Source organism: Pseudonocardia cypriaca (genome assembly GCF_006717045.1).
GTDB classification, from domain to species: Bacteria; Actinomycetota; Actinomycetes; order Mycobacteriales; family Pseudonocardiaceae; genus Pseudonocardia; species Pseudonocardia cypriaca.
This window is the reverse complement of record NZ_VFPH01000001.1, coordinates 282,698-338,559: the sequence shown is the minus strand read 5'-3', so window position 1 is coordinate 338,559 and position 55,862 is coordinate 282,698. Positions and strand designations below refer to the sequence as shown.

Sequence of the window (55,862 nt, the reverse complement as noted above, 5' to 3'; positions counted from 1 at the left end):
CGCCGCGGCCCGGCTGCCCGAGCTCGCCGCGCGGGAGCACCGCGCGGCGACGGACGCGCTGGAGGTGTTCGAGCGCGACTGGCGCCACGGCGCGTCCCCACTGCTGCGCGCGTTGACCGATGCCGGCGCGCTGGAGCTGCTCGGCGGCCCGGCGACGCACCCGTTCGGCCCGCTGCTCCAGCCCGAGGTCCGCGCGTTCGCGCTGGAGACCGGGCTCACCGACGCCGCGGTCCGGCTCGGCGCCCGGCCGGCCGGGATCTGGGCGCCCGAATGCGGCTACGCGCCCGGGATGGAGTGCGGGTACGCCGCGGCGGGGGTGCGGCGCTTCCTCGTCGACGGCCCGGCGCTCCAGGGCGACACCGCGCTCGCCCGGCCCGTCGGCGACTCGGACGTCCTGGCCTTCGGCCGGGACCTGGACGTGACCTACCGGGTCTGGTCGCCGCGGTCCGGCTACCCCGGCGGCCCGGACTACCGCGACTTCCACACCTACGACCACCCGTCGGGCCTCAAGCCGGCACGCGTGACGGGGCGGCGGGTGCCATCGGAGGCCAAGCGGCCGTACGACCCGGCGCGCGCCACCGCCGCGGTCGCGCGCGACGCCGCCGACTTCGTCCGAGTGGTCCGCGAGCGGCTCGTCGCGCTGCGCGAACGCCTCGGGCGGCCGGGACTCACCGTGGCGGCGTTCGACACCGAGCTGTTCGGGCACTGGTGGCACGAGGGCCCGGCGTGGCTGGAGACCGTGCTGCGCGCCCTGCCCGACGCCGGGGTGCGGGTCTCGACGCTGCGCGGCGCCGCGGCCGCCGGGCTCGTCGGCGAACCGGTGGCGCTGCCGCCGTCTTCATGGGGATCGGGCAAGGACTGGCGGGTGTGGGCCGGACCGCAGGTCGCCGACCTCGTTGCGCAGCAGGAAGGGGTGCAGAAGGCATTGCTCGGTGCGGTGGCCCCGGGTCTCGCCCGCGACCCGGTCCGCGACGCGCTCGCCACCGAGGCGCTGCTCGCGCTGTCGAGCGACTGGGCGTTCATGGTCAGCAAGGACTCGGCGGCCGGCTACGCGCGCGAGCGTGCGGCGGGGCACGCCGCACGCGTCGAGGAGCTCGCCGCCCTGCTGGCCGCGGGCCGCCGCCGCGCCGCCGAGCGCCGGATCGCGAGCTGGGGCGGCGACGACGCCGTCTTCGGCCACCTCGACGCCCGCCGCCTGCTCCCCGCTGCCCTCCCCTGAGCGGCGCGACTCGCGTACACCCACAGCGCAACTCGCGTACACGCAGAGCGCGACTCGCGTACACGCAGAGCGCGACTCGCGGGCGGAGGGCGACCCGGGCCCGCGAGTCGCGCGCTGAGTGCGCGCGAGTCGCGGTCTGGGTGCGTGCGAGTCGCGCTTCGAGTGCGCGCGAGTTGGGGTCCGGGTGCAAGCACTCCGTGCCGCTACCCACCGGTAGGTTCCCACCGTGCGCGTGCTGATGGTCTCCTGGGAGTACCCGCCGGTCGTGGTCGGCGGCCTCGGCCGGCACGTGCACGCCCTCGCCACGGAGCTCGCGGCGGCCGGGCACGACGTCGTCGTGCTCTCGCGGCAGCCCGGGGGGAGCGACGCCGCGACGCACCCGACCGCCGACGAGGTGCTGGACGGGGTGCGCGTGCTGCGCGTCGCCGAGGACCCGCTGCACCTGGAGTTCGACCGCGACATGGTGGCCTGGACGCTCGCGATGGGGCACGGGATGCTGCGGGCCGCGCTGACCCGGTTGATCCCGCACTGGCGTCCGGACGTGGTGCACGCCCACGACTGGCTCGTCGCGCACCCGGCCATCGCGCTGGCGGACGTGCTCGAGGTCCCGCTCGTCGCGACGATCCACGCCACCGAGGCGGGCCGGTACGCGGGCTGGCTCTCGTCGCCGCTGTCGAGGCAGGTGCACTCGGCCGAGTGGTGGCTGGCGCGCCGCGCCGACACGTTGATCACTTGCTCCGCCGCGATGCGCGCCGAGGTGGCCGAGCTGTTCGAGGTCGACCCCGATCCGATCGTGGTGCTGCACAACGGCATCGCGCAGCGGAGCTGGCGGGCGAATGCGGCGCGCGTGCGTGACGTGCGGGAGCGCTACGCGCCTGGCGATGCGCCCGTGCTGCTCTACTTCGGCCGGCTGGAGTACGAGAAGGGCGTGCACGACCTGATCGCAGCGCTGCCCCGGATCCGGCGCGCCCACCGGGGCACCCGGCTGGTGGTGGCCGGCACCGGCACCGCGCACGACCAGCTGGTGGCCGCCGTCGAGACCCACCGGGTACGGCGCAGCGTCACCTTCACGGGGCACCTGCCCGACGCCGACCTGGCGGCCCTGCTCCGCGCGGTGGACGCCGTGGTGCTGCCGAGCCGCTACGAGCCGTTCGGGATCGTGGCGCTGGAGGCGGCCGCGGCGGGCGCACCGCTCGTGGCCTCGACGGCGGGCGGGCTCGGCGAAGTGGTGGTGGACGGGGAGACCGGGGTGTCGTTCGCGCCGGGGGACGTGGCGGGCCTTGCCGGGGCGGTCGGCAGGGTGCTCGCGGATCCGGCAGCAGCGGCCCGGAGGGCCCGCGCCGCGCGGAAGCGTCTGGGGAGCGCGTTCGAGTGGAGCCGGATCGCGGCCGACACGGCGTCCGTGTACGCGGCGGCGAGCTGCGGCGGCCCGGCCGAGCTGGGCCGCCCGAAGATCCCTACGGGGAACGTCTTCGGGCGGGACTAGCTCGGCTCAGGCCGCGTCGCTGCGCAGCACTTCGAGCGCAGCGTCGGGGTACTCGCTGGCGAGCAGCTCCACGAGGTCGTCGCGGTTCTCGCCGACCGCTGCGTTCACCGCGAAGGTGTACTCCTCCTCGAGTGCCTGCAAACGGCGGACGGTGGCGTCCTTCATGGTCGGAACGCTTCCTCTCGGAACGGGGTGTGATTCCACCGTGATTAACGGAGGCTCCCCCTGCTTCGTTCCCGGAGACGATGTCCGCATGCCGGAGGTCACAACGATTCAGAGCGCATGAGCCTCGCCTCGACGGCCGCCGCGGACTTGCGCGCGATGTCGGCGAGCGCGGCGCGCCGCTGCGCTGCGGCCTCGTAGTCGGCCTTCCGGTCGCGCACCACACGGGCCGGTGCCCCCACCGCGATCGAGTACTCCGGCACGTCTCCGCGCACCACGGCGTGCGCGCCGAGCACGCAACCGCGGCCGACGCGGGATCCGCGCAGCACGGTCGACTTGACGCCGAGCCAGCAGTCGGGCCCGATCCGCACCGGCGTCTTGACGATGCCCTGGTCCTTGATCGGGAGGTGGACGTCCTCGGTGCGGTGGTCGAAGTCGGTGACGTACACCCAGTCGGCGACGATCGTGGCGGAGCCGATCTCGACGTCCAGGTAGCAGTTGATCGTGTTCTCCCGCCCGAGCACGACCTTGTCGCCGATGCGCAGCGAGCCCTCGTGGCACCGGATCGCGTTGCCGTCGCCGACGTGGACCCACCGGCCGATCTCCAGCCGCCCGTAGCCGGGGCGAGCGTGCAGCTCGACGCGCTTGCCGAGGAAGACCATGCCGCGCAGCACCACGTGCGGGTTGGCGATGCGGAACCGCAGCAGCCGCCAGTAGCGCACCAGGTACCAGGGCGTGTAGGCGCGGTGGCGCAGCACCCAGCGCAGCGACGCGAGCGTGACGAAGCGGGCCTGCCGCGGGTCGCGCCTGCCTGCGCGGGCCCACCTGTGACGCAACGGCGCGCCCCACATGCTCGTCATGACCGCGACCCTATGACGTCGGTCCGGGCCGCTTGCGTCAGCGGCGGTGATCGGCGAACGTCTTGCGGCGTGTCCCGGATCGCCGTGATCGGCAGCGTCAACCTCGACCTCGTGGCCCGGGTGCCGCGCCTGCCCGAAGCCGGTGAGACGCTCGCGGCGAGCGGGCTGCAGCGGGTGCCCGGCGGCAAGGGCGCCAACCAGGCGCTGGCTGCGCGGCGGCTCGGCGCCGACGTCACGATGGTGGCCGCGGTGGGGGCCGACGCGGCAGCCGACGAGGCGCTCGCCCTGCTCACCGCCGACGGGGTGCGGCTCGATCGCCTGCGCCGCGAGCCGGACGAGCCCACCGGGCACGCGCTGATCACCGTGGACGACGCGGGCGAGACCACGATCGTGGTGATCGCGGGCGCCAACGCCACCCTGTCCGTCGCGCCCGACGACGTCCGGGACGCCGACGCGGTGCTCACCGTCCTGGAGATCCCCGACACCGCCGTGACCGACGCGGTGCGCCACGCCTCGGGAATGGTCGTGCTCAACGCGGCCCCCGCGCGCCCGCTGGACCCGGAGCTGATCCGCCGCGTCGACCTCGTGGTGGTCAACTCGGCCGAGTACGCCGCGATCGAGGGCCTCGACGCCGCGGGCGCGGTCGCCGTGACGTACGGCGGCAAGGGCGCGGTGCTGCGGCGTGGTGGGCGCGAGGTGGCTCGTGCGGAGCCGCCAGCCGTCACCGTGGTGGACGGCACCGCGGCGGGCGACACCTTCACCGCGGCGCTCGCCGTCGCGCTGCTCGACGGCGCCTCCGACGAGGAGGCGCTGCGCCGGGCCTGCGCCGCCGGGGCGCTGGCCGTGACCAAGGCGGGCGCGCAGCCGTCGCTGCCCACCGCCGCCGAGCTGGAGGCCGTTCTGTGAGCGCTGTGCCTACGCCGATCGTGATCGACACCGACCCGGGGGTCGACGACGCCGTCGCGATCATGCTGGCGCTCGCCTCGCCGGAGGTGGAGCTGAAGGCGATCACCACCGTGTTCGGCAACGTCGCCCTGGACGCCACCACGGCGAACGCGGGCCGCCTGCTCGCGCTCTGCGACCGGACCGACATCCCGATCGCCATCGGTGCCGCCCGGCCGCTCGTGCACCCGCAGCGCGAGCTGGCGGCGGAATGGCACGGCAACGACGGCCTCGGCGGCCGGGCGGCCACGCTGCCCCTTCCCGTGCCCCCTGGCACGGACACCGCGATCGAGCTGCTCGCCGACGTGCTGCGCACCTCCGAACAGCCGGTGACGCTCGTGCCGATCGGACCGCTCACCAACATCGCGCTCCTGCTCGCGGCGCACCCCGAACTGGCACCGCGGATCGGCCGGATCGTCTGGATGGGCGGGTCGCTGGGCGCGGGCAACACGAGCGGCGTCGCCGAGTTCAACGCCCACTGCGACCCGGAGGCCGCGCACCGCGTGCTCACCCAGTCCGACGTGCCGGTCACGATGGTGCCGCTGGACCTCACGCTGCGCTGCCCCGCGGGCCCCGAGTGGATCGAGGCGCTCGCCGGCTCCGGGCCCCGGTGCGCCGCGCTCGCCGGGGTGATCACGCACTACCGGGCGGCGTTCCGCGAGCGGTACGGCATCGACGCGGTGGCCGTGCACGACGCGGTGGCGGTGCTGGAGGCCGTGCTTCCCGGGACCCTGCGCACCACCCCGAAGCCGGTCGCGGTGGCCTGCGACGTCGGCCCGGCCCGCGGCGCGACCGTCGGAATGGCGGACGGCTCCGGCCCGCCGGTGCAGGTGGCCCTGGACGCCGACACCGACAAGGTGCTCGCGGAGATCCTGGAGCGCCTGCGCCGCCTCGGCTGAGAGCGACGCCCCAGCTTCAGGCCAGGCCGTGCTCGATCGCGTAGCGGACCAGCGCGGCCCTGCTGTGCAGGTGCAGCTTGCGCAGCACGTTCTGCACGTGGTTCTCCACCGTGCGCGGGGAGAGCACGAGCCGGGTGGCGATCTGGCGCGCGGTGAGCCCCTCGACGACGAGCCGCACAACGTCGGACTCCCGCTCGGTGAGCTGGCGCTCGCGCTCGGCGGCTGGCCTGCCGAACTCCTCGAGCAGCACGTCGGCGAGACCCGGGCTGAACACGACCTCACCGGCCGCGGTGCGCCGGACCGCGCCGGCCAGCTCGGCGGGTGCCACGGGACCGGCGAGATGGCTGGTGGCACCTGCCCGCACGGCGGCGAGGGCGACGGTGTGGTCGGTCGCGGCGGAGAGCGTGAGCAGCGGCACCTGCGGCACCGCGACGGCCAGCTCGGCGACGGCGTCGAGGGTGGCGGCTTCGCCGTCGAGCTCGACGACGACGACCTGCGGCCTGCGCTCCTCCACGAGCGGGAGCGCCCCCGACGGATCGGTGCTTCCGGCCACGTCGACCCCGCCACGGGCCAGGGCCGCCGCGACGTGAGGGACGGCGAGCGTGGCGGTGACGAGCACGGCCGAAGCGGGAGCGTTCATCCGGCCGACGCCGCCAACCGCCGCTCGATCATGTCCGGATCCTCCCAAAGAGGGACGCGTCGCGGAGCCGGTTGCGTCGTGATCACCCTTACGGCGCATCCGGTCACGCGCCGTGCTCACTCCTCGACGATGCCCTTCTCGATCGCGTACCGGGCGAGCTGCACCCGGTTGTGCAGCTGGAGTTTGCGCAACGTGCTCTGTACGTGGGTCTCGACGGTGCGGTGCGATACACCGAGCCGTTCCCCGATCTGCCGCGCGGTGAGACCCTTCGCGACCAGGCGCAACACGTCCGTCTCACGCTCGGTGAGCGCGGGGACCTCCGGGCCGGACCGCTCGGCGCCAGCGAGCCTGCGGTACTCCCCGAGCACGAGGCCCGCGAGGCCCGGCGTGAACACCGGGAAGCCGTCGGCCGTGCGCTGCACGGCCGCGAGCAGCTCCTCGGCGCTCGCGGACTTCACGAGGTAGCCGGCCGCCCCCGCCTTGACCGCTTCGAGGACGTCGGTGTGCTCGCCGCTCGCCGAGAGCACGAGGATCCGGGTGTCGGGCAGCGCGTCCAGGATGCCCTCGATCGCCTGCACCCCGGACTTCTCGCCGAGGTTCAGGTCCATCAGCACGACCCGCGGCCGCACGGCGCGGGCGATCCGGACGGCGGCGTCCGCGTCCGGGGCCGTGGCCACGACGTCGAGCCCGCGCTCGGTGAGGTCGCGGGCCACGCCCTCCCGCCAGATCGGGTGGTCGTCGACCACCATCACCGTGATCCCGTCGGTCACGCCAGGTCCTTCCGCAGCTCGACGATCCACTCGGTGCCGCCGGGCCCGGTGTCGCACGTGATCGTGCCACCCAGGTCCCGCACCCGGCCGCGCATCGACCGGGCCACCCCGAGCCGCCCCTGCGCCTCGGCGGCGGCCAACCTGCCTTCGGGGATGCCCGGCCCCTCGTCCCTGACGCTGATCTCCACCTCGGACCCGACGTCCTCGAGCAGCACCCAGGCGGGCGCGTCCGGGCCGACGTGCAGCGCGACGTTCGCCAGTGCGGCGCTCACCACGGCCACCAGCTCGTCCACGGTGTGGGCCGGCAGCTCGACGGTGTGCGCGGGCGCCGACACGGTGACGCGGGAGGACGCGAGCACGCGCAGCGCGGCCGCGAGGTCACGCCTGCCCCGCTCGTCGACGGGCGCCGACCCGGTGGTGAGCAGCGTGCGCAACGCGACCTCCTGCTCCCCCGCCAGCGCGCCGAGCTCGCCTGCCGGGCCACCGAGCTCCGCGCCGCGACGCCGCACGTACCCGAGCACCTGCAGCACCCCGTCGTGCACGGCGCGGGCCAGCCGCTCCCGCTCGGCCATCGCGGCCTCGGAGGCGACGGCGCGGCGCACGCGCTCGGCGGAGCGGCGCAGCACGATGGAGGCGAACCCGATGGTCAGCCCGGCGAGCGCGAGCAGCTCGATGTCGTGCAGCTCGGCCTCCAGCCGGGCCTGGAAGCCCACGAGCGAAGCGGACATGACCGCAGCGCCGATCAACCCGCCGGGGATCCCGAAGGCGACCGCACAGGCCAGCACCGCGCCGGACGTCCAGATCGAGCCCATCACCGGCGCGTCGGCCGCGAGCTGCGCCGGGGTCTGCACCAGCGGCGTCGTGGCCATGACCGCGCACGTCACGGCGATGTCGGCGGCGGCGACCCACCCGCGCCGATCCGACGACCCCGTCGGCCGACGCAGGTAGGCGTAGCCGGAGGCGGCCGTCCACGCGGTCATCACGACGAGCACCGCGACCGCCCCGGCGGGCGAGGCGTACTCGGGCAGGGTCAGCAGCACGCCTGCCACGGCGCTGACCAGCGTCAGGACCCGGTAGACGAGCATCCCGCGCCACAGGGGCTCGAGCGGGTGCTCGACGTAGGCACCGGGGAGGATCACGGCGCCAGCATGCCGCGAGCGCCCGGCCCGGCCATCAGCAGGACTACGGAGTGGCCGACGCATCCGCGGCCCGGCCGCAGCCGTGACCGCGTTCGAACTCAGGCTTTCGTCCCGGTCACCAGCGCGTTGTAGTACCACGCCCTCGGCACCACCCGCGACAGCACGTTCGCGTCGAGCCAGGACAGCCCCAGCCAGGACCGGTAGGCGAACATCGCCCAGCCCCACCCGAGCTTCCCGGGGGGCACCGCGGCCTCGAACGTGCGCACCGGCCAGCCGAGCATCGCCGCGGTGAGCTCCTCGGTGACGACCCGCGCGTCCCGGGCGCCCGCCCGGCGCGCGGTGGCCTCCAGCGCGGCCGGGTCGAACACGTGGATGTCCACCACCGCCTCCAGCGCCGCCGCCCGCGACGACTCGTCGAGCTCCTCCTGCGGTCGCCGCCAGCCCTGCAGCGGGGGCAGCCGGGTGACGGTCGTGACCGCCTTCCACGTCAGCGCGCCGAGCCTGCGGGCGTACCAGTCGCCGACCCGCGTCGGTTCCCCGGCGAACACGAATCGCCCGCCCGGCTTGAGGACGCGCAGCACCTCGCGCAGCGCCAGCTCGACGTCCGGGATGTGGTGCAGCACCGCGTGCCCGACGACGAGGTCGAACGTCTCGTCGTCGTACGGGATGCGCTCGGCGTCGGCGACCCGGCCGTCGACGTCCAGGCCCAGGTGCTCTGCGTTGCGCAGGGCGGCCTGCACCATGCCCGGCGAGAGGTCGGTCACGGATCCGCGCGCCGCCACACCCGCCTGCATGAGGTTGAGCAGGAAGAAGCCGGTGCCGGACCCCAGCTCGAGCGCCCGCTCGTACGGCCAGCCCGAATCGCCCGCTGCGTGGCGGAAGCGGTCGGCGGCGTAGGTGATGCAGCGCTCGTCGTAGGAGATCGACCACTTCTCGTCGTAGGTGCCGGCCTCCCAGTCGTGGTAGAGCACGTTGGCCAGCTTCCGGTCGTGCCGGGCCGCGGCCACCTGCTCGGGGGTGGCGTGCGGGTTCGGTGCCGGGTCTGGCGCGCTCATGGGCAGGGACCCTATCCCCAGCGTGACTAGGATCAGTGGCGATGAACGAGTCGCACCGACCACGCACGCCGGGTCCCGCCGCCCCGGGTCCCGCCGCCCCGGGTACGGCCGTTCCGCACGGGGCATGGAGCGGGAGCCACCAGCCGGTGACGCCGACCGCGGGCCACGCTGTGGTCATCGCGGTCACGATCGCGCTCTCCGCCGCCCTCGTCGCGGGCAGCGGGGCCGCGGGCGGTGGCCTCATCACCCTGCTCGTGCTGCTGCTCGCCATCGCCGCGCTCGTGGTCCCGGTCGGGATCGCGATCATCCTCTGGGCACCGGCGCGGCCACTGACGCGGGCGCTGCTCGCCGGGGCGGGCGTCGCATGCCTGCTGCTGCTCGGGTGGGGCGTGGTCCGCATCGCCGCGGTCTGGCCGACGGTCACGTTCCCGTGGTGAGCTCGTAGGCAGGACCGGCGCGGTCACCGGCCGGTGAACTCGGCCTTCCCCGGCCCCTTGGCCACGAACGACTCCATGCCGATCCGCCGGTCGTCGGTGGCGAACAGCGCGGCGAAGAGCTCGGCCTCCAGGTCGAGGCCGGTGCGCAGGTCGGTGTCGAGCCCGCCGTCGATCGCCTTCTTCGCCGCGGCGAGCGCGATGGCCGGCCCGTTCACGAACTGCTCGGCCCACCGCCGGGCCGCCGCGTAGACCTCGTCGGCGGGGACGACCTCGTCCACCAACCCGATCTCGAGCGCCTCCTTCGCCTCGACCATCCGCCCGGTGTAGATCAGGTCCTTGGTGCGGGACGGGCCGATGAGCCGCGCCATCCGCTGCGTGCCGCCGCCGCCCGGGATGATGCCGAGCAGGATCTCCGGTTGCCCGAGCTTGGCGTTGTCGCCGCAGACACGCCGGTCGCAGCCGAGAGCCACCTCCATGCCGCCGCCGAGTGCATAGCCGGTGATGGCCGCGACCGTGGGCTTCGGAACCTCGGAGAGCGCCCCGAAACAGGCCGAGAGCCGCCGCGCGACCGGGGCCATGTCTGCGTAGGACAGACCGGCCATCTCCTTGATGTCGGCCCCGGCGGCGAACACCTTCTCGCCCCCGTAGACGATCACGGCGCGCACGTCGGCGCGGCGGGTGGCCTCCTCCGCGGCGGCCTTCAGCTCCTCCTGCACCTGCCGGTTGAAGGCGTTCATCGGCGGCCGGTCCAGCCGGATGGTGCCGATGCCGCCCTCGACGTCGAGCCTCACGAATTCGGTCACGCCCGCGACAGTAATGCCTCCGCCAACTCGACCGGCCTGCTGAGCGCGAGCAGGTGCCCGCCCGGCAGCTCCTCGACCTCGACGCCGGGCAGCCGCCGCGCCACCACCCGGCGCTGGAACTCCAGCGGGAAGAACCGGTCCTCGCGCCCCTGGAGGAACCGCGTCGGCACGTCCGGCCATGACGCCAGCGGCCACGGCTTCTCGAACGGGGTGCCGGACTGGTCCGCGGCACCCGCGATCGCCTCCCGGGCGATGTCCGGCGGGACGTCGTGGAAGAAGTCGACGAGCGGGTCGAACGTGTCAGCGGTCCGGCCCTCGCGCTCGGCGTACGCGGCGCGCGCCGCGACCTGACCGGTCACCTCCCACCAGTCGCCCGCGGACTCGCCCGGCTTCGGGACCATCGCGTTTAGCAGCACGATCCGCTCCACCGGCACCCGCTCGGCCACGAGCGGCACGGTGAACCCACCGAGCGACTGGCCGACCAGGACGAGGCCGCCGCGGCGGTCCCCGATCGCCGCGACCACAGCCTCGGCGTACTCCGCGAGCCCGGCGTCGTCGTCGGCGGCCGGGAGATCCACCGCGATCGCCTCGTGGCCCCTGGCCCGCAGCTCGGGGACGAGCCGGTGCCAGTACCACGCCTGCCCGCCCGCGCCGGGGACCAGCACGAATGTGCTCATCACCGCCCCCTCCGCTCGAAATCGTCGGCCGTGCTCCCGCCCGGGAAGCGGGTGGTGAAGTAGAGCACGCCCACCCTGACCGTCAGCGGAGCCAGGCGGTGTAGCGGCCCCTCCGCTTCTGCACCGCGAGGGGCAGGTTGAAGGTCGTGCTCAGGTTCTCGTCGGTCAGGACGTCGTCCATGAGGCCTGCGGCCACCACCGCCCCCTCGCGCAGCAGCAGCGCGTGGCTGTAGCCGACCGGGATCTCCTCGACGTGGTGGGTGACCAGCACCGAAGCGGGGGCGTCCGGGTCGGCGGCGAGCCCGGCGAGGCGAGCGACGAGGTCCTCGCGCCCGCCCAGGTCGAGACCGGCGGCGGGCTCGTCGAAGAGGATCAGCTCCGGGTCGGTCATGAGGGCGCGGGCGATCAGGGTGCGCTTGCGCTCCCCCTCCGACAGGGTGCCGTACTCGCGGTCGGCGAACCCGCGCATGCCCATGGCGGCGAGCAGGTCGTCGGCGCGATCGGTGTCGGAGGCGTCGTAGCGCTCGCGCCAGCGGCCGAGCACTCCCCAACCGGCGCTCACGACGACGTCGCGCACCCGCTCGTCGTTCGGCACGCGCAGTCCCAACGCGGAGGACGTGAGCCCGATGCGCGTGCGCAGCTCGAACACGTTGACGCGCCCGAGCTGCTCACCGAGCACGTGCACCGTGCCGGCCGTGGGGTGCAGCTCGGCTGCGGCGAGGCGCAGCAGGGTGGTCTTGCCGGCGCCGTTCGGGCCGAGGACCACCCAGCGTTCGTCGAGCTCGACCGTCCAGTCGATGTCACGCAACAGGGTGTTGGCCCCGCGGCGGACGGTGACCCCCGACATCCGGACGACGGTGTCCGCAAGATCACCCGCAGCGGGCAGGGACTCAAAGCTTGATCCGGGCGCAGCCACGGGGCATATCCTCGCCGATCGTGCCGGTCTTCCCGCTGGGTGCCCATGCCGACGACGGTGGTGTGCGCTTCGCTGTCGCCTCCACCAGCGCCGATGCCGTCGAGGTGTGCCTCGTCGACGGTTTGGACGACTCCCTGTCCGAGAAGCGGGTGGCGCTCACGGAGCGCACGTTCGGCGTGTGGCACGGGTACGTCGAAGGGGTGAGGCCCGGCCAGCGCTACGGCTATCGCGTCCACGGTCCGTACCGGCCGTGGGAGGGGGTGCGGGCGAACTCCGCGAAGATCCTGGTCGACCCGTACGCGCGCCGGATCACCGGCACGGTCACCGACCTGCGCGCCGCGCGGGGCTGGGTGGACGACCCGATGACCGGCCTGCCGAGCACCGTCGACTCGCTGGGGCACGTGCCGCTGTCGGTGGTCACGGCACCGGACGGGTCGGCTCCTGGTCCTCGTCCCGACGTCCCGTGGTCGGAGACGGTGATCGCCGAGCTGCACGTGCGCGGCTACACCAAGCTGCACCCGGAGGTGCCGCCCGAGCACCGCGGCACGTACCTCGGACTCGCCCACCCGGCCGTGATCGAGCACCTGTGCCGGCTCGGCGTCACCGCCGTCGAGCTGCTGCCGGTCGCGGCGAGCGCGGACGAGCCGCCGCTCCTCGAGCGCGGTCGCCCGAACTACTGGGGCTACGCCACGCTGGGCTTCCTCGCGCCCAACGCGCGGTACGCGAGCCGGCCGGGCGCCGAGATCGAGGAGTTCCGGACGATGGTCGCGGCGCTGCACGCCGCGGGCATCGAGGTGATCCTCGACATCGTGCCGAACCACACGGCGGAGGGCGGGGTCGGCGGCACCACGCTGTCCTACCGCGGGCTGGATGCCCCCGCCTACTACTCGCTGCGCACCGACGGCCACGACGCCGACATCACCGGCACCGGCAACACCCTGGACGCCGGCTCGCCCACGGTCATCCGGCTGGTGTGCGACGCGATGCGGCACTGGGTCACGGTGATGGGCGTCGACGGCTTCCGCATCGACCTGGCCAGCGTGCTCGGCAGGCCCCGCTCCGGCCCCTTCGACCCGCACGGGCCGCTGCTCACGGCGATCGCGGTCGACCCCGTCCTGTCCACCGTGAAGCTCATCGCCGAGCCGTGGGACGCCACGGGCGAGGGCTATCGGGTCGGCGGGTTCGGCGTGGCGTGGTCGGAGTGGAACGGGCGCTACCGCGACGCCGTGCGCGACTTCTGGCGTGGCCACGGCAGCATGGGTGAGGTCGCGTCCCGGCTCGCCGGCAGCTCCGACCTGTACCGGATCTCGGGGCGGCGGCCGTGGGCGTCGATCAACTTCGTCACCGCGCACGACGGGTTCACGCTGCGCGACCTGCTCTCCTACGAGCGCAAGCACAACGAGGCCAACGGCGAGGACAACCGCGACGGCACCGACGACAACCGCTCGCAGAACTTCGGCGAGGAGGGCGAGACCGCCTCCCCGGTGCGCGCCGCCCGCAGGCTCGCCACGGCACGGGCGATGCTCGGCACGCTGCTGCTGTCCACGGGCACGCCGATGCTGCTGGGCGGCGACGAGCTGTGGCGCACCCAGCGGGGCAACAACAACGCGTACTGCCTGGACGACGAGACGTCCTGGGTGGACTGGACGCGGCGGGACGAGGCCCTCGCGGCGTTCACCGCCCGGGTGGCGCGGATCCGGCACAGCTCCCCGGCACTGCACCGCGACCGGTTCTACCGCGACGGCGAGGTGCTCTGGTGGCACCCGTCCGGGCGCCGGCTCACCGGGCCCGACTGGCACGACGCGGGCCTGCACACGATCGGGCTCCTGCGCGGCGAGTGGCTGCTGCTCCTGCACGCGGGCACGGAGGCGGTGGCGGCCACCCTGCCCCCTGGCGGCCCCTTCACACCGGAGCTGGACAGCACCCGATCCGACGGCGTCCCGGCCACCTCGCGCCCGCTCCTCGGCGGGGCCACGATCACGCTCCCGCCGCGCTCGCTGCTGCTGCTCCGCACCCCGTGACCGGACCCGTGCGCCGGCGTACGCCCGGCGCGGACACCGACGTGCTCGCCGTGATCGCGGCGGGCGGCGTGCTCGGGGCGGAGGCCCGCTACGCGCTCGGCGTGCTGCTCCCCCACAGCGGCGACGAGTGGCCGTGGTCGACGCTGCTGGTCAACGTCTCGGGCTGCGTGCTGATCGGCGCGCTCATGGTCGTCATCACCGAGCTGGCGTACGGGCACCGGCTGCTCCGCCCGTTCCTCGGTGTCGGCGTGCTGGGCGGCTACACCACGTTCTCGACGGCCACCGTGGAAGTCCTGTCGCTGATGAGCGCGGGCCGATCGGGCGCCGCAGTCGGTTACGTCGTCGCGACGCCGGTGCTGGCCGTGCTCGGCTGCGGGCTCGGGGTCGTCACCACGCGGCTCGTCACCGGCCGCTCGCCGCGCCGCCCGGAGGCCGCCCGGTGAACGCCACGACCGCGCTCTGGGTGGGCCTCGGCGCGGCGGTCGGGGCGCCGATGCGGTACCTGGTGGACCGCGCCGTCCAGAGCCGGCACGGCAGCCGGTTCCCGTGGGGCACCTTCACCGTCAACATGATCGGCTCGTTCGTCCTCGGCGCGCTCGCCGGCGCCGCGGGCGTGCTGCCCGAGGCCGTGTCGGCCGTCGTGGGCATCGGCTTCTGCGGTGCGCTGACGACCTACAGCACGTTCAGCTACGAGACGTTCACGCTGCTGGAGGACCGGGGGCGCGCCACCGGCTCCGCCTACCTCGTGGGCAGCGTCGTCGTCGGGCTGCTGGTGGCCGCGGTCGGCTGGTGGGCCACTTCCACCATGGTCACCTGACCGGCGGTCCGCCACACTGGCGGTCCACCTGGAACCACCGGGAGGACGCCGTGAGCAGCGCCTTCGATGCCGGCCGCACCGACGGGCCCACGCTCGTCGTCGGCCACGGCCAGGACCCCTCCAGCGACCACGCCCTGCTGACCGCGGTCGACCTGGCGCGCCGGCTGGGCGGCCGGCTGCACGTCGTGCACGTCGTCGACCTCAACGACTACCCGCTCAACATCGACGCCCCCGACTGGGAGCAACGAGGCGCCGAGGCGGTGGCCGCCGAGCAGCGGCACGTCGAGCGCCTGCTGGCCGGGGCACCGGTGCCGTGGACCTACGAGGCCCGGCACGGCGAACCGACGAAGGTGCTCTGCACCGCAGCCGACGAGCGCGACGCCCTGCTGATCGTCGTCGGGTCGCGCGGCGAGGGGCTGCGTCGCGCGCTGGGGCGGGTGATGGACCCGTCGATCTCGCACGGGGTCATCCAGCGCCAGCGCAGGCCCGTGCTGGTGGTGCCCACGCACGACTGAGCCGGGCTCGGGCGCGTTCGCCGCTCAGCCCCCGCAGCACCCGCCGCCGCAACAACCCCCTGCCGGCGCGGGTGCGGACCCCCGCCCGCCCACGGCGACCGTGCTGAGCAGCTTCACCGTGTCGTCGTGCCCGTCCGGGCAGCGGGCGGGCTCCGATGCGTCGGCCATCGGGCGGCTCACCTCGAACGTCGAACCGCACTCACGGCAACGGAAGTCATAGCGAGGCACCCGCAGAGCTTACGTCCCGACATCGCGGTGGAATCGAAGTGAACGTTGCGTTTCTCACCGCTGAACCCTACTGTTTCTAGAGAACGAAGCGTTCTCTAGGGGGTGGGGATGGCGCGTCGCGTGCTGCCGGGGCTCATGCTCGTGATGCTGCTCGGCGCCCTCGACCAGACCGTGATGGCAGCGGCCCTGCCCGCCGTGGCCGCCGACCTCGGTCGGTTCGACCTGATGCCCGCCGTGATCACGGCCTACCTCGCGGCCGCCACCGTGGTGATGCCGCTGCACGGCAAGCTCGGGGACCGGTACGGGCGGGGGCCGGTGCTGCTGGTCGCGATCGCCGTCTTCGTGCTCGGCGCCGTCCTCTGCGCCACGGCCACCTCGATGCCCGCGCTGATCGCATGGCGGGTCGTGCAGGGCGCGGGCGGTGGCGGGCTGATGATCGGCGCCCAGGCCGTGTTGGGCGAGGTGGTGAGCCCGCGGGAGCGCGGGCGCTACCTCGGTCTGCTCGGTGGGGTCTACGTCGTCGCGGCCGTGGGCGGGCCGCTGCTGGGCGGGCTCGCGGTCGACCACCTCACGTGGCGCTGGATCTTCGCGCTCTACCCGCCGCTCGGCCTGGTGGCGCTGGTCGTCGTCGCCCGCACGCTGCGCCTGCCCGCGCCGCGCGAGCGCCCGCCGTTCGACGTGCTCGGCGCGGTCCTGCTCTCCCTCGCCGTGACGGGCGTTGTCCTGCTCGGCAGCGGGCCCGGCAGCCTCACCCCGCTGGTCGCGGTGGCGACCGGGCTGGCCGCGGCCGGTTGGCTCGCCACCGCACACCGAGCCGCAGACCCGGTGCTGCCGCTACGCCTGTTCCGCACGCGCTCCATCGCGATCCCGACGGCCATCAGCCTGCTCGTCGGCTTCGCCCTGTTCGGCACGATCAGCTACCTGCCGGCGTTCCTCCAGGTGGCACGGGGCGCCTCCGCCACGCAGGGCGGGCTCGTGGTCACCGTGCTGATGGCGGGCGTGCTCCTCACCACCACCGTCTCCGGCCGGATCATCACGCGCACCGGCCGGTACAAGGCCTTCCCCGTCGCCGGCACCGCCACGGCCGCGCTCGGCCTCGCCCTGCTGGGCACCGTCGGGCGCGCCACCCCGCTCCCGTTCGTGCTCGCCGCGCTGCTGCTGGTCGGGCTGGGCATCGGGATGGTCATGCAGGTGATGGTGCTCGTAGCCCAGAACGGGGCCGAGCACCGCGACCTGGGAGCCGCCACCTCCGCGGTCACGTTCCTGCGCCAGATCGGCGCGAGCACCGGGGTCGCCGCGATCGGCAGCCTGATCACGTCCAGGTTCGCGGCCGCCCTCCCCCCGGGCACCGACGTGCGCATCGCATCCACCATCGACCCGGAACGGCTCACCCACCTTCCCGTCGCCGTCCGCGACGCGTTCGGCACCGCCGTCCCGCCGGTGTTCGGGTTCGTCGCTCCACTGCTCGGGCTGGCATTCGTGCTGGCCGTCGCACTGCCCGCCCAACCGCTGCGCGACACCGCGCACGTCGGCTCGTCCTGAAGGAAGGAGGGCATGATGACCCACGCCCCCACCCGCCCGGCCACCGTGCTGCCGCTCACCGCCGTCGGACGCGACGACCTCGCGTCCGCGGGCGGCAAAGGAGCCAACCTCGGGGAGCTGATCCGGGCCGGTTTCCCGGTGCCCGACGGTGTCGTCATCACCACCGACGCGTACGCGGCGGTCGTCGAGCAGGCGGGCCTCGCGCCGGCCCTCGCCTCCGCGGCCGACGACGGGGGCGCCGCGCTGCGGGCCGCCTTCGCCGCCGTCGAGATGCCGGACGACCTGCGCAAGGCGATCCTCGACATCCACCCGCTCCTCGGGGGTGGGCCGGTCGCCGTGCGGTCCAGCGCGACCGCGGAGGACCTGCCGGGGGCGGCGTTCGCCGGTCAGCAGGACACGTACCTCAACGTGGTCGGCCCCGAGGCGCTGCTCGACGCGGTCCGGCGGTGCTGGGGGTCGCTGTGGACGGAGCGGGCCATCGCCTACCGGGCACGCCGCGACGTCGACCCGGCCGCCGTGCGGATCGCGGTGGTCGTGCAGCGGATGGTGCCGGCCGCCTTCGCGGGCGTGCTGTTCACGGCCAACCCCGTGAGCGGTGCCCGCGACGAGGTCGTCGTCGACGCCAGCAGCGGGCTCGGCGAGGCCGTGGTGTCGGGGCTGGTCACCCCCGACCACTACGTGCTCGGCGCGGACGGGCAGGTGCGCGAGCGGCGGCGCGGGCTGCGCGAGGTGGTCGTGCGCGGAATCGACGGCGGCGGGGTCGAGCACTGCGAGGAGGGGCGGCACGAGGAGCTGCCCGACACGGTGCTCGCCGAGCTGGCTGCGCTGGGCCGCAGGGTGGCCGACCACTTCGGCCGGCCCCAGGACATCGAGTGGGCGTGGGCCGACGGACGGGTGTGGCTGGTGCAGGCGCGGCCGATGACGGCTCTCCCGCCGCCTCCGCTGCACCTGTCGCGCATCCAGCGGATCAGCGGCCCGCAGATCGTCGAGTACCTGCCGTACCGGCCCTATCCCATGGACACGAGCGGCTGGATCGACCGCGGCATCGGGCGCATGGTCCGGCGGATGCTCCGCGAGATCGCCGGAGTGCACATCGACTTCGCCGATGTGCTCCCGGAGTCCGACGGCGTGGTCGATCGCTTCGTGCCGCCGCAACCGCGACCCACCCTCGAGGTGCTGGGCGCGCCCGCCCGCAACCTGCCGCGGATCCGGCGCTACCGCCCGGCCGGCTGGACGCGCGACCCGCGGTACACCCGCTTCGAGCGGGAGGTGCGCGAGCTCGCCGCCGTCGACGTGCCCGCGCTCGGCTGGGACGAGCTGCGCCGGCTGCCCCAGCGCACGTTCGACACCACGGACCTCGTCACCGACCTGCGGGTGGACTACCTGCCCCGCGTGGGGGTCGACCTGCTGCGGTTGCGCCTCCTGCAGGTGCTGCTGCGCCGCAGCGGCGTCTCCGGGCTGACCCTCGGCACGCGCACCCGCACCGAGGACGCCAACCGGGAGCTGCTGCGGCTCGCCGAGCGCGTGCGCGCCGACGGGGCGCTGCGCACCGTGTTCGGTCTCGAACCGGACGCCATCGCGGAGCGGATCGAGCAGGATCCGGCGTTCGCCGACTTCCGCGCGGCGTTCGCGGCCTTCCGCGCCGAGTACGGCCACCGCGAGACCGCGAGCCCGCTGCTGATGTCCGCGCCGACGTGGGGCGACGCGCCGGCCATCGTGCTCGGCATGGTGAAGGTCCTCGTGGCGGACGCCCCACCGGCGCCGGCCGCCGACCGCGCGGAGCGGGCCGAGCAGCAGCTTCTGACCCACCCGCTGGTGCGGCTGACTCGCTCCGAACGGCGGGTCAGGGGCCTGCTGGCCGGTGCCCGCTCCGGCATCGCGTTCCGCGAGGACACGCACTTCCACGGCACCCGCTTGCTGCCGGTGCTGCGTCGGGCCGTGCTGGAGATGGGCCGACGGCTGGCCGCGGCAGACGTGCTGCGCGAGGCGGACGACGTGCTGCACCTGCGCCTCGAGGAGCTGGAGGGCCTCGCCGACCCGGCCACGCTCGCCCCGGCCGACGCCGAGCGCGTGCGGGCCACGGCGCGCGCCCGCTCGGCCCGGCGCGCGGAGCTGGCGGGCGTGCCGCTCATCGCGTCGTCGGTCCTCTTCCCGGACCGCGCACCCAGGGGCGACGCCCTGGTCACGGGCACTCCGGCGAGCGGCGGGCGGGCCACGGGGCCGGTGCGGGTGATCCGGGAGACCGCCGGGTTCGGCCGGCTCCGCAGCGGCGACGTGCTCGTCTGCCCATACACGAACCCGTCCTGGACGCCGCTCTTCCAGCGGGCGGCCGCCGTGGTCGTGGACAGCGGGGGCGCCGGGTCGCACGCCGCGATCGTCGCCCGGGAGTACGGGATCCCGGCCGTGATGGGCTCTGCGACCGGCACGAGCGTGCTCACGGACGGCCAGGTCGTGACGGTCGACGGCGACACCGGCCTGGTCACGGGAGAATAGTGCCGTGAGCTCCCCGGCCGGGCCCCTCGCGGAGGCGGACGTCGATCATCGGAAGCGACCGCGCAGGCGCGGGGCCGCGCTCGAGTCCGCGATCCTCGACGCGGTGCTGGCCGAGCTCACCGAGGTCGGCTACGCGCGGCTCTCGGTGGAGCGGGTGGCCGAGCGCGCCGGCGCGAGCAAGGCGTCGCTGTACCGGCGGTGGCCCAGCAAGGTCGAGCTGGTGATGGACGCCGTCTACCACGTCTTCCCGCACTCCGGCTCACCGCCGGACACGGGGAGCCTGCGCGGCGACCTCATCGCCATGATGACCGCGGTCGCCGACCAGCTCGCCGGGCCCGCCGGCCAGGCGCTCAGCGGGATCCTGAGCGACGCGCTCGCCGACCCCGACCAGGCGCGGCGCGTGCGGTCCTACGCGCGGGGCACCAGCCAGGAGGCCGTGCGCGAGATCGTCCGGCGCGCGGTCGCCCGGGGCGAGGTGGATCCCGCGGCGGTGACCGAACGCCGGCTCGAAGCCGGCCACGCCCTGATACGGCACCAGTTCATCACCCGGGGCGTCCCGATCCCCGGCCGGGTGATCGAGGAGATCATCGACGAGGTGGTGATCCCGCTCCTGCAGGTCCCCCCGCAGGTCGGGTAGCGCCGGCCGCCAGGGCCGGCGCGTATTAGACCGCCACGTTGCGCGGCCTCCTCGGTCGAGGCTTCCTGGGCTAAGGCCTTGGCGGCCCCGCACGACGCGCGGCGCCACCGAAGGCCCGGTGGGGGTGGGCCTGGGCGACGGGTGGCACCGAAGGCCTGGTGGGAGACGGGTGGTGGTCTCGACACGGGACGGCGCTGAGGCGCCGTCCCGACTCGACCAGCGGGAAGCTCAGCGGGGCAGGACGATCTTGGCGAGCTCCGCGGACGACGCCAGCAGCGGGTGGCACGGCAGCACGCGCACGGTGTAGCCGGTGAGACCGGCGTGCGGGAGCTTGACCACGGACTCGAAGCGCTCGCCCGCGCCGTCGGCCGGGCCGACGTGCTCCATCCCGACGGTGACGGTGTCGGCGAGGTCGTCGTCCTCCCCGACGCGCCCGATCACCGCCTCCACGGAGACGTCCTTCGGGTCGAGCCCCGCGAGCTGCACCGACGCGCGCACGGTCATCGGCACGCCGACCTCCGGCGTGTCCGGCAGGCCGGAGGCGTCGACGCCGACGATCTCCACCCGCGGCCACGCGGCGTTGAGCCGGTTCCGGTAGGCCGCCAGCTCGCGCGCAGGCCCGTAGTCGTCGCCGGAGATCCGGGCGGCGGCGCGGGCGGCGGGGGCGTACCAGTCCTCGACGTACTCGCGCACCATCCGCGTGGCCTGCACCTGCGGGCGCAGCGTGGTGAGCGTGTGGCGCACCAGCTCCACCCAGCGCGGCGGCACCCCGTTGACGCGCTCGTAGAACGCCGGAGCCACCTGGGTGGCGAGCAGCTCGTAGAGCGCGTTGGCCTCGAGGTCGTCGCGCCGCACCGGGTCCTCGATGCCGTCTGCGGTGGGGATCGCCCAGCCGTTGGCGCCGTCGTAGAACTCGTCCCACCAGCCGTCGCGGATCGATAGGTTGAGCCCGCCGTTCAGCGCCGACTTCATGCCGGACGTCCCGCAGGCCTCCAGCGGCCGCAGCGGGTTGTTGAGCCACACGTCGCAGCCCCAGTACAGGTACCGGGCCATCGACATGTCGTAGTCGGGCAGGAAGACGATGCGGTGGCGCACGGCGGGGTCGTCGGCGAACCGCACGATCTCCTGGATCAGCGCCTTGCCGCCGTCGTCGGCGGGGTGGCTCTTGCCCGCCACGACGAGCTGCACCGGACGGTGCGGGTCGAGCAGCAGGTCGCGCAGCCGCTCCTTGTCGCGCAGCATCAGCGTGAGCCGCTTGTAGGTGGGCACGCGGCGGGCGAACCCGACGGTGAGCACCTCGGGGTCGAAGACGTGGTCGGTCCAGGACAGCTCGGGGGTGGACGCGCCGCGCTGCAGCCACGCCTCGCGCACCCGGCGGCGCACCTCGGACACCAGCCGGGCTCGCAGCGCCCCGCGCAGCTCCCACAGCATCTCGTCGGAGACCGGCTCGCGCGGGGTGCCGTTGGCGACCGGACCGGCGTCCCCGAGCAGGGCGGTGACCTCCCGGGCCTCCCAGGTGGCGCCGTGGACGCCGTTGGTGACCGAGCCGATCGGCACCTCGTCGGCGTCGAAGCCCTGCCAGAGCCGGCCGAACATGCCCCGCGACACGGCGCCGTGCAGCTGGGACACGCCATTGGCGCGCTGGGCCAGCCGCAGGCCCATGTGGGCCATGTTGAACATGTTGGGGTTGTCCTCCGCGCCGAGCGCGAGGACGCGGTCCATCGGGACGCCGGGCAGCAGCTCGTCGAAGAAGTAGTGCCGCACCAGGTCGATCGGGAACCGGTCGATGCCCGCGGGCACCGGGGTGTGCGTGGTGAAGACCGTGCCCGCCCGCACCGCCGCGACCGCTTCGTCGAACGAGAGCCCGTCGCGCTCGTGCAGCTCGCGGATGCGTTCGAGGCCGAGGTAGCCGGCGTGCCCCTCGTTGGTGTGGAACACCTCGGGCTCCGGGTGCCCGGTGACCGCGCAGAACGCGCGCACGGCCCGCACCCCGCCGATGCCGACGAGGATCTCCTGCTTGATGCGGTGGTCCTGGTCGCCGCCGTACAGCCGGTCGGTGACCCCGCGCAGGTCCGGCTCGTTCTCCTCGATGTCGGAGTCGAGCAGGAGCAGCGGCACCCGTCCGACGGAGGCCTGCCATACCCGCGCCTTGAGGGTGCGCTTCGCCGGCATGCCGACCTCGACGAGCACCGGCGCGCCGTCGGCGTCGACGAGCAGCTGCAGCGGGAGGCCCTGCGGGTCGAGCACCGGGTAGTGCTCGAGCTGCCAGCCGTCCAGCGAGAGCGACTGGCGGAAGTACCCGGAGCGGTACAGGAGCCCGACGCCGACCAGCGGGACCCCGAGGTCGGATGCGGCCTTGAGGTGGTCGCCCGCGAGCACGCCGAGGCCGCCGGAGTAGTTCGGCAGCACCTCGCTCACGCCGAACTCCATCGAGAAGTAGCCGACGGCCGCCGGCAGCGAGGGGTCGTCCTCGCGCTCCACCTGGTACCACCGCGGCTCCTGCAGGTAGCTCGCGAGGTCGTCGGCCAGCTCCCGCACCGTGACGACGGTGTCGGCGTCCTTGGCCAGCTCGGCGAGGCGCGTCGAGGAGATCTCCCCGAGCAGCCGCACCGGGTCGTGCCCCGCGCGGTCCCACGCGTCGGGGTCGAGCGTGGCGAAGAGGTCCTGGGTGGGGGTGTGCCAGGTCCACCGCAGGTTGGTGGCCAGGGTCTGCAGCGGAGCCAGCGCGGAGGGCAGCTGGGCGCGGACGGTGAACCTGCGAAGAGCCTTCACCCGGCAGACGATAGATGAATGGATCCCCGGATCGGTCCAGTACTCGCCGCACCATGATTGACAGGGCGCGCGGTCTGTAACTAGCTTGGTTGCAGTTCGAGCGGAGGGGTCACGTGGGTCTCAGCAGCAGGAGCGCGGTCGCGATCCACGCCCTCACCATGCTGGGTCGCTGGAACGACCGCTCGCTCACCTCGGCGGAGATCGCAGACAGCCTGGCGAGCAACCCGGTCCTGGTGCGGCGCATCCTCGGCAGCCTGCGCGATGCAGGCCTCGTGTTGTCCACGGAGGGGCGTGGCGGCGGCTGGACCCTCGCCCGCAAGCCCCGGGAGATCACGCTCTACGACGCGTTCGCGGCGGTGGAGGAGGGGCCGGTCCTGTCCCGGCACGCCCATCCGCCCAGTGACGCGTGCGAGGTCGGGCGGCACATGCAGGCCGTGCTCGAGGCCGAGTTCCGCGCAGCGGAGCACGCCATGGAAGTGCGGCTCGGACGCACGACCGTCGAGCACCTGGTCCAGCAGACGCTGGCCCGCGAACGCGAGCTGACCCACTAGCCGGAGCACGGCGGAGGCGACGGTCCTCCGCCGTACACCCATGCCCAAACTGTAACTATTTGAGTGGCAGTAAACGGAGGTACGCGGATGACATCCACGACCGGACGGACCGGGTCCGGCCTCACCCTGCTGGCGGTGCTCACGCCGGCGCTGCTCGCCACTGTCGTCGCCAGCGACATGGTCAACCTCATGCTCCCGGCGATCGGCGCGCAGTTCGGGGCCTCCGAGGCCGAGCTCGCGTGGGTCGTCACCGGCTTCCTGCTGGTGTTCTCGATCGGCATCCCGCTCTACGGCCGCATCTCCGACCGCGTGAGCCTCCGGCGCCTGTTCGCGTTCGCCCTGCTCGTCTACGCGGCGGGCAGCCTGGTCTGCGCGCTCGCCCCGAACCTGCCCGTCCTCGTGCTCGGGCGGATCGGGACGGGGGTGGGCGCTGCCGCGATACCGGTGCTGTCGATCATCGCCGTCACCCGGCTGCTGCCCGCCGACCGGCGCGGGACGGGCATCGGTGTCGTCTCCGCGGCCGCCGGCGTCGGCACCGCGGCCGGGCCGGCACTCGGTGGCGGGATCGGGCAGCTGTTCGGGTGGCCCGCGCTGTTCTGGCTCATGCTCGCGGTCGCGCTCGTGCTGCTCCCCGCGGCGTGGCGGGTGCTCCCGGACGAGCTCCCGGCGGGCGCGCGCCGGTTCGACCTGCTCGGCGGGATCCTCATGGGCCTCGGCGCCGGGCTGCTGCTCTTCGGCATCACCCAGGTCCAGGTCGCAGGCGTCACCGCGCCGTCGTCCTGGGGCAGCCTCGCCGTGGCGGTCGGAGCGCTCGCGCTCTTCGGGTGGCGCACCGCCCGCGTCGCGCAGCCGTTCGTCCCGCCCGCGCTGTTCGCCAACCGGGTCTTCCGCACCTCGGTCGGCGTCGCGTTCCTCGCCATGGTCGTCAACCTCGGCGCGCTGGTCTTCGTCCCGCTGCTGCTGGTGGACGTCAACGGGCTCGCTCCGGGGGCGGGTGCCCTCGTGATGATCCCGGCAGGCGTCGGCGTCGCCGTCCTCTCCCCACTCGTCGGCCGCACGGCCGACCGCGTCGGCGCCCGACCGCTCGTGCTGATCGGCCTCACCGCGATGCTCCTGTTCGCCCTGTTCCTCTCGAGCGTCACGGGAGTGGCCCCCGCGGGGGTGGGGGTCCTCGGCCTCAGCCTCGGCTTCCTCCTCGTGCTGACCCCGATCATCAGCGCCGCGGCGAGCGCGTTGCCCCCCGACCAGGTCGGCGTCGGACTCGGGATCCTCCAGGGCGCCCAGTTCCTCGGCGCCGGCACCGGCCCGGCCCTCTTCGGGGTGCTGGTGAGCGCACGCGAGCAGAGCGCCGCCGCCGCGGTCAACCCGCTGTACGTCGGCCACGCGGGAGCCGCGTTCTCCGACGCCTTCCTGGCCATGGCCGTGGTCGCGGCGTTCGCGCTGGTCGTGGCGTTCCGAATGCGTCCGGCTTCCGCCTCGTGAAAGGGGCGATGCCGCGCGGAACGGGCACCGGGCACGGTTCTGCCACCCCAGGCCCGCCGCGTCACCGGGAGTGCCCATGTCCGCGTCGACCGCGCAGCCCACCCCCACCGACGTGCGGAAGGTGGCGCTCGCCAGCCTCGTCGGCACGACGATCGAGTGGTACGACTTCTTCCTCTACGCGCTGGCAGCGGTGATCGTGTTCCGCAGCCAGTTCTTCCCCGGCGCGTCACCGCTCGCCGGCACCCTCGCCACGCTGGGCACGTTCGCCGTCGGGTTCGTCGCGCGCCCGCTCGGCGGCGTCATCTTCGGGCACATCGGCGACCGGATCGGGCGGAAGATGACGCTCGTCACCACGCTGGTGACGATGGGCGTCGCGACGTTCCTGATCGGGCTGCTCCCCACATACGACCAGATCGGCGCGGCCGCCCCGATCCTCCTCGTCGTGCTGCGCATCGCGCAGGGCCTCGCGGTGGGAGGTGAGTGGGGTGGGGCGGTGCTGATCTCGGTCGAGCACGCACCGGAGGCCCGCCGCGGCTTCTACGGCGCGTTCCCCCAGCTCGGCGTCCCGCTCGGGCTGATCACCTCGAACCTGGCTTTCCTGGTGCTCGCCGCCGCGATGCCGAACGAGCAGTTCATGGCCTGGGGTTGGCGGATCGGGTTCCTGATCAGCGCCCTCCTGGTCGTCGTCGGGCTCTGGGTCCGGCTGAAGATCACCGAGAGCCCCGAGTTCGCCGCCGCTCGCGAGACGACCCCGATGCAGCTGCCGATCGTGTCGGTGGTGCGCGACCACTGGCGGGAGGTGCTCTGCGGGACCGCGATCTTCTCCGGCATCAGCGCGATGGGGTACATGGCCGCCACGTTCGCGATCCAGTACGGGACCACCGCCCTCGGCATCGCCAACACCTTCCTGATCCTCGCCGTGATCGTCGGCGCGATCGTCGAGGTCCCGCTCTCGCTGTACTTCTCGGCGAGGTCCGACACCTTCGGCCGGCACCGGATGATCGTGTACGGCGCCGTGGTCGCCGGGGTCGCCGCGGTCTTCTTCCTCCCGGTGATGGCGACCGGGATCCCGGCGCTCGTCTTCGTCGCCATGTTCTTCGCCCGCATCTCGGGCTCACCGATGTACGGGCCGGCGGCCGCCGTCGCCGCGGGCGCGTTCCCCGTCGAGGTGCGCTACACCGGCGCGTCGATCGGTTACCAGTTCGGCGCGTTCGCCGGAGGCGCGCTCGCACCGATCATCGCGACGCTGATCATCGCCTCCCCCGCCGGGGTGTGGGGGGTGTCGGTCTACCTGACGGCCATGGTCGCGGTGACCGGCATCGGGGCCTACGCCGCCGGCCGACTGGCCGCGCGGCAGCCGACGAAGCAATAGGCTCACCCGATGGATCTCGACCAGGCGCGCGAGGTCGTCCGCGAGCAGCACCGCGCGGTGCTCGCCACGCTCCGGGCCGACGGCACCCCGCAGATGTCACCGGTGCTGGTGGCCGTGGACGACGGGGGACGCGTGCTCGTGAGCACCCGGGAGACCGCCCTCAAGGTGCGCAACCTGCGCCGGGACCCGCGCTCGTGGCTGTGCGTCCTGCCGGACGGGTTCTTCGGGCGCTGGGTGCAGATCGAGGGCCGCACGAAGATCGTCCCGCTGCCGGACGCCATGGACGGCCTCGTGGACTACTACCGGCGCGTCTCGGGCGAGCACGACAACTGGGACGACTACCGCGCGGCGATGCAGCGGGAGCAGCGGGTGCTGCTGCGGATCGAGCTCACCCGGGCAGGCCCGGACCGCTCCGGCTGAGACTCGGGCGGAGGTACCGGGCGAACCAGTCGACCGCGAGCCGGTCCACCTCCGCGGCGGCGGGCAGCTGCGGTGCGGGCTCGATGCCCGGCTCCTCCGCGAACGCGTGCCCCATCCCCGGTACGACGACGAGGCCGGTCACGACCTCCCGCCGCGCCAGCTCGGCGCGCAGCCGGGTCGCCGGCTCGCGGAAGCCCTGCTCGTCGTCCTCCTCGCCCACGACGAAGAGGGTCGCCGGGCAGGTCGCCACCTCGCCGGCCCGCGCCACGAAGTCCATCCGCCGCGCGACCTCGAGCGAGGGCTCCGACCACGGGTAGTCGACGCCGAGCATCCTGCCCACCGTCGCCACGACCGCCTCCAGCTGCGACACGGGGCTGACCAGCACCGCCGCGGCGACGTCGAACGCACCACCGGCGACCACGAGCTGCGCGACGGCCGATCCCAGCGACCCGCCGAGCACCCCGACCGGCCCGTCCCGGAAGCCGAACCGTTCGCGCAGCTCGACGTACGCCGGCCCGCACTCCTCGGCCGCCTGCGCGCTGATCGGTCCGTAGAGGTTCAGCACCGCGTCGGCGAAGCCGAGCTGCATCAGCGCGTCGACGCCACCCCCGGGGAAACGGGCTCCGTGCATGGGCAGGCCGAGGTAGATCCGCCACGCCTCCAGGCCCGCGAGCGGCAGCGCCGCCGCCAGCGCCGCCTCGGTGCGCGGCGGGTCCATCAGGTGCCACGCGAGGACCACGGGGGCGTCGGCAGCGCCGCCGGTCGGAGGTACGGCGACGAACGGGACTCCCGCGGCGGTGCCGGTGATGGCGGTCTCGACGGTCATGACCCCTCCTCTGAACTGTACCGTGTCCAATATTAGCTGGACACTGTACAGTTCGCAAGGTGCAGCCCACCCGAGGTCCCGGCCAGCGCGCCGGCCTGAGCCGCGACCGCGTGCTCGACGCGGCCACCGACCTGCTCGCCGAGCGCGGCAGCGTGACGATGCGCGCCGTCGCCCAGCGGCTGGGCGTCGCGCCGAACGCGCTCTACAGCCACGTCGCGGACAAGACGGAGCTGGTGGACGGGGTGCTGGACCGGGTGCTCGCGCAGGTGGAGGTCCCGGAACCGGGAGAGGGCGACGACCCCGGTGACGCGGTGCACCGGCTGATGACGTCCACCCACGCCGTCCTGACCCGCCACCCGCAGCTGGTGCCGGCTTTCCTCGCCCGCCAGGGGGCGCGCGGCGAGAACGCGCAACGCCTCGGCGCGGTCGCGCTCGAGCACCTGTCCGCGGCCGGGATCACCGGCGACCCGGCGCGCGAGGCCCTGCGCGTGCTGATCGTCTACACGATCGGCTTCGCGGCCTTCGACGGGGCGCCGGACGAGCGGCCGCTCCCCCCTTCGGAGCTGCGGGCCGCCTTCGAACGCGGCCTCCGCTGGCTGATCACCGGCATCATTGGGTCGACCGGGTGACCATCGGGTGAACGCCGGCGCCCCGTTCTGATGCCACGCAGATCGGGTAGGTAGTTTTGTGACTTCCGCGACGGGCGTGCAACTGGGGGTGTGCCGATGACCGGTCGGCTCGGTATCGATGACGTAACTCCCACGGTGAGCGGCGGGCGTCATCCGAGCAAGGCCGTCGTCGGAGAGGTCGTCCCGATCACGGCCACGGTGTGGCGCGAGGGCCATGACGCGGTGGCGGCCAACGTCGTCTGGCGCCGGATCGGCAGCCAGGGCGCGGCCCACCACGTGCGCATGACACCGGTGGGCAGCGGCAGCGACCGGTTCGCCGCCACCGTCGTGCCCGACGAGCCAGGCCTGTGGACCTTCCGCGTCGACGCGTGGAGCGACCCGTGGTCCACGTGGCGGCACGCAGTCACCGTCAAGATGTCGGCCGGGCAGGGCGCCGACGAGCTGGCCAACGACCTGGAGGTCGGCGCCCGGCTGCTGCAGCGGGTGGGTCGCCGCCCCGGCGAGCGCCCCCACCGCGACCTGCTCTTCGGCGCGGCCAACGCGCTGCGCGACACCGCGCTCCCGCTGCACGCGCGCGTGGCGCCCGCGCTCTTCCCCGCCGTCGAGAAGATCATGACCGAGCGTCCGGTCCGCGAGCTCATCACGCGGGGCCGGCCGCAGCAGATCTACGTCGACCGCGAGCGGGCCCTCTTCGGCTCCTGGTACGAGTTCTTCCCGCGCTCCACCGGCGGGGTCGACGAGCAGGGCCGCCCGATCCACGGCACGTTCGTCACCGCCTCCAAGGAGCTCGACCGCGTCGCCGCGATGGGCTTCGACGTGGTGTACCTGCCGCCGATCCACCCCATCGGCACGATGCACCGCAAGGGCCGCAACAACAACGTCAACGCGGGACCCGGGGACGTCGGCTCGCCGTGGGCGATCGGATCCGCCGACGGCGGCCACGACGCCATCGAGCCGGAGCTGGGCACCCTCGAGGACTTCGACGCGTTCGTCGACCGGGTCCGCGACCTGGGCATGGAGGTGGCGCTCGACTTCGCGTTGCAGTGCGCCCCCGACCACCCGTGGGTCGCCGAGCACCCGGAGTGGTTCACCGTCCGCCCCGACGGCACCATCGCCTACGCGGAGAACCCGCCGAAGAAGTACCAGGACATCTACCCGGTCAACTTCGACAACGACCCGGCCGGGATCTACGCCGAGTCGCTGCGGGTGGTGCTGCACTGGGTCGAGCACGGTGTGCGGATCTTCAGGGTGGACAACCCGCACACCAAGCCGCCGAACTTCTGGCACTGGCTGATCTGGCAGGTCAAGTCCCGCTACCCGGACGTGCTGTTCCTCGCCGAGGCGTTCACGCGCCCGGCCAGGCTGTTCGGGCTCGGGCGGCTGGGCTTCACGCAGTCGTACACGTACTTCACGTGGCGCACCACGAAGGCCGAGCTCACCGACTTCGCCCTCATGCACGCCGAGCGCGCCGACGAGTGCCGGCCCAACTACTTCGTCAACACGCCGGACATCCTGCACGAGTCGCTGCAGACCGGCGGGCCCGCGATGTTCGCCATCCGCGCCACACTGGCGGCCACGCTGGCGCCCACCTGGGGCGTGTACTCCGGGTTCGAGCTGTTCGAGTCGCAGCCCGTGCGGCCCGGCAGCGAGGAGTACATGAACTCCGAGAAGTACGAGCTGCGCCCCCGCGACTACGCCCGCGCCCTGAACGAGGGCCGCTCGCTCGAGCCTTACCTCGGCAGGCTCAACGAGATCCGCCGCGCCCACCCTGCGCTGCAGCAGCTCCGCGACCTGCACTTCCACGAGGTCGACAACGACTCGATCATCGCCTACTCCAAGACCGACCCGCTCACCGGCGACACCGTGCTCGTCGTCTGCACGCTCGACTCGTTCCACCCGCAGGAGGGCACCACCTCGCTCGACATGCCCGCGCTGCGCGCCGACTGGGACGACCGCATCACGGTGCACGACGAGATCACCGGCGAGACGTACGAGTGGGGCCAGCACAACTACGTGCGGCTGGAGCCGTGGCGGAACGTGGCGCACGTCTTCCGCGTCGAACGCCCGTCGGCTGACGGCCTTTCACGGGTCCAGGTGGACCCGCGTCGCTGAGCAGCTGGCGATCCGGGCGGCCGAAGATCGACTCGAGCAGCACGGCGCCCCACGGATCGGCGGCCAGCGGCGGCCGGGCGCGCCGTGATCGCCGCGAGTGGTGTGAGTGCGACACATCTGACGCGTCCTCACCACTTCCGACGATCACGAGCCCGCTGCCGCTCGGTCGCGGGCTAGAGCCCTAGCCGGGAGGCAGCGCCAGCATCCGCCTACCGTTCGGAGCGTGTCCGAGCTGTTGACGACCACGGAGCTGGCCCGAGCGCTGCGCCTGTCCGTGAAGTCGATCCAGCGCTACCACCGGGACGGCAAGATCACCCCCGCCTACACCACGCCGGGCGGCCACCACCGCTGGAGCCTCGAAGAGGTTCAAGCGCAGATGCGCGCGCTGCGCCCCCGCGAGAGCTAGCCGGTCAACGCGGCGAATGCAGCCACGGCTCCCGCAGGTCGTGGTAGCGCATGTCCTGGATGAGCTCCATCGCCGCCCGCAGCACCTCGGCCGCCTCGGCGGGCATCCCGCCCTGCTCGCCCGCCCTCGCCTCCTCCTCGGAGGTGAAGTACATGACCTGGGTGAAGGCGCCGTCCTGGTCGTGTGCAGGGCGGTGATGTAGCCGAGCAGGTCCGGTCGCATGTCCGGGTAGTCCTGATCGAGGCTCGACGTCATCTCGCGCAGCCGGGCCGCGTCCTGCGTCCGTCCCTGCATGACCTGGACGAACCCGGCGTCGTCCGAGCCGCCCTGGCGCGCGACGAACACCTCGCTGCAGTCGTGGAACTCCACGCCCTGGGGGAACAGCTTCTCGAGGCCCGAGAACCACTCGCCCTGCTGCGCCCGCCCGCTGTTGCGGCGTGCGGCCTCCGCCGACTCGAAGCGGGCGACACCGACCAGATGACCGTCGTCGGTCACGCCCATCGTGCTGCCCAGCCAGCCATCGGCGCCGGGGGCGAGCCGCTCGAGCCAGTCCTCGACCGACTGCCGGACCTGCTCCGCGTCGCTGACCTGCCCTTGGAACACCTGTACGAACACGGCCCGCTCCTTCCGTTCGAGGGGCGGTCCAGGGTCCTCCTGCGGACGGGGGTGCGCACCGTCCATCCGGTCTACGGACGGGTCCGGCGGGGCACCGCCGAATCCGTCACACGCAGTGAGCCTATGGGCGCGGTGCGCGACTCGTCTGAGGTGGCTGCCCCCGACCTCCGCGACGGCGGGAGCTACGCTCCGACGCAGCCGCCGAGCCACGTCCTGCGCCCGGGCCCTTCGCCCGGTAAGACTGGCCGGGTGCCCCCTCCGCCATCCGTCCCCGCCCGGTAGGAACGCGATACGCCCATGTCGACCGACACCTCGGCCACTGAGACCCGGCACACCGAAGACGACCAGCTCGTCGAGACCTCGTCCGAGGATTTCGAGCATGCGCGTCCGCTCGACGTCGATCATGATTGGTTCAAGCGGGCAGTCTTCTACGAGGTGCTCGTCCGGGCCTTCTCCGACTCCAACCGGGACGGCACCGGCGACCTGCGCGGCCTGACCGAGAAGCTCGACTACATCCAGTGGCTCGGTGTCGACTGCCTCTGGCTGCCGCCGTTCTACGACTCGCCGCTGCGCGACGGTGGCTACGACATCCGCGACTTCCGCGCGGTGCTGCCCGAGTTCGGCACGGTCGACGACTTCGTGGTGCTCCTGGACGAGGCCCACAAGCGGGGCATCCGGGTCATCACCGACCTCGTCATGAACCACACCTCCGACACGCACCCGTGGTTCGAGGAGTCGCGGCGCAACCCCGAGGGCCCCTACGGCGACTTCTACGTCTGGGCCGACGACGACTCCGGCTACCCGGACGCGCGGATCATCTTCGTCGACACCGAGACGTCGAACTGGACCTACGACCCGATCCGCGGGCAGTTCTACTGGCACCGGTTCTTCTCCCACCAGCCGGACCTGAACTACGACAACCCGGCCGTGCAGGAAGCGATGATCGAGGTCCTGCGGTTCTGGCTGGACCTGGGCATCGACGGTTTCCGGCTCGACGCCGTCCCTTACCTCTTCGAGCGCGAGGGCACCAACTGCGAGAACCTGCGGGAGTCGCACGAGTTCCTCAAGCGCTGCCGCAAGGTGATGGACGTCGAGTACCCCGGCCGCGTGATGCTGGCGGAGGCCAACCAGTGGCCGTCGGACGTGGTCGAGTACTTCGGCGACCCCGACAGCGGCGGCGACGAGTGCCAGATGGCGTTCCACTTCCCGCTGATGCCCCGCATCTTCATGGCGGTGCGCCGGGAGAACCGCTTCCCGATCTCCGAGATCCTGGCCCAGACGCCCGCGATCCCTTCGGGCTGCCAGTGGGGCATCTTCCTGCGCAACCACGACGAGCTGACGCTCGAGATGGTCACCGACGAAGAGCGCGACTACATGTACGCGGAGTACGCCAAGGACCCGCGGATGAAGGCCAACATCGGCATCCGCCGCCGGCTGGCCCCGCTGCTCGACAACGACCGCAACCAGCTCGAGCTGTTCACGGCCCTGCTGCTCTCGCTGCCCGGCTCGCCGGTGCTGTACTACGGCGACGAGATCGGCATGGGCGACAACATCTGGCTCGGCGACCGCGACGCCGTGCGCAGCCCGATGCAGTGGACGCCGGACCGCAACGCGGGCTTCTCCACCTGCGACCCCGGGCGGCTGTACCTGCCGCTGATCATGGACCCGCTCTACGGCTACCAGGCCGTCAACGTCGAGGCGCAGCTCAACAGCACCACCTCGCTGCTGCACTGGACCAGGCACATGATCGAGGTGCGCAAGCGGCACCACGCGTTCGGGCTGGGCGAGTACCACGAGCTCGGCGGCACGAACCCGTCCGTGCTCGCCTACGTCCGCTCGCACGGCGACGACGTGGTGCTGTGCGTCAACAACATGTCGCGTTTCCCCCAGCCGGTGGAACTGGACCTCTCGGCGTGGCAGGGTTGCCGACCCCACGAGTTGACCGGTGGTGTGCCCTTCCCCCGCATCGGTGAGCTGCCCTACCTGCTCACCCTGCCCGGGCACGGCTTCTACTGGTTCTCGATCAAGAAATCGGTGGAGGAGGCTCAATGAGCGAGCTTGCGAGCGAATCATCGATACAGCGTCCTGGCGAAGCGTCGGCGGAGCGGAGCGGAGCCGCACGATGAGTCTCGGTGAGGAGCTCCCCGAGCTGCTGCGCGAGTGGCTGCCGAAACAGCGCTGGTTCGCCGCGAAGGGCCGGAAGATCCGGTCCGTCGCGATCGCGTCCACCACACCGCTGTGCCCGGAAGGGGAGCCCCTCCTCGACCACGTGCTCCTCGCCGTCGACTTCGCCGACGAGGCCCCGGTGCAGCACTACCAGCTCCTCGTCGGCAGGCGCGAGCACCCGCGCGGCGAGCTGGAGCACGTCGTGATCGGGGCGGTCGGCGGGCTGGTCGCCTACGACGGACTGTGGGACACCGCCGTCACCGAGTGGCTGCTCGACGCGATCCGCAACGGACGCACCGTCGGCGAGCTCCGGTTCGTCCCGGAGCCGGGCGCGGAGATCGCCGAGGGGGTCCCCGGCCGGGTGCTCGGGGTCGAGCAGTCCAACACGTCCGTCTCGTGGGGCGAGCGGTCGATCCTCAAGCTGTTCCGGCGGGTGCTGCCCGGGGTGAACCCGGACCTCGAGCTGCATCGAGCACTCCGGTCGGTCGGCAGCACCGAGGTAGCGGCCCTGCAGGGTGCGATCGAGGGCGTCCTCCACGGGGAGCCGGTCACCCTCGGGATGCTGCAGGACTTCGCCGCGAACTCCGCAGACGGCTGGGCCATGGCCCAGGCCAGCGTGCGTGACCTGTTCGCCGAGGGCGACCTGCGGGCCGACGAGGTGGGCGGTGACTTCGCCGCCGAGGCGTCCCGTCTCGGTGAGACGATCGCCGTGGTGCACGCCGAGCTGCGCGAGGCGCTCACCACCGGCGAGGCCGATCCGCGCGCACTGGCCCAGGCCTGGCACGACCGGCTGGCCGCATCCGTCGCCGAGGTACCGGCGCTCGCCCGGCACGCGGAGCAGATCCACGCGATCCACGACGCCGTGGCCGCGCTCCCCGGTCCCCTCCCCACCCAGCGCGTGCACGGCGATCTGCATCTCGGGCAGACGCTGCGCACACCCCGCGGCTGGCTGGTGCTCGACTTCGAGGGCGAGCCGGCGGCCCCGCTCGCCGAGCGCGTCCGGCCGGACTCCGCCCTGCGTGACATCGCGGGCATGCTCCGCTCGTTCGACTACGCCGCGTTCCACCAGCTCGCGCAATGGGACGAGTCGGGTGACTGGACCGACCCCGACCACGAGTCCCAGCTGGTGTGGCGGGCCAGGGAGTGGGCCGAGCGCAACCGCTCCGCGTTCTGCGACGGCTACACCCTGCGTGCGGGCGCCGACCCGCGCGAGCACGCGGTACTGCTGCGGGCGTTCGAGCTGGACAAGGCCGTGTACGAGGTGGTCTACGAGAGCCGGTTCCGCCCGGCGTGGGCGGCGATCCCGTTGGCCTCGATCAGGCGGCTCACCACCAAGGCGCAGTCGGACGCCGGGGTCTGATCAGCGCGGGAACGTCCCACCCGCCGCGAGATCCGCGACGAGTGCGTGTACGTCGCCGGTCGTCGTCCAGCGGCTCACCGCGCAGGCGGCCTGCGCGTAGACCCGCGGGTCGGCGCTCGCGGCACGCAGCCAGCCGTCGAGGGTCTCCGGCAGTGGCCCGGCCGGCTCGACGAGGCAGCGGTCGCCCCCCGGCCGCAGGTAGCGCGCGTCGTCCGAGACGAGTACCGCGAGCCCCTCGTCGAACCACTGCGGCACCGATCCCGTTCCGAGCCGGGCGTGCAGCTCGACGTGGGTGAGCTCGTGCGCGGCGATCACCGGGTCGATCCCGCGGGGCGACAGCATCACCGCCCGGTTGAGCACCGCGATCCCGCGCTCACCGCCACCGCCGATCCGGGCGTAGCAGGAGTCGGTGAGGCAGGCGAGGAAATCGGGGGTGCTGCGCAGGTCCCCGAAGAAGGCCACGACCCGCCGCCTGCCCTCGTCGACGGCTGCGGTCACCTGCGCACGCTGCACCGCGGCGAGGCCCGGCTCGACGTGCAGGCCCGGCCGCACCCGTTCGAGCCCGTAGCAGCCGGGGCAGGTGGTGGCCGCGACGGCGGGGAACGCCACGGACACCCCGACCACCAGGGCGAGCACCACGGCGAAGATCCCCCCGAAGAGCACCCGCGCCCACATCCGGCCTCCCGATCGCGCGTCCTGACCGCGGCACGGTGGCCGTGCTGCGGTCCAACCGGAGTATGGCCACCGTGCCGCAGCCCCCGTCCTGGCGCTCGGTGATCGGATAGTTGCTCCCAGGGTCGGCGACCTTCGGGCGGGCGCATTAAGGTGCGCCCGTGGATCGTGAGGAGAACCGGACCCAGACGATCAGCCAGCGAATCGACCCGTGCCCGCCGGACCCGCACACGATCGACCGGCTGCTCGGCGGCACGCACCACGACCCGCACTCGGTCCTCGGGGCGCACCCGCACGAGGACGGCACCGTGGTGCGCGTCCTGCGCCCGCACGCCGACGGTGTGGAGGTCGTGCGCGAGGGCGGGGAGGGGATCCCGCTCGCCAGGGTGCACGACTCCGGCCTGTTCTCGGGCGTCGTGCCGGGGCCGCCCGCCGACTACCGCCTCGCCGTGCACTACGGCGACCGGGTCGACGTCGTCGACGACCCCTACCGCTGGCTGCCGACGCTCGGTGAGATCGACCTGCACCTGATCGGCGAGGGCCGCCACGAGCGGCTCTGGGACGTCCTCGGCGCCCATGTGCGCAGCTACGACACCCCCGCAGGCCCCGTCACCGGCACGAGCTTCGCGGTGTGGGCGCCCACCGCGCAGGGCGTCCGCGTCACCGGCGACTTCGACGCCTGGTCCGGCTGGGCCCACCCCATGCGCGTGGTCGGCAGCTCGGGGGTCTGGGAGCTGTTCGTCCCCGGTATCGAGCCCGGCACCCGCTACAAGTTCCGCGTCCTCGGCCGCGACGGGCGCTGGCGCGACAAGGCCGACCCCCTCGCCTTCCGCACCGAGGTCCCGCCCGCCACCGCATCGATCGTGGACGTCTCCACCCACGAGTGGGGCGACGAGGAGTGGATGGCGGCGCGCGCGCTGCGCCAGGCGCACGCGGAGCCGATGAGCGTCTACGAGGTGCACCTCGGCTCGTGGCGTCCCGGGCTCGGCTACCGCGAGCTCGCCGACGAGCTGGCCGACTACCTGGGCGAGATGGGCTTCACCCACGTCGAGCTGCTGCCGGTGGCCGAGCACCCGTTCGGCGGCTCCTGGGGCTACCAGGTCACCTCCTTCTACGCGCCGACCGCCCGCTTCGGCACGCCCGACGACTTCCGCTACTTCGTCGACCACCTGCACCAGCGGGGCTTCGGCGTCATCGTCGACTGGGTGCCCGGGCACTTCCCCCGCGACGAGTGGGCGCTCGCCAAGTTCGACGGCAGCGCCCTCTACGAGCACGCCGACCCGCGCCGCGGCGAGCAGCCCGACTGGGGCACGCTCGTGTTCGACTTCGGCCGCCGCGAGGTGCGCAACTTCCTCGTCGCCAACGCCCTCTACTGGCTCGACCAGTTCCACATCGACGGCCTCCGCGTCGACGCCGTGGCGAGCATGCTCTACCTCGACTACTCCCGCCCAGAGGGCCAGTGGCTGCCCAACGTCCACGGCGGGCGCGAGAACCTCGACGCGGTGGCGTTCCTGCAGGAGATGAACGCCACCGTCTACCGCCACCACCCCGGCGTCATCACGATCGCCGAGGAGTCCACGGCGTGGCCCGGCGTCACCCGCCCCACGCACCTGGGAGGGCTGGGCTTCGGGTTCAAGTGGAACATGGGCTGGATGCACGACACGCTCGACTACGCCGGGCGCGACCCGATCTACCGGGGCTACCACCACAACCAGATGACCTTCTCGCTGATGTACGCGTTCAGCGAGAACTTCGTGCTGCCGCTGTCGCACGACGAGGTCGTGCACGGCAAGGGCTCGCTGTGGACGCGTATGCCCGGCGACGCCTGGAACAAGGCCGCCAACCTGCGCGCGCTGCTCGCGTACATGTGGGCGCACCCGGGCAAGCAGCTGCTGTTCCAGGGCGGCGAGTTCGGCCAGGAGCGGGAGTGGTCGGAGTCCCGGTCGCTCGACTGGCACCTGCTCGACGACCCGCTGCACGGCGGCCTGAAGACCCTGGTCGGTGACCTCAACCGGGCCTACCGCGCCACCCCGGCGCTGTGGACGAAGGACTCCACGCCCGAGGGCTTCTCCTGGATCGACGCCAACGACGCCTCCGGCAACGTCCTGAGCTTCCTGCGCCACGGGGTCGACGCCGACGGCAGGCCCACCGTGCTCGCGTGCATCGCCAACTTCTCCGGCAGCCCCAAGCGCGACTACCGCGTCGGGCTGCCCTTCCCCGGCCGGTGGCGCGAGGTGCTCAACACCGACGCCCAGATCTACGGCGGCTCCGGCGTCGGCAACCTGGGCGCCGTGGAGGCCGAGCGGACGATGTGGCACGGGCGCCCCGCGTCCGCCGTCCTACAGCTCCCGCCCGCCGGGGTCCTGTGGCTCGTGCCCGAACCCGGTGCCGGTGCGGTGCGCCGCCGCGCCGCCGCTGGGTCGAAGGCCGAGACGCCGAAGGTCGAGACACCGAAGGCCGAGACGCCGAGCGCGGCGCTCACCGCGCCGCCGACCGCGCCGGCCACCGAGCCGCCGCCCGCTGCACCGCCAACAGCACCGCCCTCGGCGACCACCACGGAGCCCGCCCCGGCGGGACCAGCGGCCGACGAGCCCGACATGGCGGCCGAGGTGCCCGCGTCGGATGCGTCGGAGCGCGCGCCGGCGGCGGAGTCGTCTCCCAGCCGGAGTGCGGGCGACGCGGATCTGGACGCGCAGGTCCCGTCGTCCGACGCGCCGCAGCGGCCGTCGGCCGTGGCCGGGCCTGCCGCCACCGGCGCGGGTACGAGCGCGCCGGTGACCCGTCCGGCCACCGAGCCCGCCGACGCCACCGCCGCCTCGCCGGCCGCGCAGAACGGCCTGCCGGCCGCGGGTGACACCACGTGGGACGCCGCGCCGTGGAGCTCGGCTCGGGCCGGTGGCACCGCCGCGCCTGCAGCGGTGAGCCCCGACCCCGCCTCGGCCGACACCGGCGAGCTGCCCACGGTCTCCGGCGCCACGTCCGACGAGGACGAGCGGGACGAGGCCGTGCCGGACAGCCCTGCGCCGGGCGAGGACACCGTGCTCGAGGACGGCCCGGCAGCCCCGGTCGCCGCCGATGCCCCTGAGGAGGCGCCGCCGACGCCCGAGGTTCAGCTGGGCGACGCCACGCGCTCCTCGGCCGCCGACCGCACGGACGACGACAGCAGCACCGCCCAGTAGCCGACCAGGATCGCGCAGTAGAGGGAGCGCCCCATGGCGGCTTCGACGCCATGGGGCGGCCAGTCGGCGTTCCAGGACACCGGGATCACCGCCAGGGCCAGCCCGGCCGCCGTGAGCGCACCGAGCCCGAGCGGCACGAGCGCGAGCGCGCCGGGGAACAGCAGCATGAGGTAGTTGTGCCAGGCGATCGGGGAGAACAGCAGCCCGGCCGCGAGCACCGCCCACGGCGCGGTGCCGGCCGGGTCGATCCGGTCCCGGTTGCGCCCGATCCACACCAGCGTGCCGACGAGCACGGCCAGTCCCGCGAGCATGCCGAACACCGACGGGACGCCGAACCGCACCGCGAGGCCCGGCAGGGAAGCGTTGTCGACGGTGTCGGGCACCGGCTCGGAGAAGGCGATCTTCAGCCACTCGATCGCGCTGGACGGTCCGGCGACGAGCACACCGGCGAGGGTGGCGACCACCGCGGACGCGATACCGGCCTGCAGCGGCACCCAGCGGCGCTGGACGGCCAGCAGCAGCAGGATCGGCGCGAGGGACGGCTTCAGCGCCACCGTGACGCCGTAGAGGGCGGCCGCGAGCACCGGCCGCCCCCGCCGCTCGGCGATCCAGCCCGCGACGAGCCCCACGAGCAGCAGCGGGTAGATCTGGCCGAGCACGAGCGTGCCGTGCAGCGGGGAGGAGGCCAGCACGGCGACGAGGGCCAGCGCGGTGGCGGTGCGGGACAGCCGCAGCTCGCGGGCCACCGCCAGCGCCGACCCTGCGACCAGGACCAGCGTGAGGACCATGAACACCCGGTAGGCGGTGAGCGCGTCCAGCCAGGCGAACGGCACCAGCAGCGCGGTGAGCAGCGGCGGGTTGAGGTTGGTCAGCTTCGCGGGCGTGTCGTAGATGTCCTCGCCCGCCACGAGAGCGACGGCGGAGTGCCAGAACGTGTCGAAGTCGACGTGCAGGTCGCGCATGTCGGACGCGGGCAGCATCGTGACCAGCGCGTCGGGGTGCCGGACGTGCAGGACCACTGTCGTGACGAGCGACGCCAGCACGAGCAGACCGGACACCACCCGCCGCAGCGTGACGACGCTCTCGCGCGATGCGGGTGGGGCCTGGTCGGGCCCTCGGTTCAGCAGGGACACGCTGCTTGACGCTATCCGGCCCGCACGTGTTCGGCCGAACCGCTCCCCCGCAACGGGCCGGCAGGCCATGATGGGGGCCGTGTCAGCACCGATCGGCCGGGCCGCCACTCTCGTCGCCACCCTCGTCGTCGCGGTCCTGGTCCTGGCGAGCTGCAGCCAGGTCGTCTCGGGAAGCGCACAACCGACACCGGCCGCCGCGTCCGCGCCTGCCACGCGGGCGATCGCGGCCCAGGCCGATCCCCCGGGCCGGGTCGCGGACGCCACCACGCGGGCGCTGCAGGACTTCTGGCGCGCCGAGCTTCCCGCTGCGTTCGGGCGCGAGTGGCGGGACATCAGCACGTTCATCCCGGTCGAGGTGCAGGACCCGGCCGCCCCGCCACCCCCGTGCGTCAACCGCACCGCCGACGTGGCCGACCAGGCCTTCTACTGCCCCGCCGCCGATGTGGTCGCGTGGGACGCCGACGGCCTGATCCCGGCCCTGCACGAGCGGTTCGGCCCGGTCGGGGTGGCCGTGGTCCTCGCGCACGAGGTGGGTCACGCCGTGCAGAACCGGCTCGGGGTGGACGCCGAGCAGAGTCGCGACCCGCAGCGGTTTCCCACGATCCTGCTGGAGTCGATGGCCGACTGCTACGCGGGCGCCGCGCTCGCCCGCTTCGCCGAGGAGCCGGTCGCAGGCCTCCCCGTCGGCCTGCAGGAGCGCGACCGGGCGATGCAGGCGCTCGTCGGATTCCGCGACCCGATCGGCGTAGCGGCGAGCGACGAGTCCGCCCACGGCAACGCCTTCGACCGGGTCTCCGCGTTCCAGGACGGCTGGAACGAGGGCGCAACGCTCTGTGCCGGGATGACCATCGACAACCGGCCGTTCACGCAGCGCCGGTTCGCCTCAGAGGCCGATCTGGCCAGGGCCGGCAACCTCCCGCTGCGGGAGCTGCTCGCGTTCGTCGAGCGCGACGCGGCGGAGTTCTTCGGCGGCCTCGCCCCCGGCTGGGACCCGCCGCAGCTCTCCACCGGCGGCGCCTGCCCCGTCCCGGAGCTGGCCGCGCAGGGGCCGGCCGCCTACTGCCGGGACGACGGCGGCGTCGCGGTCGACGTGGCCGCGCTCGAAGGGCTCCACGACGAGGTCGGTGACTTCGCGGCGGCCACCGTCGTGGCAGGTCGCTACGGCCTCGCCATGCTCGACGCAGGCGGGCAGTCACCAGTGGGTAGGCCTGCTGGCGCCGCCACCACCTGCCTCACCGGCGCCTACACCGGACGGCTGTTCGACGCCGCCGACGGCTTCCAGCTCTCCCCCGGGGACCTCGACGAGGCCGTGCAGGTGCTGCTCGCCGCCGACTGGGTGGCCCGCGACGCCGCCGGCGTGTCCGACCCGGCCGACCACGGGTTCGAGCGCATCGGCCGGTTTCGCACCGGGCTGCTCGAGGGGCCGGGCGCCTGCGGCTGATCCCCCGTCAGATCCGCGCGCCCGGACGCTCCCCGGATGCGACGGCGACGGCCACGACGATCTCGTCCGGCCGGGGAGCGTCGGCGATCACGAGCGTCGCGGTGTGGTAGTGGAGCTGCGACTTCGCGTCGGTCTTGTGCGCCATGGGCACGTCGAGCGGCGTACCGGGCGGGCAGATCCGCTGGTTGCCCACCATCCACGCCGACCCGTCGACCAGCAGGCGGACCTCGTCGCCGAAGAGCGTGGTGTGGATCAGGGCCGCGGCGTGCTCGTACTCGCCGTCGAGCCCGACGGCTGCCATCTTCCCGAACGCCGCGACCGAGCCGGAGCCGCCGAGCGCCTCGACGGCCGCGGCCCCGAGCCGGCGGCCGAGCCAGGGCGCCAGGTCGGCGACCACCGGCTGCAGGTCCGCGACGTACCCCTGCCCGTGCCACGGGTTGCGCAACACCGCGGCGGCCACCGCGTGGCGGAACGGCCGGTCGAGCCTGCGCCCGTCGGCGGGTACCTCCTCGTGGAGGACGGTCAGCTTCCGCAGGTCGGCCGGATCAGGCATGTCTCAGATAGTAGACACGCGTGCTCGCGGCACACAAGAAGTCCGCGGCAAACCCGTCTCCGAACGAGGACGCAGTAACGTCTCGTCGTGCCCGTCCCGGCTTCTCCCCGACCCGACGGCCGTCGGCTCGGCGCGCGGATCCGCCTCCTCCGCGAGGAGCGCGGCTGGTCGCTGCGGCGCGCCGAGGAGGTCACCGGGGTCAGCAGAGCGATGCTGTCCAAGATCGAGCTCGGCACCGCGGCGCCGACGGTGCCGGTGCTCGGCCGGATCGCCGAGGGGTTCGGGGTGAGCATCTCCCAGCTCGTCGGCGGCCGCCCGGCAGCGACGCCGAGCGAGAACGTCGTCGTCCTGCCGGCCGCGGAGCAGCCGGTCTTCCGGGTGCCCGGCACCGGGTTCGAGCGCCGCTCGCTCGCGCCGCGGATCGCGGGCGCCGTGGACCTCGCGGTGAACCACCTCCCGCCCGGCCAGAGCTCGGACACCTTCCCCGCGCACCGGCCGGGCGTCCAGGAGGTGCTGACGGTCGCTGCTGGGCGCCTGCACCTGGTCCTCGACGACGACCGGTACGAGCTCGGCCACGGCGACTCGATCTACTTCCGCGCCGATCACGCACACCGGTTCGACAACCCGTCGGACACGGAGGCCGCAGTCTTCTACATCGTCGTCGTCGACGTGGACGCGCTCGCCTGAGCGCCTACTTCACCGCGCCCGCGGTCATCCCGTTGTAGAACCAGCGCTGCAGGAGCAGGAACACCACCAGCGTCGGCAGGATCACGATCACGACGCCCGCCGAGATCACCTCCCACTCGGCGCTGAACGGCCCCTGGAACCGGAACAGCGACGTGGAGATCACGCCGAGCTCGCGCGACGACATGTAGAGGAACGGGATGTAGAACTCGTTGTAGATCGCGACGCCCTTCACGATCACGACGGTGGCGATCGCCGGCTTGAGCAGCGGCAGGATGATCCGCCAGTAGATGGTGAACCGGTTCGCCCCCTCGAGCGTGGCGGCCTCGTCGAGATCGTGCGGGATCGAGCGCATGAACTGCAGGAAGATGTAGATCGACACGATGTCCGTGCCCGTGAACAGCAGGATCGGCGCCGCCATGCTGTTGAACACGCCGAGGCGCTCCACCACCTGGAAAGTCGCCACCTGCGTGGTGACCCCGGGCACGAGCGCGGCCAGCAGGAACGCACCGAGTACGGCGCCCCGCATGCGGAACCGGAAGCGGTCGATCGCGTAGGCCACCATCGACCCGATCAGCACGGTGCCGGCCACCGAGACCACCAGGATGATCGCGGTGTTGCCGAAGGCCCGCAGCATCTTGCCGTCGGTGAAAGCCCGCACGAAGTTGTCCGGGTTCAGCCAGGTCCGAGGTGGGTCGAACGGGCCTTCGGCCCGGAACTCCGCACCCGTCTTCAGCGAGGCCATGGCGATCACGACGAGCGGGACGAGCGTGACCAGGCTCGCGAGCACCAGCGCGAGGTAGGTCGTCGCCCGCCCGGCCCTGCGCCCGAACGTCCGCGGGCGTCGCCGGGGCGCAGCGGGCGCCCGGCCGGACGTGGCTGGGCGGGTCACGGTCGTGGACATCGGCTAGCTCTCCCGTTCCTCGGGCACGAGGCGCCGCTGCACCCACGTCACCAGCAGGACGATGCCGAGCAGCACCACGGCCATCGCCGACGCGAGCCCGAAGTCGTTGAACTTGAACCGCGTGTTGATCGTCTGGATGACGAAGGTCTCGCTGCCGTTCGCGCCGCCGGTCATGATGTAGGGGATCTCGAAGACCGAAAGCGCCCCGGACACCGCGAGGATGAACATCAGCCCGAGCACCGGCCGGATCCCGGGCAGGATGATGTAGCGGAACTGCTGCCAGCGGTTGGCGCCGTCGAGCTCGGCGGCCTCGTAGCGTTCGCCCGGGATCGACTGGATCGCGCCGAGGAACAGCACGAAGTTCAGCCCCGTGTAGCGCCATACCGACACACCTGCGAGCGAGTAGTTCACCGCCGCGGGATCGCCGAGCCACTGCCGTGTCAGCCCTTCCCCGCCCAGCAGCGCCAGCACGGTGTCGAGCACACCGTCGGGGCGGAAGAAGTACAGGAACACGAACCCGATCGCGACCCCGTTGACCAGGTACGGGAAGAACAGGATCCCCTTGAACAGGTTCGCGAACCGCACCTTGAAGCTCAGGACCGTCGCGAAGTACAGCGCGAGCGCGATCTGCACGAACGACGCACCGAAGTAGTAGAGGCTCACGAGGAAGACCTCGAACAGCTCCGGCCTGGTGAATATCTCGACGTAGTTCTCCAGGCCGACGAAGTCGGCGTTGCGGCGCAGGCCGTCCCAGTCGGTGAGGCTGTAGTAGAGCATCGTCCCGACCGGCACGTACGTGAAAAGCGCCAGCAGCGCGAGCGGGACGAGCAGGAACAGCCAGGGCGTCAGGTTCCGGGGGAACGCGTGTGCGATGCGCGACCCCCTCCACCCCGCGCGCGGCGTCTGCGTGAGCGGCATGATGCGGCGCTCAGTCGGTCTCCGCGCGGGCCGCGGCCCACCGCTGGTTCAGCTCGGCGAAGATCTGCTCCTTCGTCTCCGGGCGCGCGCCACGAGCGGCGTCCACGAGGCGCTGCCGGTACAGGTGCTCGGTGACACCGATCTCGGACTCGTCGTCGATCCGGTCCACCAGCCCCTCCTTGCCCGGCGGTTCCGGCGTGAGCTCGAAGTACTCCACCCCCAGATCGGCGAAGTCCTTCAGCGTCGTGGGTTCCGGCCCGTTCAGCAGCGGCGAGATGCCGCCCTGGTCGGTGGCGTAGTTCGACTGGTCGGCGAACCAGTCCACCCATGCCCGTGCGGCGGCCTTGTTGTCGGAATGGACGTTGATGCCCTGCTTGAAGTCGCCCGCGATGACCGAGTGGAACTTCCCGTCGACCTGGACCGGGAACGGCAGGTACCCGATGTCGTCGGGGTTCGGGGCTGCCTCCCGCATCTGCACGATCGACCAGGAACCGAGGTTCATCGTGGCGATCTGGCCGGTGCCGAGCAGCTGCTTGGACAGCTCCCATTCCGTGGTGGTCGGGTCCGGCTCGGTGAGCCCTCGTTGCACGGCGTCGAAGAGCAGCGAGTCGATGACGTAAAGCTCGCTGCCGGGCGTCCACGGCGCGTCCGTGGTCGCCATTTCGTTCACCGCGTCCGGGTTGTTCGAGATCCCGCCGCGGTGGCCCGCCCACTGCGCGCCGAGCGGCCACCCGTCGGCGTAGTTCGTGTAGAGCGGGACCGCATCGGTGCGGTCGGCGATCGCCTGCAGCGCCGCGATGAACTCATCCGGCGTCTTCGGCGCCTCCGTGACGCCTGCCTGCTGCCAGATCCGCCTGTTGTAGACGAACCCGTTCGCATTACCGGTGATCGCGATGCCGTACACCTGGCCCTCGTAGGCCTTCTCGGTGGCGAACCGGTACTTCCGGCTCATCTCCTCGAGGGTGCCGAGCGGCTCGAAGAACTGTGGGAGCTGGTCCTTCGTGACGGCGTCGGGGAGCATCAGCACGTCGCCGTACTCCTGCGCGTTCAGCCGGATCCGGACCTCACCGTCGTAGTCGGTGATCGCCTCGAACTCGACCTCGACGTCCGGGTGGATCTCCTTGAAGCGCCGCTCGTAGTCGGCGAAGACCGTGTCGACGATGTCCGTGCGGTGCGTGAGCACGGTGATCTCGCCCGAGATCGGGCCGCCCGCTCCCGAGCTCCCGGAGCTCCCGCCTCCACCGCAGGCGGCGAGCGTGAGCGCCGCTACTGCGGCGAGGGACGCGATCGTCGTCGATCTCAAGGCTGCTCCTCGGGTTGGAGTCCGCCCGGCCAACGTAGGAGCACGCAGATTAACCGGTCAAGTGGTCCGGCCGTCAGAAACCGATAACCTTCTTCCCGATGCACCGTCCGACCATCTCCGACATCGCGGCAAGGGCAGGCGTGTCCAAGGCCGCCGTGTCCTACGCCCTCAACGGCCGCCGCGGGGTCTCGCCGGCCACCCAGGCGCGCGTCCTCGCCATCGCGGAGGAGCTCGGCTGGACCGCCAACAACGCCGCGCGGGTGCTGTCGGGGGCTCGGGCGGGCGTCGTCGGGCTCGTGCTCGCCCGTCCGGCCCGCACGCTCGGTCTCGAACCGTTCTTCATGGGGTTCATCAGCGGGCTCGAACAGGAGCTCTCCAGCCGGGACACGGCCCTCCTGCTGCAACTCGTGCCCGACCACGCCGCCGGGCTGAAGACCTGCGCGCGCTGGCAGGGGGCCCGCCAGGTCGACGGCGCGATCGTCGTCGACCTCTTCGACGACGACGACCGGCTCGCCCCGCTCCAGGAGATGGGTCTGCCGTTCGTCGTGGTCGGCGACGCGCGCGACCACCCGGGCGTCACCTGCGTCTGGACCGACGAGGTCGCCGGCATGACCCAGATCGTCGAGTACCTGGCCGCGCTCGGCCACCGCCGCATCGGCCGCGTCGCCGGTCTGGAGCGGCTGCGCCACACCGTCCAGCGCACGCAGGCGTTCCGCGCCGCTGCGGAACGGCTCGGGCTGGAGGAGGTCGTGCAGCAGTCGGACTACTCCGGGGAGGACGGCACCCGCGCCACCCGGCTGCTGCTCGCCCGGCGCGAGCGGCCAACGGCGATCGTCTACGACAACGACGTCATGGCCGTCGCCGGGCTGGCGGTCGCGGGCGAGATGGGCATCGAGGTGCCCCGGCAGCTGTCGGTCGTCTCCTGGGGCGACTCGGCGCTGTGCCGCCTCACCCACCCCGCGATCACCGCGCTCGCGCACGACTGGATGGCGTACGGAGCGCACACCGCTCGCCGGCTGCTCGAGGTGGTGGACGGCGCACCGCCCCGGGCCTACCTCCACGGCGCCCACACGCTCGTGCCCCGGGGGAGCACCAGCCCGGCTTGACCCGATGCCGGGCGGCGAGGCAGGCTGTCGGATGTGGATCTCCGGACGGCCGAGCTGCTACGGCGGCCGCTGTACGGGCAGTGCTACGACCGGGGCGACGCCGACTGGTAGGAGCGCAACGCGCTCACCGTCACCGCCCCCGTCCCGCTCTCCCGAGAGGTCCCTCCCGTGTCCCCGTCATCCGTGGCGGCGTTCGTCGCTGCCCTGCCCAAGGTCGAGCTGCACCTGCACCTGGTCGGCTCCGCCTCGCTCGACACCGTGCTCACCCTCGCCCGCCGCCACCCGGACGGCGGCGTCCCCACCGACCGCGACGAGCTGCGCCGGTTCTACGCGTTCACCGACTTCCCGCACTTCCTCGACGTCTACCGCCGGGTGAACCTGCTGGTCAACACGGGCGCCGACGTCGTCACCCTGCTCGACGGCCTCGCCGCCGAACTGGCCACCCGCGCCGTGCGCTACGCCGAGGTGCAGGTCGCACCGGTCCGCAACCACATGGCCGGGATCGGCTACGCCGACCTCGCAGCGGCCCTCACGGACGGCCGGGCGCTGGCCCGCGAACGGCACGGCGTGGAGCTGGGCTGGGTCTTCGACGCCGACGCCACACTCGGCCCGGAGGGCGCCGAGGAGACCGTCGACTTCGCCGTCGACCACCGCCCGGAGGGCACCGTCGCCATCGGCCTGGGCGGGGCGGAACTGGGGGTGCGCAGGGCCGACTTCGCGCCCGCCTTCCGCCGCGCCGTCGAGGCCGGCCTGCACAGCGCGCCGCACGCCGGGGAGACCGTCGGCCCCGACGAGGTGTGGGCGGCGGTCACCGAGCTCGGCGCCGAGCGGATCGGGCACGGGATCGGCGCCGCAGGGGATCCGCGGCTGCTCGAGCACCTCGCCGAGCACGGCATCCCGCTCGAGGTCTGCCCGACGTCGAACCTGCGCACCGCGGCGGTCCGCGACATCGCGGAACACCCGCTGCCCGCGCTCGTCGCCGCGGGCGTCCCGGTGACCCTCGCCACCGACGACCCCGGCATGTTCCACACCGACCTCAACGCCGAGTACCTGCTCTGCCACGAGGTCTTCGACATGGGCATCGCCGAGCTGGCGGAGATCGCCCGCACCGGAGCCCGTGCCGCCTTCTGCCCGCCCGCCCTCCGCGACGAGATCATCGCGGAGATCGACCGGGTCGAGGCCGCCCACGCGTGATCGAGCGGCCTCGAGCGGTCAGAACAGGGCGCGGGCCAGGGCGCGGCGAGCGGCGCTGACGCGGGGGTCGTCGGCCGGGTACAGCTCGAAGAGGCTCACGAGGTGCTCGCGCACCCGGTCGCGATCCTCCCCCGCCGTGCGCGCCACCGTGCCGACGAGGCGGTTGAACGCCGCCTCGACACGATCGCTCGCCACCTCGGCGTCGGCCGCGGCCAGCTGCGCGTCGACGTCGTCCGGCGCGGCGTCGGCCCGCCCGATCGCCGACGGATCGGCCGCCTCCGCCCTCGCGAGGAACCGCACCTGCGAGAGCGCGGCCTTCGCCTGCTCGTTGGCCGGCTCCGCGGCGAGGATCTGCTCGTAGGCGGCCTCTGCGGCGCCGTAGTCACCGCGGTCGAGGGCCTCCTCGGCCGCGGTGAACCGCGGGTCCTCCGGCTCCTCGACGGGCGCGCCGTTCGCCGCCCCCGCCTCGGCCTGGGCGATGGCCGGCATCCGGTCGCGCAGCGCGTCGAGCAGGGCGCCGATCCACTCCCTGACCTGCGGCTCGGGGACCGCGCCCGTGAAGGCGTCGACCGGCTGGCCGCCCGCGACGGCCACCACCATCGGGATGGACTGGACACCGAAGGCCTGCGCGATCCGGGGGTTCGCGTCGACGTCGACCTTGGCGAGGATCCAGGCCCCGTTGGCGGCCTCCGCGAGGCGCTCGAGCACCGGCGAGAGCTGCTTGCAGGGCCCGCACCACTCCGCCCAGAGATCGACGACGACGGGCACCTGCAGCGAGCGCTCCAGGACGTCGGTCTGGAAGCTCTGCTCCGTGGCGTCGATGACGAACGGGCCTGCTCCGCCGTCGCCCTCCGGGCGCGGCGGTGCCGCCTTCTGGCGGGCAGCCGCCTCGGATCGGGCTTTCAGCGCGGACAGATCCACGGCACCGGCCATCGCGCGCGACAACGCGGCCGTCTGTGCCGCCTGACGAGGATCGGGTCGAGACACGCCGTTCATCCTGCCACCGGAGGCGCGGACCGCGTGCGGCCGCCGAACATCCGCCGAACGGGTCCGGCTCGACGGGAACTCGTCACGTGGCGTGATCACGGCGTGCGATCTTCCGATCGCGCTCCGCCACCGATCACCAGACCGGGCGAGCACCAGACCAGCCGGCCACTCGTTGAGTAGGTAGGAGTGACCAGACGGTCGCTCTGCGTAGACATCCGCTCGGCCGCACCCCGCGGCTTCCCTCACTCGAAGGAACCTGCATGAGCACGGAGAACACCGTCGCCGACCGTCTGCTCGAGGACGCCCGCAAGAAGACCGCCAAGAGCGAGAGCCCGGTGCTGGGCAAGGTGGCCCTGATCGTGGGTGCGATCGCCCTGCTCGTCAGCCCCATCTCGATCGTCGGCTGGGTCGTCGGTGCGGGGGCCATCGGCCTCGGCGCCGCCTCGGTCCGCCGTCCCGCCGCCGCCAAGCAGGCGAAGATCGCGATGGTGCTCGGCGGCCTGGCGATCCTGATCGGCGTCTTCTTCTTCACGCTGAACGTCGCCATGCGCTGACCTGCGCTGACGCCTCGATTGCGAGAGGGCCGCACGGTGACCGTGCGGCCCTCTCGCTTTCTCAGCCCTCGTCGAGGGCGGCCTCGACCCGTTCCACCTTCGACCGGAGCTGTCCGGTGTGGCCGGGCCGGATGTCCGCCTTGAGCACCAGGCTCACCCGCGGCGCGTGGGCCTGCACGGCCTCCACCGCGCGCTTGATCACATCCATCCCCTCGTCCCAGGTCTCCGCCTCGATCGTGGTGAACATCGAGGTGGTCTCGTTGGGCAGGCCCGACTCCCGGACCACGCGGACGGCGTCGGCGACCGCCGCGCTCACACTGTCGCCGGGCGTCCCGGCCGGCGCGATGCTGAAGGCGAAGAGCATGTGGCCACACTGCACCAGCCGGCCCCGCAGCCGCGACCCGAGGAGATCCGTGATCAGCGTCAGCCGCCTCCGCCCGGACGACCGCGCCGACTGGGAGGAGCTCTTCCGCGGCTACATCGCCTTCTACGAACGGACCATCCCGGACGAGGAGTACGACCGCGCGTGGCAGGAGTTCCAGCACGGCAGCCGGATGCACGCCCTCGGCGCCCGGTGGCACGACCGGCTCGTGGGCATCGCGCACTTCTTCGTGCACCCGCACACCAACGCCGGTGACGTCTGCTACCTCCAGGACCTGTTCACCGCCCCGGACGCGCGTGGCCACGGCGTGGCGCGCTCGCTCATCGAGGCCGTGCACGGCTGGGCTCGCGAGCAGGGCTGCAGCCAGCTGTACTGGCACACCCACGAGTCGAACGCGACCGCTCGACGGCTCTACGACCGGCTGGCCGAGAACCGCGGCTTCATCCGGTACCAGATGCCCATCTGATCCCCCGCGCTCCCCGGCTCGTGACAGCAACACTGCTAACGTCGCATGTCATGGCCAGTCGGCAGCCGCTGCCTTTCGACCCGATCCTGCGCGCCGCCGAACTGTGGGACGCGCGGATCGGTCCGGCCCGCACCATGGCCGCGGTGACCAGCGTGATGCGGGTGCAGCAGATCCTCCTCTCCGCCGTGGACGGCGCGCTGCGGCCGCACGGCCTGACCTTCGCCCGCTACGAGGCGCTCGTGCTGCTGACCTTCTCGCGGACCGGACGGCTCCCCATGCGCGTGATGGGCGAGCGCCTGCAGCTGCACCCCACCAGCGTGACCAACATCGTCGACCGGCTGCAGGCCGATGGCCTGGTGCGCCGCATCCCGCATCCCACCGACCGGCGCGCCACCCTCGTGGAGATCACCGAGGCCGGCTCGTCGCTGCAGGAGGCGGCCACCAAGTCGGTGACGGCCATCGACTTCGGGCTGAGCGGCCTCAGCCCGGACGAGGAGTCCCAGCTCACCACGCTGCTGGCGCGGGTGCGCCGTGCGGCGGGCGACTTCGAGGAGCGCGAGGCGAAGTCCCGGCCGTGACCGGCGGGACCGGTGTCAGTGCGACCGCCCCGTCGCACTGACCCGATTCCGCGCGATCGGAGCAGGCCGGCTCAGGTCTGCTCGGTGTCCTCCGCACCCGTGCCGTCCGCGGGCGGCACCGGGTGGCCCGCGCCGCCCGGCCACGAGCGCATGGCCGGCCCGCCTCGCGCCCGCCTCCTCCTCCGCATGCCCGCGTGGCGGCCCGCCGCGGGCGGCCTCCCCCTGCGCCTGCCGACGCAGTAGCCACCGATCGCGCCACCCGCCGAGCCCGCCACCGCCCACACCGAACACGTCGTGAGATCCACAGCGCCTCCCCCTCCAGGTGTTGCCGCGCTGTTGCGGCAACACCGTTGACACTAGGTCGCATCCCCGACATCCTGGAATCGCGACGGTCCGGGAACTGGGGGGATGCACGTGAAGGGTCGGTTGATGCTGCTGGCCACGGTGCTCGTGGCGATCGCGGTCACGGTGGCCACCACCGTGGTGCTGCTGCTCGTCGAGCCGACCGCCCCGCGGTCCGAGGCCGTCCGCACGGGCGCGTTGAGCGGCGGCGCGGTCGTCGCGCTCTACGCCCTGTGGCTCAACGACCGCAGGCGCCGGGTCGAGGAGGAGCGCCACGCGCTCGAGGGCGTGAAGGTCGCCGACGAGCGCTTCGCGCGGTCGGTCGAGCTGCTGGGCAACGAGGCCGACCAGGTCCGGGTGGGCGCGCTGCATTCCCTCGTCTGGCTCGCCGGCTCCACGCCCCGCTACAAGCAGACGGTCCTCGACGTCCTGTGCGCCTACCTGCGCCGGCCGTTCGACCACCCGGAGTTGCGCGACGGGTCGACCGGCGCCGCAGGGGAGAGCGATCCGGAGGCCGACCGCGAACGGCAGGTGCGGCTCACGGCCCAGCGGCTGATCGCCGACGTGCTCCCGTGGGGCGAGGACCCCGATCAGCGCATCTACGACCTCGACCTGTCCGGCGCGTGCCTCGAGCACTTCCGGCTGGAGGGCAGGCGGATCGGACGCCTCATCGCTCGCGGCGCCCGGTTCCACGGCATCACCCGGCTCGGTCAGCTGGAGGCGGCCAAACCCGTCCTGTTCACCGACGCCTGCTTCCTCGGGCGGCTCGATCTGCGTCTGGCACGGCTCGATGGCGGGGTCTCGTTCCAACGCACCAGCTTCGCCGACGAAGTGGCGCTCGACCGAGCCACCGTCGCCACGTTCCTCGACATCAGCACCGCCGCGCCCGCCGGACAGCTGGGCACGTTCGCGGTCGGCCCGGAGACCCGGATCGACGGCTCCGTCGAGGGCTGGGCGCTGGCCGCGCCATGAACGGACGCGTCACCGCGGGTGGGCTGAGGGCGGCGCGGGCGGCTCGCGGCTGGTCGCAGTCGCAGGCAGCCCGCGAGCTGGCCGCCCTCGCCCACTTGAGCGGAGCCCCGGTGGCGGGGGCGGCGAGCCTCAAGACGCTGCTGTCCCGGTGGGAGAACGGCCACGCGGTGCCCGAGCCGCAGTACCGGGCCCTGCTCGGCGAGCTCTACGGGCGCACCCCCGCGGAGCTCGGCATCGCAGGGCCGCCCGCCGATCCGGAGGCGGCCGGGGCCTCGGCCCGCTTCCGGGCGGCACTCGCCGCGGCGGGCGCGATCGACGAGGCCGCGCTCGATCTGTGGCGCGAGCAGCTCCACGTCGCCACCCGGCTCGACGACGAGCTCGGGGCCACGGGTGCGGGAGAGCTCGTCAGGGCGCTGGTCGAGCGGCTGGACGAGACCGTCCGCCACACGATCGCCCCGGCCCGCCGTGCGGCCGTGGCCGCCGTTCTGGCGCCCGCCGCGATCCTCGCGGGCGCTCAGGAGCTCGATCGTTGCCGGCCCGACCTGGCATGGCTCCGCTACCACCTCGCCCGAGCCGCGGCCATCGAGGCAGAGCTGCCCGAGACCGCTGCCGATGCCGTCGCCGGGCAGGCCGGCGTGCTGGTCGACGTCGGCGAGGCCACCGCCGCCGTCACGTTGCTGGACTCGGCCGAACCGGCGATCCCCCGCGCCACCCGTTCCCGGCTGGCGGGCGCACGCGCCGACGCGGCCGCCGCCCTGGGCGATGCGGCCGCCGCGCGCCGTGCCATCTCCGCCGCCGCCCCCGCCGAGCAACTGCCCGCCGACGCCGTGCAACCGCCCGTCGCGATCGAGCTCGCCGACCTCGACCGCTGGCACGGCCACGCGCTCACCGTCCTCGGCGATCCGGCGGCGGCCCGCCCGCTGCGGCGCGCGCTCGCCGCTCCGCCCCGCTCGGTGCGCCACCGCGCCGCGGTCCACGCCGACCTCGCACTCGCGCTCGCCGCCGAGCAGCCCGACGATGCGGCCGCCCATGCCCGCGCCGCCCGCGAGCTCGCCGAGCGCATCGGCTCGGCCCGCACCGAGGCACGCCTGACGGCATTCCGCACGCAGGTTGCCCCGCACACACCCTGAACCGACCCACGCACCTCGCCCGGCTCACGCGCCCCATCGACCGGCAGTGCCGGCAGAAATGGCGGCTGCCGTCGCTACGGCGCGCCACCACCGAGGCGGCCGGTCAGCTCGTCGGCGGCCCGGTACGGGTCCAGCTCGCCCGCCAGCACCCGTTCCGCGAGCGGTGCCAGCCCGGCCGCGCCGTGGAGGTCGCCGATGCGGCTGCGGTGCTGCTCGAGCGCGATGGCCTCGATCTCGGCCTCCGCCCTCGCCCGGCGGCGGCGGGCCCGCTCACCGCTGCGATCGAGCCAGTCCCGGTGGGCGTCGAGCGCGGCCACCAGCTCGTCCACGCCCTCGGCGCGGGCGGCCACGGTGCGCACCACCGGCCTGCGCCACCCGTCCTCGGCAGCCTGCTCCCCGAACGCGAGCATCTGCCGCAGGTCGCGCACGGTCTGCGCGGCCCCGTCGCGGTCGGCCTTGTTCACCGCGAACACGTCGGCGATCTCGAGGATGCCGGCCTTCGCGGCCTGCACGCCGTCCCCCATTCCCGGGGCGAGGAGCACCACCGTGGTGTCGGCGAGGGCCACCACCTCCACCTCGGACTGGCCGACGCCCACCGTCTCGACGAGCACCACGTCACAGCCTGCCGCGTCGAGCACGCGCAGGGCCTGCGGCGTGGCCCACGCCAGCCCGCCGAGGTGGCCACGGGTGGCCATCGACCGGATGAACACCCCGTCGTCCGTGGCGTGCTCACCCATCCGCACCCGGTCGCCGAGCAGCGCGCCGCCGGAGAAGGGCGAGGACGGGTCGACGGCGAGCACACCCACCTTCCGGCCCTGCGCCCGAAGGAGAGCGACCACCGCCGACGTGGTGGTCGACTTGCCGACGCCGGGCGGCCCGGTGAGGCCTACGACGTGCGCGCGCCCGGTGTGCGGCCCGAGCGCGGCCGCCACCTCGCGCAGGGCGGCGTCGGCGCCGTCCTCGACGAGCGAGATCAGCCGTGCGACGGCGAGCTGCTCGCCGCGCCGGGCGCGCTCGACGAGCTCAGGGACGTCCGCCCGGCGCGGCACCAGGTCAGCTCGCGGCCGGCACCCGGATGATCAGCGCGTCGCCCTGGCCACCACCGCCGCAGAGCGCGGCAGCGCCCACGCCCCCGCCGCGCCTGCCCAGCTCCATCGCGAGGTGCAGCGCGATCCGGGCGCCGGACATGCCGATCGGGTGGCCGAGCGCGATGGCACCACCGTTGACGTTGACCTTGTCCGGGTCGATGCCGAGCTTCTTCGTGGAGACGAGCCCGACGGCGGCGAACGCCTCGTTGATCTCGACGAGGTCGAGGTCGCCCGCGGCGATGCCCTCCTTCTCGCACGCCTTCTCGATCGCGTTGGCCGGCTGCTCGTGCAAGCTCGCATCCGGGCCGGCGACGACGCCGTGGGCGCCGATCTCGGCGATCCAGGACAGGCCCAGCTCCTCGGCCTTCGCGCGGCTCATCACCACGACGGCCGCCGCGCCGTCGGAGATCTGGGAGGACGAGCCCGCGGTGATCGTTCCGTCCGAGGAGAACGCGGGGCGCAGCTTCGCGAGGCTCTCGCCGGTGGTGTCGCCCCGCACACCCTCGTCGGTGGAGACGACGAGCGGGTCGCCCTTGCGCTGGGGCACGGTGACGGGCGCGATCTCGGCCTCGAACGTGCCGTCGGCCGCGGCCTTCGCGGCGAGCTGGTGCGACCGGGCGGCGAACGCGTCCTGGTCCTCGCGGGTGACGCCGTACCGGGCGTTGAACTTCTCGGTGGACGCACCCATCGGCAGCTGGTCGAAGGCGCAGAACAGGCCGTCGTGGGCCATGTGGTCGAGCATCGTGACGTCACCGAACTTGAACCCGGCGCGCGACTTGGGCAGCAGGTGCGGCGCCTGCGTCATCGACTCCTGCCCGCCTGCCACCACGATGTCGAACTCGCCCGCGCGGATGAGCTGGTCGGCCAGCGCGATCGCGTCGAGGCCGGAGAGGCAGACCTTGTTGATCGTGAGCGCCGGGACGTCCATCGGGATGCCCGCGCCGTACGCGGCCTGCCGGGCGGGGATCTGCCCGGCCCCGGCCGTGAGCACCTGGCCCATGATCACGTACTGGACCTGGTCGGGCGCGACGCCCGCCCGCTCGAGCGCGGCCTTGATGGCCACCGAGCCCAGCTGGGCACCGCTGAAGTCCTTCAACGACCCGGACATCTTGCCCATCGGCGTGCGGGCCCCGGCGACGATCACGGATCCGGACACGGCTGACCTCCATCGGCTGCGCTGGCGGGCGACTCGACGATACCCGCGAGTAGGGCCACCCGCGGCCGTGACGACTCGCACAGAGGTGGTGAGCCGAGCACGGAGAGACGGCGTCATCAAGGGCCCGCAAGCCCGCCGGAGCGAAGCGGAA

Annotated in this window: 54 protein-coding genes and 1 pseudogene (1 of these 55 cut by a window edge); 31 read left to right on the top strand and 24 right to left on the bottom strand. The window is 73.3% G+C overall.

The window, feature by feature from the left end; translation table 11 throughout:
- Positions 1-1,219 carry the 3' portion of a 1,4-alpha-glucan branching protein domain-containing protein gene (locus FB388_RS01695; protein ID WP_142095913.1) on the top strand. Its footprint begins 278 nt before the window's first position, so 1,219 of the gene's 1,497 nt are visible here — the last part of the coding sequence; the start codon falls outside the window, past its left edge; its stop codon occupies positions 1,217-1,219.
- Between the two features lie 226 nt (positions 1,220-1,445).
- The gene (locus FB388_RS01690) at positions 1,446-2,705 is read left to right on the top strand and encodes a glycosyltransferase family 4 protein (RefSeq protein ID WP_142095910.1); all 1,260 of its coding nucleotides are present in this window, start codon (positions 1,446-1,448) and stop codon (positions 2,703-2,705) included.
- 6 nt (positions 2,706-2,711) lie between these two features.
- Here FB388_RS01690 and FB388_RS39175 read toward each other — a convergent pair whose 3' ends face one another.
- Together FB388_RS39175 and FB388_RS01685 are read right to left on the bottom strand one after the other, a co-directional pair.
- Positions 2,712-2,870, bottom strand: a complete 159-nt coding sequence (locus tag FB388_RS39175; protein ID WP_170225429.1) for a hypothetical protein — start codon at positions 2,868-2,870, stop codon at positions 2,712-2,714.
- A gap of 98 nt (positions 2,871-2,968) precedes the next feature.
- Positions 2,969-3,727: an acyltransferase gene (locus FB388_RS01685; RefSeq protein WP_142095907.1), complete on the bottom strand. Its 759-nt coding sequence runs from the start codon at positions 3,725-3,727 to the stop codon at positions 2,969-2,971.
- A 69-nt stretch (positions 3,728-3,796) separates the two neighbouring features.
- Here FB388_RS01685 and FB388_RS01680 point away from each other — a divergent pair, with 69 nt between their 5' ends.
- Entirely contained in the window at positions 3,797-4,633 is an 837-nt protein-coding gene (locus FB388_RS01680; RefSeq protein ID WP_246121478.1) for a ribokinase, read from the top strand.
- A gap of 5 nt (positions 4,634-4,638) precedes the next feature.
- Positions 4,639-5,568, top strand: a complete 930-nt coding sequence (locus tag FB388_RS01675) for a nucleoside hydrolase (protein ID WP_142102461.1) — start codon at positions 4,639-4,641, stop codon at positions 5,566-5,568.
- Positions 5,569-5,584: 16 nt separating this feature from the next.
- Here the strand turns inward: FB388_RS01675 and FB388_RS01670 are convergent, their stop codons facing one another.
- The 4 genes from FB388_RS01670 to FB388_RS01655 form a co-directional block, all read right to left on the bottom strand.
- On the bottom strand, positions 5,585-6,208 hold the full coding sequence (locus FB388_RS01670; RefSeq protein ID WP_142095899.1) for a response regulator transcription factor: 624 nt from the start codon (positions 6,206-6,208) through the stop codon (positions 5,585-5,587).
- A gap of 116 nt (positions 6,209-6,324) precedes the next feature.
- Positions 6,325-6,957, bottom strand: coding sequence for a response regulator (locus FB388_RS01665; RefSeq protein WP_170225659.1), 633 nt, complete (start codon positions 6,955-6,957; stop codon positions 6,325-6,327).
- A 17-nt stretch (positions 6,958-6,974) separates the two neighbouring features.
- Complete coding sequence (gene macS / locus FB388_RS01660; protein ID WP_246121476.1) at positions 6,975-8,117, bottom strand: MacS family sensor histidine kinase; 1,143 nt, start codon at positions 8,115-8,117, stop codon at positions 6,975-6,977.
- A gap of 98 nt (positions 8,118-8,215) precedes the next feature.
- Complete coding sequence (locus FB388_RS01655; protein WP_142095893.1) at positions 8,216-9,172, bottom strand: class I SAM-dependent methyltransferase; 957 nt, start codon at positions 9,170-9,172, stop codon at positions 8,216-8,218.
- A gap of 41 nt (positions 9,173-9,213) precedes the next feature.
- Between FB388_RS01655 and FB388_RS01650 the strand changes: the two genes are divergently transcribed.
- A complete protein-coding gene (locus FB388_RS01650; protein WP_142095891.1) occupies positions 9,214-9,609 on the top strand; it encodes a hypothetical protein in 396 nt (131 codons plus the stop codon).
- Positions 9,610-9,632: 23 nt separating this feature from the next.
- Here FB388_RS01650 and FB388_RS01645 read toward each other — a convergent pair whose 3' ends face one another.
- The 3 genes from FB388_RS01645 to FB388_RS01635 all read right to left on the bottom strand — a co-directional run bounded on the left by FB388_RS01645 (position 9,633) and on the right by FB388_RS01635 (position 11,936).
- A complete protein-coding gene (locus FB388_RS01645; protein ID WP_142095888.1) occupies positions 9,633-10,412 on the bottom strand; it encodes an enoyl-CoA hydratase/isomerase family protein in 780 nt (259 codons plus the stop codon).
- Positions 10,409-11,089 carry an alpha/beta fold hydrolase gene (locus FB388_RS01640; RefSeq protein WP_142095885.1) on the bottom strand — a complete coding sequence of 227 codons (681 nt, stop codon included), beginning with the start codon at positions 11,087-11,089 and terminating at the stop codon, positions 10,409-10,411. Before FB388_RS01640 ends, FB388_RS01645 begins: the two co-directional genes overlap by 4 nt.
- Positions 11,090-11,171: 82 nt before the next feature.
- Complete coding sequence (locus FB388_RS01635) at positions 11,172-11,936, bottom strand: ABC transporter ATP-binding protein (protein WP_142095882.1); 765 nt, start codon at positions 11,934-11,936, stop codon at positions 11,172-11,174.
- Between the two features lie 89 nt (positions 11,937-12,025).
- Here FB388_RS01635 and glgX point away from each other — a divergent pair, with 89 nt between their 5' ends.
- The 4 genes from glgX to FB388_RS39170 are packed head-to-tail and all read left to right on the top strand — an operon-like array spanning position 12,026 to position 15,358.
- Positions 12,026-14,026: a glycogen debranching protein GlgX gene (gene glgX / locus FB388_RS01630; protein ID WP_142095880.1), complete on the top strand. Its 2,001-nt coding sequence runs from the start codon at positions 12,026-12,028 to the stop codon at positions 14,024-14,026.
- Positions 14,023-14,469 carry a fluoride efflux transporter FluC gene (locus tag FB388_RS01625; protein WP_246121475.1) on the top strand — a complete coding sequence of 149 codons (447 nt, stop codon included), beginning with the start codon at positions 14,023-14,025 and terminating at the stop codon, positions 14,467-14,469. Before glgX ends, FB388_RS01625 begins: the two co-directional genes overlap by 4 nt.
- Positions 14,466-14,843 carry a fluoride efflux transporter CrcB gene (crcB, locus tag FB388_RS01620; RefSeq protein ID WP_142095878.1) on the top strand — a complete coding sequence of 126 codons (378 nt, stop codon included), beginning with the start codon at positions 14,466-14,468 and terminating at the stop codon, positions 14,841-14,843. Before FB388_RS01625 ends, crcB begins: the two co-directional genes overlap by 4 nt.
- Before the next feature lie 50 nt (positions 14,844-14,893).
- A complete protein-coding gene (locus FB388_RS39170) occupies positions 14,894-15,358 on the top strand; it encodes a universal stress protein (protein ID WP_170225428.1) in 465 nt (154 codons plus the stop codon).
- Positions 15,359-15,382: 24 nt separating this feature from the next.
- Here the strand turns inward: FB388_RS39170 and FB388_RS01610 are convergent, their stop codons facing one another.
- A complete protein-coding gene (locus FB388_RS01610) occupies positions 15,383-15,586 on the bottom strand; it encodes an FmdB family zinc ribbon protein (protein WP_142095874.1) in 204 nt (67 codons plus the stop codon).
- Positions 15,587-15,694: 108 nt separating this feature from the next.
- Between FB388_RS01610 and FB388_RS01605 the strand changes: the two genes are divergently transcribed.
- From FB388_RS01605 to FB388_RS01595, 3 genes are read left to right on the top strand one after another with little or no spacing between them, the layout of a single operon-like run.
- Positions 15,695-17,128, top strand: coding sequence for an MFS transporter (locus FB388_RS01605; RefSeq protein WP_142095872.1), 1,434 nt, complete (start codon positions 15,695-15,697; stop codon positions 17,126-17,128).
- A gap of 15 nt (positions 17,129-17,143) precedes the next feature.
- A complete protein-coding gene (locus FB388_RS01600; RefSeq protein WP_142102458.1) occupies positions 17,144-19,621 on the top strand; it encodes a PEP/pyruvate-binding domain-containing protein in 2,478 nt (825 codons plus the stop codon).
- Positions 19,622-19,625: 4 nt separating this feature from the next.
- Positions 19,626-20,258 carry a TetR/AcrR family transcriptional regulator gene (locus FB388_RS01595; protein ID WP_142095870.1) on the top strand — a complete coding sequence of 211 codons (633 nt, stop codon included), beginning with the start codon at positions 19,626-19,628 and terminating at the stop codon, positions 20,256-20,258.
- 228 nt (positions 20,259-20,486) lie between these two features.
- On the opposite strand, the gene glgP is transcribed toward FB388_RS01595, so the two are convergent.
- On the bottom strand, positions 20,487-23,030 hold the full coding sequence (gene glgP, locus FB388_RS01590; RefSeq protein ID WP_142095868.1) for an alpha-glucan family phosphorylase: 2,544 nt from the start codon (positions 23,028-23,030) through the stop codon (positions 20,487-20,489).
- Positions 23,031-23,143: 113 nt separating this feature from the next.
- On the opposite strand from glgP, the gene FB388_RS01585 reads away from it, so the two are divergent.
- From FB388_RS01585 to FB388_RS01570, 4 genes are all read left to right on the top strand, one after another.
- Complete coding sequence (locus FB388_RS01585) at positions 23,144-23,581, top strand: RrF2 family transcriptional regulator (RefSeq protein WP_246121473.1); 438 nt, start codon at positions 23,144-23,146, stop codon at positions 23,579-23,581.
- 87 nt (positions 23,582-23,668) lie between these two features.
- Entirely contained in the window at positions 23,669-25,063 is a 1,395-nt protein-coding gene (locus FB388_RS01580; protein WP_142095866.1) for an MFS transporter, read from the top strand.
- 76 nt (positions 25,064-25,139) lie between these two features.
- Positions 25,140-26,435: an MFS transporter gene (locus FB388_RS01575; RefSeq protein ID WP_142095864.1), complete on the top strand. Its 1,296-nt coding sequence runs from the start codon at positions 25,140-25,142 to the stop codon at positions 26,433-26,435.
- A gap of 9 nt (positions 26,436-26,444) precedes the next feature.
- Complete coding sequence (locus FB388_RS01570) at positions 26,445-26,855, top strand: PPOX class F420-dependent oxidoreductase (protein ID WP_142095862.1); 411 nt, start codon at positions 26,445-26,447, stop codon at positions 26,853-26,855.
- Here the strand turns inward: FB388_RS01570 and FB388_RS01565 are convergent.
- A complete protein-coding gene (locus tag FB388_RS01565; RefSeq protein WP_211361714.1) occupies positions 26,824-27,681 on the bottom strand; it encodes an alpha/beta hydrolase family protein in 858 nt (285 codons plus the stop codon). The two genes, FB388_RS01570 and FB388_RS01565, sit on opposite strands and share 32 nt — an antisense overlap.
- Positions 27,682-27,740: 59 nt before the next feature.
- Between FB388_RS01565 and FB388_RS01560 the strand changes: the two genes are divergently transcribed.
- The 3 genes from FB388_RS01560 (at position 27,741) to FB388_RS01550 (ending at position 30,828) form a co-directional block, all read left to right on the top strand.
- Positions 27,741-28,310: a TetR/AcrR family transcriptional regulator gene (locus tag FB388_RS01560; RefSeq protein WP_170225427.1), complete on the top strand. Its 570-nt coding sequence runs from the start codon at positions 27,741-27,743 to the stop codon at positions 28,308-28,310.
- A 96-nt stretch (positions 28,311-28,406) separates the two neighbouring features.
- Positions 28,407-30,422, top strand: coding sequence for an alpha-1,4-glucan--maltose-1-phosphate maltosyltransferase (locus FB388_RS01555; RefSeq protein WP_142095858.1), 2,016 nt, complete (start codon positions 28,407-28,409; stop codon positions 30,420-30,422).
- 223 nt (positions 30,423-30,645) lie between these two features.
- Positions 30,646-30,828, top strand: coding sequence for a helix-turn-helix domain-containing protein (locus FB388_RS01550; protein ID WP_246121471.1), 183 nt, complete (start codon positions 30,646-30,648; stop codon positions 30,826-30,828).
- A gap of 4 nt (positions 30,829-30,832) precedes the next feature.
- Here the strand turns inward: FB388_RS01550 and FB388_RS39165 are convergent, their stop codons facing one another.
- On the bottom strand, positions 30,833-30,982 hold the full coding sequence (locus FB388_RS39165; protein ID WP_170225426.1) for a hypothetical protein: 150 nt from the start codon (positions 30,980-30,982) through the stop codon (positions 30,833-30,835).
- Positions 30,983-31,740: 758 nt separating this feature from the next.
- On the opposite strand from FB388_RS39165, the gene treS reads away from it, so the two are divergent.
- Complete coding sequence (gene treS / locus FB388_RS01545) at positions 31,741-33,495, top strand: maltose alpha-D-glucosyltransferase (protein WP_142095856.1); 1,755 nt, start codon at positions 31,741-31,743, stop codon at positions 33,493-33,495.
- 70 nt (positions 33,496-33,565) lie between these two features.
- Positions 33,566-34,969 (top strand): maltokinase N-terminal cap-like domain-containing protein, encoded by a 1,404-nt coding sequence (locus FB388_RS01540; protein ID WP_142095854.1) that lies wholly within the window; start codon positions 33,566-33,568, stop codon positions 34,967-34,969.
- Here FB388_RS01540 and FB388_RS01535 read toward each other — a convergent pair whose 3' ends face one another.
- Positions 34,970-35,644 (bottom strand): hypothetical protein, encoded by a 675-nt coding sequence (locus FB388_RS01535; protein ID WP_142095852.1) that lies wholly within the window; start codon positions 35,642-35,644, stop codon positions 34,970-34,972. It lies immediately after the preceding gene.
- A 188-nt stretch (positions 35,645-35,832) separates the two neighbouring features.
- Between FB388_RS01535 and glgB the strand changes: the two are divergent.
- Positions 35,833-38,022, top strand: a pseudogene (glgB, locus tag FB388_RS01530) (1,4-alpha-glucan branching protein GlgB); the annotation flags it as partial.
- A 728-nt stretch (positions 38,023-38,750) separates the two neighbouring features.
- On the opposite strand, the gene FB388_RS01525 reads toward glgB, so the two are convergent.
- Positions 38,751-39,953, bottom strand: a complete 1,203-nt coding sequence (locus FB388_RS01525; RefSeq protein WP_170225425.1) for a glycosyltransferase family 87 protein — start codon at positions 39,951-39,953, stop codon at positions 38,751-38,753.
- A 67-nt stretch (positions 39,954-40,020) separates the two neighbouring features.
- Between FB388_RS01525 and FB388_RS01520 the strand changes: the two genes are divergently transcribed.
- A complete protein-coding gene (locus tag FB388_RS01520; RefSeq protein WP_281290372.1) occupies positions 40,021-41,394 on the top strand; it encodes a neutral zinc metallopeptidase in 1,374 nt (457 codons plus the stop codon).
- 7 nt (positions 41,395-41,401) lie between these two features.
- Here the strand turns inward: FB388_RS01520 and FB388_RS01515 are convergent, their stop codons facing one another.
- Positions 41,402-41,947 carry an amino acid synthesis family protein gene (locus FB388_RS01515; RefSeq protein WP_142095846.1) on the bottom strand — a complete coding sequence of 182 codons (546 nt, stop codon included), beginning with the start codon at positions 41,945-41,947 and terminating at the stop codon, positions 41,402-41,404.
- An 87-nt stretch (positions 41,948-42,034) separates the two neighbouring features.
- On the opposite strand from FB388_RS01515, the gene FB388_RS01510 reads away from it, so the two are divergent.
- Positions 42,035-42,634, top strand: coding sequence for a helix-turn-helix domain-containing protein (locus FB388_RS01510; RefSeq protein ID WP_211361713.1), 600 nt, complete (start codon positions 42,035-42,037; stop codon positions 42,632-42,634).
- Positions 42,635-42,638: 4 nt separating this feature from the next.
- Here FB388_RS01510 and FB388_RS01505 read toward each other — a convergent pair whose 3' ends face one another.
- Genes FB388_RS01505 through FB388_RS01495 form a run of 3 tightly spaced genes read right to left on the bottom strand, consistent with a single transcriptional unit; the run spans position 42,639 to position 45,756 of the window.
- Positions 42,639-43,535 carry a carbohydrate ABC transporter permease gene (locus FB388_RS01505; protein ID WP_142095845.1) on the bottom strand — a complete coding sequence of 299 codons (897 nt, stop codon included), beginning with the start codon at positions 43,533-43,535 and terminating at the stop codon, positions 42,639-42,641.
- Between the two features lie 3 nt (positions 43,536-43,538).
- Positions 43,539-44,453, bottom strand: coding sequence for a carbohydrate ABC transporter permease (locus FB388_RS01500; RefSeq protein WP_142095843.1), 915 nt, complete (start codon positions 44,451-44,453; stop codon positions 43,539-43,541).
- A 10-nt stretch (positions 44,454-44,463) separates the two neighbouring features.
- Positions 44,464-45,756, bottom strand: a complete 1,293-nt coding sequence (locus FB388_RS01495; RefSeq protein WP_142095840.1) for an ABC transporter substrate-binding protein — start codon at positions 45,754-45,756, stop codon at positions 44,464-44,466.
- Positions 45,757-45,854: 98 nt separating this feature from the next.
- Between FB388_RS01495 and FB388_RS01490 the strand changes: the two genes are divergently transcribed.
- On the top strand, positions 45,855-46,862 hold the full coding sequence (locus FB388_RS01490; protein ID WP_142095838.1) for a LacI family DNA-binding transcriptional regulator: 1,008 nt from the start codon (positions 45,855-45,857) through the stop codon (positions 46,860-46,862).
- A gap of 168 nt (positions 46,863-47,030) precedes the next feature.
- The gene (gene add, locus FB388_RS01485) at positions 47,031-48,056 is read left to right on the top strand and encodes an adenosine deaminase (protein ID WP_246121469.1); all 1,026 of its coding nucleotides are present in this window, start codon (positions 47,031-47,033) and stop codon (positions 48,054-48,056) included.
- A gap of 18 nt (positions 48,057-48,074) precedes the next feature.
- Here the strand turns inward: add and FB388_RS01480 are convergent, their stop codons facing one another.
- Positions 48,075-49,052: a tetratricopeptide repeat protein gene (locus tag FB388_RS01480; protein ID WP_425468517.1), complete on the bottom strand. Its 978-nt coding sequence runs from the start codon at positions 49,050-49,052 to the stop codon at positions 48,075-48,077.
- Between the two features lie 251 nt (positions 49,053-49,303).
- Here FB388_RS01480 and FB388_RS01475 point away from each other — a divergent pair, with 251 nt between their 5' ends.
- The gene (locus tag FB388_RS01475; protein ID WP_142095836.1) at positions 49,304-49,597 is read left to right on the top strand and encodes a hypothetical protein; all 294 of its coding nucleotides are present in this window, start codon (positions 49,304-49,306) and stop codon (positions 49,595-49,597) included.
- Positions 49,598-49,658: 61 nt separating this feature from the next.
- Here the strand turns inward: FB388_RS01475 and FB388_RS01470 are convergent, their stop codons facing one another.
- Entirely contained in the window at positions 49,659-49,961 is a 303-nt protein-coding gene (locus FB388_RS01470; RefSeq protein WP_142095834.1) for an MTH1187 family thiamine-binding protein, read from the bottom strand.
- A 49-nt stretch (positions 49,962-50,010) separates the two neighbouring features.
- Between FB388_RS01470 and FB388_RS01465 the strand changes: the two genes are divergently transcribed.
- Both FB388_RS01465 and FB388_RS01460 read left to right on the top strand, forming a co-directional pair.
- The gene (locus tag FB388_RS01465; RefSeq protein WP_142095832.1) at positions 50,011-50,445 is read left to right on the top strand and encodes a GNAT family N-acetyltransferase; all 435 of its coding nucleotides are present in this window, start codon (positions 50,011-50,013) and stop codon (positions 50,443-50,445) included.
- Positions 50,446-50,495: 50 nt separating this feature from the next.
- Complete coding sequence (locus tag FB388_RS01460) at positions 50,496-51,023, top strand: MarR family winged helix-turn-helix transcriptional regulator (protein WP_142095830.1); 528 nt, start codon at positions 50,496-50,498, stop codon at positions 51,021-51,023.
- A 71-nt stretch (positions 51,024-51,094) separates the two neighbouring features.
- On the opposite strand, the gene FB388_RS01455 is transcribed toward FB388_RS01460, so the two are convergent.
- Positions 51,095-51,328, bottom strand: coding sequence for a hypothetical protein (locus FB388_RS01455; RefSeq protein WP_142095828.1), 234 nt, complete (start codon positions 51,326-51,328; stop codon positions 51,095-51,097).
- A gap of 109 nt (positions 51,329-51,437) precedes the next feature.
- On the opposite strand from FB388_RS01455, the gene FB388_RS01450 reads away from it, so the two are divergent.
- Positions 51,438-52,337 carry a hypothetical protein gene (locus FB388_RS01450; protein ID WP_211361712.1) on the top strand — a complete coding sequence of 300 codons (900 nt, stop codon included), beginning with the start codon at positions 51,438-51,440 and terminating at the stop codon, positions 52,335-52,337.
- A complete protein-coding gene (locus FB388_RS01445; RefSeq protein ID WP_142095824.1) occupies positions 52,334-53,467 on the top strand; it encodes an NsdA family TPR-like regulatory protein in 1,134 nt (377 codons plus the stop codon). Before FB388_RS01450 ends, FB388_RS01445 begins: the two co-directional genes overlap by 4 nt.
- A gap of 74 nt (positions 53,468-53,541) precedes the next feature.
- Here the strand turns inward: FB388_RS01445 and meaB are convergent, their stop codons facing one another.
- Both meaB and FB388_RS01435 read right to left on the bottom strand, forming a co-directional pair.
- Positions 53,542-54,516: a methylmalonyl Co-A mutase-associated GTPase MeaB gene (meaB, locus tag FB388_RS01440; RefSeq protein ID WP_142095822.1), complete on the bottom strand. Its 975-nt coding sequence runs from the start codon at positions 54,514-54,516 to the stop codon at positions 53,542-53,544.
- Positions 54,517-54,520: 4 nt separating this feature from the next.
- Positions 54,521-55,711 (bottom strand): acetyl-CoA C-acetyltransferase, encoded by a 1,191-nt coding sequence (locus FB388_RS01435; protein ID WP_142095820.1) that lies wholly within the window; start codon positions 55,709-55,711, stop codon positions 54,521-54,523.
- Between the last annotated feature and the right edge of the window lie 151 nt (positions 55,712-55,862).

Excerpts from the sequence above, each read along its gene's own strand:
- FB388_RS39175 (WP_170225429.1), bottom strand. The coding sequence starts at position 2,870 with ATGAAGGACGCCACCGTCCGCCGTTTGCAGGCACTCGAGGAGGAGTAC.
- FB388_RS01685 (WP_142095907.1), bottom strand. The coding sequence starts at position 3,727 with ATGACGAGCATGTGGGGCGCGCCGTTGCGTCACAGGTGGGCCCGCGCA.
- FB388_RS01670 (WP_142095899.1), bottom strand. The coding sequence starts at position 6,208 with ATGAACGCTCCCGCTTCGGCCGTGCTCGTCACCGCCACGCTCGCCGTC.
- FB388_RS01665 (WP_170225659.1), bottom strand. The coding sequence starts at position 6,957 with ATGGTGGTCGACGACCACCCGATCTGGCGGGAGGGCGTGGCCCGCGAC.
- FB388_RS01655 (WP_142095893.1), bottom strand. The coding sequence starts at position 9,172 with ATGAGCGCGCCAGACCCGGCACCGAACCCGCACGCCACCCCCGAGCAG.
- FB388_RS01650 (WP_142095891.1), top strand. The coding sequence starts at position 9,214 with ATGAACGAGTCGCACCGACCACGCACGCCGGGTCCCGCCGCCCCGGGT.
- FB388_RS01640 (WP_142095885.1), bottom strand. The coding sequence starts at position 11,089 with ATGAGCACATTCGTGCTGGTCCCCGGCGCGGGCGGGCAGGCGTGGTAC.
- FB388_RS01635 (WP_142095882.1), bottom strand. The coding sequence starts at position 11,936 with ATGTCGGGGGTCACCGTCCGCCGCGGGGCCAACACCCTGTTGCGTGAC.
- FB388_RS01605 (WP_142095872.1), top strand. The coding sequence starts at position 15,695 with ATGGCGCGTCGCGTGCTGCCGGGGCTCATGCTCGTGATGCTGCTCGGC.
- FB388_RS01600 (WP_142102458.1), top strand. The coding sequence starts at position 17,144 with ATGACCCACGCCCCCACCCGCCCGGCCACCGTGCTGCCGCTCACCGCC.
- FB388_RS01580 (WP_142095866.1), top strand. The coding sequence starts at position 23,669 with ATGACATCCACGACCGGACGGACCGGGTCCGGCCTCACCCTGCTGGCG.
- FB388_RS01575 (WP_142095864.1), top strand. The coding sequence starts at position 25,140 with ATGTCCGCGTCGACCGCGCAGCCCACCCCCACCGACGTGCGGAAGGTG.
- FB388_RS01570 (WP_142095862.1), top strand. The coding sequence starts at position 26,445 with ATGGATCTCGACCAGGCGCGCGAGGTCGTCCGCGAGCAGCACCGCGCG.
- FB388_RS01565 (WP_211361714.1), bottom strand. The coding sequence starts at position 27,681 with ATGACCGTCGAGACCGCCATCACCGGCACCGCCGCGGGAGTCCCGTTC.
- FB388_RS01555 (WP_142095858.1), top strand. The coding sequence starts at position 28,407 with ATGACCGGTCGGCTCGGTATCGATGACGTAACTCCCACGGTGAGCGGC.
- FB388_RS39165 (WP_170225426.1), bottom strand. The coding sequence starts at position 30,982 with ATGTACTTCACCTCCGAGGAGGAGGCGAGGGCGGGCGAGCAGGGCGGG.
- treS (WP_142095856.1), top strand. The coding sequence starts at position 31,741 with ATGTCGACCGACACCTCGGCCACTGAGACCCGGCACACCGAAGACGAC.
- FB388_RS01540 (WP_142095854.1), top strand. The coding sequence starts at position 33,566 with ATGAGTCTCGGTGAGGAGCTCCCCGAGCTGCTGCGCGAGTGGCTGCCG.
- FB388_RS01535 (WP_142095852.1), bottom strand. The coding sequence starts at position 35,644 with ATGTGGGCGCGGGTGCTCTTCGGGGGGATCTTCGCCGTGGTGCTCGCC.
- FB388_RS01520 (WP_281290372.1), top strand. The coding sequence starts at position 40,021 with ATGATGGGGGCCGTGTCAGCACCGATCGGCCGGGCCGCCACTCTCGTC.
- FB388_RS01515 (WP_142095846.1), bottom strand. The coding sequence starts at position 41,947 with ATGCCTGATCCGGCCGACCTGCGGAAGCTGACCGTCCTCCACGAGGAG.
- FB388_RS01505 (WP_142095845.1), bottom strand. The coding sequence starts at position 43,535 with ATGTCCACGACCGTGACCCGCCCAGCCACGTCCGGCCGGGCGCCCGCT.
- FB388_RS01500 (WP_142095843.1), bottom strand. The coding sequence starts at position 44,453 with ATGCCGCTCACGCAGACGCCGCGCGCGGGGTGGAGGGGGTCGCGCATC.
- FB388_RS01490 (WP_142095838.1), top strand. The coding sequence starts at position 45,855 with ATGCACCGTCCGACCATCTCCGACATCGCGGCAAGGGCAGGCGTGTCC.
- FB388_RS01480 (WP_425468517.1), bottom strand. The coding sequence starts at position 49,052 with ATGAACGGCGTGTCTCGACCCGATCCTCGTCAGGCGGCACAGACGGCC.
- FB388_RS01475 (WP_142095836.1), top strand. The coding sequence starts at position 49,304 with ATGAGCACGGAGAACACCGTCGCCGACCGTCTGCTCGAGGACGCCCGC.
- FB388_RS01470 (WP_142095834.1), bottom strand. The coding sequence starts at position 49,961 with ATGCTCTTCGCCTTCAGCATCGCGCCGGCCGGGACGCCCGGCGACAGT.
- FB388_RS01460 (WP_142095830.1), top strand. The coding sequence starts at position 50,496 with ATGGCCAGTCGGCAGCCGCTGCCTTTCGACCCGATCCTGCGCGCCGCC.
- FB388_RS01445 (WP_142095824.1), top strand. The coding sequence starts at position 52,334 with ATGAACGGACGCGTCACCGCGGGTGGGCTGAGGGCGGCGCGGGCGGCT.